This window comes from Pedobacter psychrotolerans (assembly GCF_004340665.1).
Taxonomy (GTDB): Bacteria; Bacteroidota; Bacteroidia; order Sphingobacteriales; family Sphingobacteriaceae; genus Pedobacter; species Pedobacter psychrotolerans.
The window spans coordinates 658,478-716,148 of sequence record NZ_SLWO01000001.1 but is presented as its reverse complement, the minus strand read 5'-3'; the positions used below and the strand labels follow the sequence as shown (position 1 = coordinate 716,148).

The 57,671-nt window shown below is 39.9% G+C and carries 44 protein-coding genes (2 of these 44 running past the window's edge); 19 read left to right on the top strand and 25 right to left on the bottom strand.

Going from position 1 to position 57,671, the window contains the following annotated elements; all coding sequences use genetic code 11:
• A protein-coding gene (locus EV200_RS03115) for a hypothetical protein (protein ID WP_132529337.1) crosses the window boundary here: on the bottom strand, positions 1-152 show its 5' portion. Its footprint begins 121 nt before the window's first position; only the first 152 of its 273 coding nucleotides appear in the window; it begins with the start codon at positions 150-152; its stop codon lies beyond the left edge, outside the window.
• Between the two features lie 1,084 nt (positions 153-1,236).
• Complete coding sequence (locus tag EV200_RS03105) at positions 1,237-1,836, bottom strand: master DNA invertase Mpi family serine-type recombinase (RefSeq protein WP_132529336.1); 600 nt, start codon at positions 1,834-1,836, stop codon at positions 1,237-1,239.
• Between the two features lie 253 nt (positions 1,837-2,089).
• On the opposite strand from EV200_RS03105, the gene EV200_RS03100 reads away from it, so the two are divergent.
• Complete coding sequence (locus EV200_RS03100) at positions 2,090-2,866, top strand: TaqI-like C-terminal specificity domain-containing protein (protein WP_208864494.1); 777 nt, start codon at positions 2,090-2,092, stop codon at positions 2,864-2,866.
• Positions 2,867-2,951: 85 nt separating this feature from the next.
• On the opposite strand, the gene EV200_RS03095 is transcribed toward EV200_RS03100, so the two are convergent.
• Positions 2,952-6,749, bottom strand: coding sequence for a DUF7149 domain-containing protein (locus tag EV200_RS03095; RefSeq protein WP_132529334.1), 3,798 nt, complete (start codon positions 6,747-6,749; stop codon positions 2,952-2,954).
• A gap of 368 nt (positions 6,750-7,117) precedes the next feature.
• On the opposite strand from EV200_RS03095, the gene EV200_RS03090 reads away from it, so the two are divergent.
• Complete coding sequence (locus tag EV200_RS03090) at positions 7,118-7,855, top strand: hypothetical protein (RefSeq protein WP_132529333.1); 738 nt, start codon at positions 7,118-7,120, stop codon at positions 7,853-7,855.
• 100 nt (positions 7,856-7,955) lie between these two features.
• On the opposite strand, the gene EV200_RS03085 is transcribed toward EV200_RS03090, so the two are convergent.
• Entirely contained in the window at positions 7,956-8,333 is a 378-nt protein-coding gene (locus EV200_RS03085; RefSeq protein ID WP_132529332.1) for a hypothetical protein, read from the bottom strand.
• A 539-nt stretch (positions 8,334-8,872) separates the two neighbouring features.
• On the opposite strand from EV200_RS03085, the gene EV200_RS03080 reads away from it, so the two are divergent.
• From EV200_RS03080 to EV200_RS03065, 4 genes are all read left to right on the top strand, one after another.
• A complete protein-coding gene (locus EV200_RS03080; RefSeq protein WP_229676693.1) occupies positions 8,873-10,003 on the top strand; it encodes a zinc-dependent alcohol dehydrogenase in 1,131 nt (376 codons plus the stop codon).
• 11 nt (positions 10,004-10,014) lie between these two features.
• On the top strand, positions 10,015-10,506 hold the full coding sequence (locus EV200_RS03075) for a hypothetical protein (RefSeq protein ID WP_132529330.1): 492 nt from the start codon (positions 10,015-10,017) through the stop codon (positions 10,504-10,506).
• A gap of 302 nt (positions 10,507-10,808) precedes the next feature.
• Positions 10,809-11,168, top strand: a complete 360-nt coding sequence (locus EV200_RS03070) for a response regulator transcription factor (protein WP_132529329.1) — start codon at positions 10,809-10,811, stop codon at positions 11,166-11,168.
• Between the two features lie 163 nt (positions 11,169-11,331).
• Positions 11,332-12,411, top strand: coding sequence for a sensor histidine kinase (locus EV200_RS03065; protein WP_132529328.1), 1,080 nt, complete (start codon positions 11,332-11,334; stop codon positions 12,409-12,411).
• 75 nt (positions 12,412-12,486) lie between these two features.
• On the opposite strand, the gene EV200_RS03060 is transcribed toward EV200_RS03065, so the two are convergent.
• Positions 12,487-13,671: a GAF domain-containing sensor histidine kinase gene (locus tag EV200_RS03060; protein WP_132529327.1), complete on the bottom strand. Its 1,185-nt coding sequence runs from the start codon at positions 13,669-13,671 to the stop codon at positions 12,487-12,489.
• A 194-nt stretch (positions 13,672-13,865) separates the two neighbouring features.
• Between EV200_RS03060 and EV200_RS03055 the strand changes: the two genes are divergently transcribed.
• Together EV200_RS03055 and EV200_RS03050 are read left to right on the top strand one after the other, a co-directional pair.
• Positions 13,866-14,432 carry a Crp/Fnr family transcriptional regulator gene (locus tag EV200_RS03055; protein ID WP_132529326.1) on the top strand — a complete coding sequence of 189 codons (567 nt, stop codon included), beginning with the start codon at positions 13,866-13,868 and terminating at the stop codon, positions 14,430-14,432.
• A gap of 53 nt (positions 14,433-14,485) precedes the next feature.
• A complete protein-coding gene (locus EV200_RS03050; RefSeq protein WP_132529325.1) occupies positions 14,486-14,944 on the top strand; it encodes a DoxX family protein in 459 nt (152 codons plus the stop codon).
• A gap of 171 nt (positions 14,945-15,115) precedes the next feature.
• Here EV200_RS03050 and EV200_RS03045 read toward each other — a convergent pair whose 3' ends face one another.
• Entirely contained in the window at positions 15,116-15,496 is a 381-nt protein-coding gene (locus EV200_RS03045; RefSeq protein ID WP_132529324.1) for a winged helix-turn-helix transcriptional regulator, read from the bottom strand.
• A gap of 82 nt (positions 15,497-15,578) precedes the next feature.
• On the opposite strand from EV200_RS03045, the gene EV200_RS03040 reads away from it, so the two are divergent.
• Entirely contained in the window at positions 15,579-16,460 is an 882-nt protein-coding gene (locus EV200_RS03040; RefSeq protein WP_132529323.1) for an NmrA family NAD(P)-binding protein, read from the top strand.
• 113 nt (positions 16,461-16,573) lie between these two features.
• On the opposite strand, the gene EV200_RS03035 is transcribed toward EV200_RS03040, so the two are convergent.
• The 5 genes from EV200_RS03035 to EV200_RS03015 all read right to left on the bottom strand — a co-directional run bounded on the left by EV200_RS03035 (position 16,574) and on the right by EV200_RS03015 (position 22,266).
• Positions 16,574-17,923, bottom strand: a complete 1,350-nt coding sequence (locus tag EV200_RS03035; RefSeq protein ID WP_132529322.1) for a sensor histidine kinase — start codon at positions 17,921-17,923, stop codon at positions 16,574-16,576.
• Positions 17,920-18,603, bottom strand: a complete 684-nt coding sequence (locus EV200_RS03030) for a response regulator transcription factor (RefSeq protein WP_132529321.1) — start codon at positions 18,601-18,603, stop codon at positions 17,920-17,922. Before EV200_RS03030 ends, EV200_RS03035 begins: the two co-directional genes overlap by 4 nt.
• A gap of 62 nt (positions 18,604-18,665) precedes the next feature.
• Complete coding sequence (locus tag EV200_RS03025) at positions 18,666-19,415, bottom strand: hypothetical protein (RefSeq protein ID WP_132529320.1); 750 nt, start codon at positions 19,413-19,415, stop codon at positions 18,666-18,668.
• A 271-nt stretch (positions 19,416-19,686) separates the two neighbouring features.
• Positions 19,687-20,931, bottom strand: a complete 1,245-nt coding sequence (locus EV200_RS03020) for an arsenic transporter (protein WP_132529319.1) — start codon at positions 20,929-20,931, stop codon at positions 19,687-19,689.
• A gap of 117 nt (positions 20,932-21,048) precedes the next feature.
• On the bottom strand, positions 21,049-22,266 hold the full coding sequence (locus EV200_RS03015) for an MFS transporter (protein ID WP_132529318.1): 1,218 nt from the start codon (positions 22,264-22,266) through the stop codon (positions 21,049-21,051).
• Between the two features lie 346 nt (positions 22,267-22,612).
• Between EV200_RS03015 and EV200_RS03010 the strand changes: the two genes are divergently transcribed.
• From EV200_RS03010 to EV200_RS02985, 6 genes are all read left to right on the top strand, one after another.
• Positions 22,613-23,674, top strand: coding sequence for an efflux RND transporter periplasmic adaptor subunit (locus tag EV200_RS03010; protein ID WP_132529317.1), 1,062 nt, complete (start codon positions 22,613-22,615; stop codon positions 23,672-23,674).
• A gap of 4 nt (positions 23,675-23,678) precedes the next feature.
• Positions 23,679-26,795, top strand: a complete 3,117-nt coding sequence (locus EV200_RS03005; RefSeq protein ID WP_132529316.1) for an efflux RND transporter permease subunit — start codon at positions 23,679-23,681, stop codon at positions 26,793-26,795.
• Positions 26,788-28,137, top strand: coding sequence for a TolC family protein (locus EV200_RS03000; protein ID WP_132529315.1), 1,350 nt, complete (start codon positions 26,788-26,790; stop codon positions 28,135-28,137). Before EV200_RS03005 ends, EV200_RS03000 begins: the two co-directional genes overlap by 8 nt.
• 40 nt (positions 28,138-28,177) lie before the next feature.
• Positions 28,178-29,224 carry a sensor histidine kinase gene (locus EV200_RS02995; protein ID WP_132529314.1) on the top strand — a complete coding sequence of 349 codons (1,047 nt, stop codon included), beginning with the start codon at positions 28,178-28,180 and terminating at the stop codon, positions 29,222-29,224.
• A 10-nt stretch (positions 29,225-29,234) separates the two neighbouring features.
• Positions 29,235-30,008 (top strand): LytR/AlgR family response regulator transcription factor, encoded by a 774-nt coding sequence (locus EV200_RS02990; RefSeq protein ID WP_132529313.1) that lies wholly within the window; start codon positions 29,235-29,237, stop codon positions 30,006-30,008.
• Positions 30,009-30,532: 524 nt separating this feature from the next.
• Positions 30,533-31,171 carry an outer membrane beta-barrel protein gene (locus tag EV200_RS02985; protein ID WP_132529312.1) on the top strand — a complete coding sequence of 213 codons (639 nt, stop codon included), beginning with the start codon at positions 30,533-30,535 and terminating at the stop codon, positions 31,169-31,171.
• A gap of 144 nt (positions 31,172-31,315) precedes the next feature.
• On the opposite strand, the gene EV200_RS02980 is transcribed toward EV200_RS02985, so the two are convergent.
• From EV200_RS02980 to EV200_RS02920, 13 genes are all read right to left on the bottom strand, one after another.
• Positions 31,316-33,688: a glycoside hydrolase family 3 N-terminal domain-containing protein gene (locus EV200_RS02980; RefSeq protein ID WP_132529311.1), complete on the bottom strand. Its 2,373-nt coding sequence runs from the start codon at positions 33,686-33,688 to the stop codon at positions 31,316-31,318.
• Between the two features lie 12 nt (positions 33,689-33,700).
• The gene (locus tag EV200_RS02975) at positions 33,701-34,771 is read right to left on the bottom strand and encodes a dipeptidase (protein ID WP_132529310.1); all 1,071 of its coding nucleotides are present in this window, start codon (positions 34,769-34,771) and stop codon (positions 33,701-33,703) included.
• A gap of 9 nt (positions 34,772-34,780) precedes the next feature.
• The gene (locus EV200_RS02970) at positions 34,781-35,893 is read right to left on the bottom strand and encodes a D-TA family PLP-dependent enzyme (protein WP_208864493.1); all 1,113 of its coding nucleotides are present in this window, start codon (positions 35,891-35,893) and stop codon (positions 34,781-34,783) included.
• A gap of 5 nt (positions 35,894-35,898) precedes the next feature.
• Positions 35,899-36,369 (bottom strand): RidA family protein, encoded by a 471-nt coding sequence (locus EV200_RS02965; protein WP_132529309.1) that lies wholly within the window; start codon positions 36,367-36,369, stop codon positions 35,899-35,901.
• Between the two features lie 17 nt (positions 36,370-36,386).
• The gene (locus tag EV200_RS02960) at positions 36,387-37,703 is read right to left on the bottom strand and encodes a gluconate:H+ symporter (protein WP_132529308.1); all 1,317 of its coding nucleotides are present in this window, start codon (positions 37,701-37,703) and stop codon (positions 36,387-36,389) included.
• Positions 37,704-40,004 (bottom strand): glycoside hydrolase family 20 protein, encoded by a 2,301-nt coding sequence (locus EV200_RS02955; RefSeq protein ID WP_229676694.1) that lies wholly within the window; start codon positions 40,002-40,004, stop codon positions 37,704-37,706.
• Between the two features lie 18 nt (positions 40,005-40,022).
• On the bottom strand, positions 40,023-41,654 hold the full coding sequence (locus tag EV200_RS02950; RefSeq protein ID WP_132529307.1) for an alpha-L-fucosidase: 1,632 nt from the start codon (positions 41,652-41,654) through the stop codon (positions 40,023-40,025).
• An 816-nt stretch (positions 41,655-42,470) separates the two neighbouring features.
• Positions 42,471-43,997 carry a SusD/RagB family nutrient-binding outer membrane lipoprotein gene (locus EV200_RS02945; RefSeq protein WP_229676695.1) on the bottom strand — a complete coding sequence of 509 codons (1,527 nt, stop codon included), beginning with the start codon at positions 43,995-43,997 and terminating at the stop codon, positions 42,471-42,473.
• A 17-nt stretch (positions 43,998-44,014) separates the two neighbouring features.
• On the bottom strand, positions 44,015-47,425 hold the full coding sequence (locus EV200_RS02940; protein WP_132529305.1) for a SusC/RagA family TonB-linked outer membrane protein: 3,411 nt from the start codon (positions 47,423-47,425) through the stop codon (positions 44,015-44,017).
• A gap of 72 nt (positions 47,426-47,497) precedes the next feature.
• The gene (locus EV200_RS02935; protein ID WP_132529304.1) at positions 47,498-48,520 is read right to left on the bottom strand and encodes a FecR family protein; all 1,023 of its coding nucleotides are present in this window, start codon (positions 48,518-48,520) and stop codon (positions 47,498-47,500) included.
• 69 nt (positions 48,521-48,589) lie between these two features.
• Positions 48,590-49,216, bottom strand: coding sequence for an RNA polymerase sigma factor (locus EV200_RS02930; protein WP_132529303.1), 627 nt, complete (start codon positions 49,214-49,216; stop codon positions 48,590-48,592).
• Between the two features lie 421 nt (positions 49,217-49,637).
• Entirely contained in the window at positions 49,638-50,945 is a 1,308-nt protein-coding gene (locus EV200_RS02925) for a glycoside hydrolase family 43 protein (RefSeq protein WP_229676696.1), read from the bottom strand.
• Positions 50,946-51,692: 747 nt separating this feature from the next.
• Positions 51,693-52,991, bottom strand: a complete 1,299-nt coding sequence (locus tag EV200_RS02920) for an esterase-like activity of phytase family protein (protein WP_188754081.1) — start codon at positions 52,989-52,991, stop codon at positions 51,693-51,695.
• 122 nt (positions 52,992-53,113) lie between these two features.
• On the opposite strand from EV200_RS02920, the gene EV200_RS02915 reads away from it, so the two are divergent.
• From EV200_RS02915 to EV200_RS02900, 4 genes are all read left to right on the top strand, one after another.
• Positions 53,114-53,743, top strand: a complete 630-nt coding sequence (locus EV200_RS02915; RefSeq protein WP_229676697.1) for a GDSL-type esterase/lipase family protein — start codon at positions 53,114-53,116, stop codon at positions 53,741-53,743.
• Positions 53,744-53,804: 61 nt separating this feature from the next.
• Positions 53,805-54,533, top strand: a complete 729-nt coding sequence (locus EV200_RS02910) for an esterase family protein (protein WP_132529301.1) — start codon at positions 53,805-53,807, stop codon at positions 54,531-54,533.
• Between the two features lie 132 nt (positions 54,534-54,665).
• On the top strand, positions 54,666-56,084 hold the full coding sequence (locus tag EV200_RS02905; protein ID WP_132529300.1) for an inorganic phosphate transporter: 1,419 nt from the start codon (positions 54,666-54,668) through the stop codon (positions 56,082-56,084).
• A 24-nt stretch (positions 56,085-56,108) separates the two neighbouring features.
• Complete coding sequence (locus EV200_RS02900; protein ID WP_132529299.1) at positions 56,109-56,930, top strand: universal stress protein; 822 nt, start codon at positions 56,109-56,111, stop codon at positions 56,928-56,930.
• A 56-nt stretch (positions 56,931-56,986) separates the two neighbouring features.
• Here EV200_RS02900 and EV200_RS02895 read toward each other — a convergent pair whose 3' ends face one another.
• A protein-coding gene (locus EV200_RS02895) for an SDR family oxidoreductase (protein WP_132529298.1) crosses the window boundary here: on the bottom strand, positions 56,987-57,671 show its 3' portion. It continues 53 nt past the right edge of the window; the window shows 685 of its 738 coding nt (coding positions 54-738); its start codon lies beyond the right edge, outside the window; its stop codon occupies positions 56,987-56,989.

Below are 57,671 nucleotides of genomic sequence, written 5' to 3'. Positions count from 1 at the left end.
AAAAATTCAGCATCACTTTGTACTTCATTAATTTTGCTGTTTTCATTACTGCGGTGGCGGGGAACCTGGTTATCAGGCATATTTGACCGATCTGGTGATTGTGTAGATTTTGGGTCTCTTAAATTTTCATTCTTTCTTTCTTGCTCTTCCATATCTCATAAGTATATAAATTAATAACAATCAATCTGCAATCAGGTTTTATCAAAGTTCCACGCTAATGCTTTATAATGCTTTCTCATCACTTATTTGCAAGCTTTAACACTGAGAATTCAATAATCATGCAGTAGAGCCCCTATCCGCCTAACGGCACCTTTAACCTGAAAGAGAAAGGGCGATGGAAAATAACATTTCTCGAAACCCACATCGTAAAATAAACTCCCCTCCTTTTTTTCATGGAGGGGCTAGGGGTGGTTAGGACAAGACAAATCCCATTCAAAGAAATCGTCATTCCGACCGCAGTTGAGGAATCTTTGAACGTTGTATACAAAGTGATAAACCCCCATCCGCCTAGCGGCACCTTTCCCCTGAAAAGGAAAAGGCGATGAAAATAACATTTCTCGAAACCCATATCGTAAAATCCGACTCCCCTCCTTTTTTTCAAGGAGGGGCTGGGGGTGGTTAGGACAAGACAAAACAAATCCCATTCAGAGAAATCGTCATTCCGACCGCAGTGGAGGAATCTTTGAACCTTGCATACAAACCCCTATCCGCCTAGCGACACCTTTCCCCTGAAAGAGAAAGGGCGATGGAAAATAACATTTCTCGAAACCCACATCGTAAAATAAACTCCCCTCCTTTTTTTCAAGGAGGGGCTGGGGGTGGTTAGGACAAGACAAATCCCATTCAGAGAATCGTCATTCCGACCGCAGTGGAGGAATCTTTGAACTTTGCATACAAACCCCTATCCGCCTAAAGGCACCTTTCCCCTGAAAGAGAAGTGACGATAAAAAACGATCCCACTCAGAGAAATCGTCATTCCGACCGCAATGGAGGAATCTTTGAACTTTACATACAAACCCCTATCCGCCTAACGGCAAATTAATAGAAGCGTTAGATGCAAATAAGGAATTGTACGAAAGATTGTTAGCGAGTGAGAGGGAGAAAAGTAGAGATATTGAAGGGTAGATAGACAAATTTGCTATAAAAGTAAAAGCCCGATCAGTGATGATTGGGCTTTTTGCTTTTAGCTCTTTATATAAAAAGGAAATTATTATTAAGATTATAAAAAAAAGGAGATTATAATTTTATCTCGTCTTTAGCAAATGAAGAGACAGTTAATCTATGAACACCTAAAATTCTTCCAATAGCACTGTAAGAAATTTTTCTAGCCATAAGGTTTTTGATCTCTTCTTCTTTACCAGTAAGCTTACGAATTTGAGAACGACTACCTTTTGGCCTACCCAATATTTGTCCTTCAGCTTTTCTTCTAGCTAGTGCTTCTTTTGTCCTTTGTGAGATAAGATTACGTTCAATTTCTGCTGAAAGCCCAAAAGCGAATGCCAATACTTTCGAATTTATATTATTTCCCAGCTCATAGTTTTCTTTTACAGTGTAAACCATCACATCTTTTTCCATGCAATCGTGCAGTATTTTCATAATTTGCATGAGATTTCTTCCTAAACGAGACAATTCCGAGACCACCAATATATCCCCTTTTTTCATTCTATTTAATAATTCTCCAAATTTCCTTACATCTAGTTTTTTGGTAGAACTTATCGTTTCTTCTATCCATTCTTCAATATCAAAAGTTTTAAGTTTAGTAAAGTTTAGGATCTCAAACCGTTGATTTTCGGTAGTTTGCTTATCTGTACTAATGCGGATGTAGCCGTAATTCATATTGCTGTTATTTTAAGTATCTAATATTAATGACAACAAATGTATCTTTTAATTTAGCCACACAATTTATTAGCACTTAAAGTAATTAAATTATAGGAGCGTTTTTATTAGTCAAAATAAAAATCAGATTGGGGCTTTTTCTTCTACCGATGGTTGGGTAATATTATCACCGATTGAAGCAAGTATAAAAGCGAAAATAGAAGCAGTTGGCACACCGTTACGAGACTGGGATATTAACATTTATAGAGGTATTTTGACAGGGTATAATGAAGCTTTCATTATTGATAAAAAAACAAGGGATGCACTCATACAAGCATCGCCTAAAAATGGCGAAATTATACGTCCGATTTTAAGAGGCAGAGAGATTCATAAATATTGGATTGAAAAAAATGATCAGTACTTACTTTTCATACCATGGCATTTTCCGTTACAAAATGACCCAACTATAAATGGTTCGTCTCAAGTGGCCGAAGAAAAATTTAAAATTGACTTCCCATCAATTTATGATCATTTAAAAGGATTTAAGGATAGTCTGAGTCAAAGAAATCAATCAGAAACAGGTATCAGATATGAATGGTATGCCTTACAAAGATTTGGATCGAATTATTCGAATAACTTTCAAATGCCTAAGATTATCTACCCAAATATGACTAAATTTCTTCCGTTCTATTATGATAATGAAGGAAATTACTTAAATGACAAATGCTTTATGATTACAGGCAAACATTTAGGCTATCTTACTGCATTTCTAAATTCATCTATTTTTAAATTCTGTTTCAGAGATATATTTCCAGAACTCCAGGGTGGGACGAGAGAGCTTAGAAAAATCTTCTTTGAGACTATTAGAGTATTAGAAGTTAGCGATCTAGAAAACGACCTTTTCAAAACAAAAATTGAAGAAATTCAGGACAATAAAAAAAATGGGCTCCCAACTTCAGAACTTGAGTTAGGAATTGATAATTTATTATTTGATAAATATGATTTGACAACTGAAGAGCGTGCAGCAATCGGCTTCATTAATATTTTATAAAGTAAGTATTTCATCTATAAATTTATAGCAGTTATAGACTCCAAGGAACAAACTGACTATAGAACTATAATCGCTGTCGATTAAATTACAGATTTGCTTTTTCAACCACGTCAATCTGATCCGAATCTAAATCAAACAATTTATAAAATGCCAGGTCGATTTCTTTTAATGTTTCCTTGCTATTATTTTTAAGTGCTTTATCTGCTAGCATGTTCATTTCTTCTTCAAGTATCGGATTTGGTTTAATTGCGCAGATTTGATCAATGTATATTTTTATCCATCTACGAGTTCCAACACCTGATGTGGCCGCAATTTTGTCGAAGTACCATTCGCATAATCTCGAATTTAAATATGTAAGTAAGTATTTTAAATGCAAACCAGTCATAAAAAAAATAGTGTTGTTTAGGTAAATGCCGGTTTTGTCTAGAGTGAAATTTGGATGATCTGTAAGCTCAATCCAAATTATTTTTTCTTTCTCCAGATCTTCAAGATAAGCACAATTTCGGAGATTGGACCAATGTTGCCCTTTATCTTGCCTTTTCGCTAATGCAGTCTCATATTGTTGTAAGTGCTCGAAGATTGCTGGATAATCATTTTTTGCATTAATTGCCTTTGCCCCATTTTTCGATCCATTGTGTGTATTTATGATATATTGATCAGCAAAGCTCGCAGTATATTTTTTTATGTCCCTGCCTCTTAAAATCGGACGTATAATTTCATCAGCTTCTGGACAATTTTTAAGAAGTTCTTCACGCTTACTTGCATCTATAATAAAGGCTTCGTTAAACCCTGTTTTAATCCCATAATTTATCTGAATATCCCAATGCTTAAGGGGAATTCCTTTCTCTTCGATTTTACGCTTAATTTCAGCTTCAATATCATTTAAAATTACCCATCCATTTTCTTTAGAAAAGTTAGAGACAATGTTTTTATTTTGACTAATAAAAACGCTCATTTTTTCTATACTACCTAAACTTTTATCAATAAGGCAGGTTTCCGTTTCACCTATATAATCTCCTTTCTGAGCCAAAAGAATGTTTGTGTCAACAGTAGCGGAATCAAAAACTTGATAACCTCCAAAATCAACTAACAATAGTGGGTTTGTTTTTTCAAGAAAAAATTTTCTTGTTGCCTGCCCATAATTAGCACGCATCCATTTGTTTGAAGTAATATAACCAAAGAAATAACCAGGTTTTAAAAGATTAATTGCTTGTTCATAAAATAAACAATATATATCACCAGTTCTGGTAAACGTCGCGTAATTCTGTTTTTGCAGTGCATCAGCATCAGCACCCATTTTTTGCAACTGTATATATGGTGGGTTACCAATAATAACTTCAAAGCCTTCAAAATCTCCATTATTGTCTAGCACTTCAGGAAATTCAAACCGCCATTCAAAAGCATTTTTATAGATTACATTACTTTCAATTTCTGAAATCTCTAGTTCAATTTTATCAATACTAATTTGCAGTTTTTTAACCTCTCCCTCCATGTCTTTTACTGCTCTCTTCTGCCCAAACAAATCGAAATTATTTCTTGCTAAACTTTGTTGTCCTCGTAGTTCTGACAGTTTTTTCCGCCTGGGATCGCGTATCCGTACAGTTTCATGAAAATTTTCTTTTATCTCTTTAATAAACCTCCTCAACTCTTCCTTCGCCTCTTTACTTGGGGCATCTTTATAAGCTTGTACCGCAAGCTTATAAGTTGCTATTCCAAATTGGTTTTTCTTAAAAACATCAGATAGGTCTTCTGTTAAACTATATTTACTTAAAAGCGAATTCCCTTGCTTAATATTGATATCAATATTAGGCAAAGTTTCCAATTCTAATTGTTCAGATGCTTCATCGGCTGACTTATAATAAGCATGTTTTAAGAGCTCAATCCACAATCGCAGCTGACAGATTTTTACAGAATTAGGATTGATATCTACCCCGAATAAACATCTTTCTATGATATTTCTTTTTTCATTAAAAAGTGTTTGTTGAATTTTCTGGATATCTGGCGAAACAGAATACTTTCCATAAGTATTTTGATTAACACTATATTCAAAAAAGTCTTGCGTTTTATGATCTGTAATTACTAATTCATCATTGGCAATACTAATGTCTACATTGCCGATTCTTGTACCAAATTCATCAGCAAATATGCCTAACTCTGCTTTTATAACTATTAATTCATTTAAACTGGAAACAAGAAAATGGCCCGATCCAACAGCTGGGTCTGCAACTTTAACACTTTCCAAAACTCTATTGAATTCTAATACATCCTTTTGATTTCTTCGATCAGCTAAATGATTTCTCAAATCTCCTATGCTTTCACATTTCCAACTATAGGTATCATTAAATTTCTTTATTACTGCTTTACGAATAGTTTCATTACATAAAAACATAGTAACAGCGCCTGGGGTGTAGATAGACCCATCTCTGTATCCATTTATTTTTTCAAAAACGAGACCAAGTACAGAAGCATTTATGATTGTTTTATTGTCTTCTTGTATTTCCTCTTTTCCTACCGATGCGAAATCATAGGCATCAAGAAACTCAAAGAAATAATGTAATGTATTCATAACCGAAGTATCTTTTTTAGACACACCTTTTTTGATTACGGAATTTACATACAAAGGGATATCCAAATAATCATCTAATGCATTAACCTTAATGGTAAGATCTTCTAGTTCTGAAATCTCAAATAACGAACTATTTAAATACGGTATATGCCCATACTTTTGCTGTATTACAGGTGTTCTATCAAAATTTCTTTTTGCTAATACCTGAAAAAACAGTTTGTATAGTTCGTCATAATCCCTAATAACATTCGTATTTAAATACCTGTATTTCTTATCAAGATTGTGATATTTTAAGAGTTGAGCTTCTAATAACTTTAAGAACAGAATTCTATTTACCCATGTAATAGATAAATCTAATGCAAGGTTAAATAATCTATCTTCTTTACTAGAACCGAATTGAAGTTTAGCTGGGACTTTTCTAATACTATCTTCAACTTCTAGAATATTAATAGTATTCTCCAAGATAGAACCAGGATTTCTTTTACCCTCTTTAAGTCTTCTAATAATCTTTTTACCCCCCTCTTTTTCTTCCTCTAGCCCTATTAAATGAAGAAGTTCAGTAAAGAATCCTTTATCAAGCGAATTACTATCGTTAACAAAAGGGAGTTTTAATAAATGTACGGGACTAAAAAATTTATATAGCGATATTAACTTATTATCATCTTTATCACTTTTACTACGAAGATTTTTTTCATAATGTCTAATATCAAAATGAGCAAAACTAATCTCTTTATCTAGTTCATGTAGAAAAGGTTTAACAATTTCGTTATAAAAAAGCCCAGTGGTGGTACTTATTTTCTGTCCTGAATTCCATTCTTTATAAGCTTTCTGTAAATCTTTACTTTGCGTAAAAATTTTTTCGAACAAAGTGGCATCAAAAACAAACCATTCATAAATATTGGTAATAATAAGGTGAGTTAATGAACTATTTTTTTTATCCATTCGCTCTCTTAAAAAATACAAAATCAGTTCATGCATGGCTCGTGCATTCAGATTATCCTTCGTAATCATTTCTACCCGGTTGGTTGGCTTTTTAACCTCAAACATAACACCAACAGGGCTTTGAGCCGAAACTGAAGTATGAATAACAAAATCCGTTCTTCCGTTCGTAGCAATTAAATGATCTGGATGAAAAAATGTATTTTTCAAAAAATCCATTAGGTGTATTTTCACATTTTCCTCAGACTCCTTTTCATCAATATGGGATAGTAAATTTGTTAATTTTAGTTTAAAATTATCTAAGTCTTTTCTACGCGGCTTTATCAAGCGATAAGCTTTATTTAAACTATTTTTTATGTCAGTATAAGAGATCGTCATGAAAATATTTAATGAGAAGATGATTACAAGAGGTATTGTCAATAATACTAAAAAACATTCAGCTTAAAAGATAAAGAGCTATTAAAATGGGCTATATATAATAAATCTAAAATGATGTAAGCATTTGAACCCTCATTTGTTCTTTTTTAAATTGAAGTAGTTGTAGCAAGTATAGTTATCTAATCGCTCACTTGGTCTTATCATTAAGGTTATATTAATTTTTTCAAACTTCCTTATCTCTATGCGCTAATACTTACGGTTTCCCGTACCCCCTTCAAAAAAAACCAACACACCCCTATAAGTTGTAAACCTAAATCCCTATCTTGATTTCAATTAATCAAATATTTACTTCTTAAAACAAAAAAAGAATGTCTAAAACGTATGAAACCGGCCATGCCAAAAATGTGGCCAACTTTGAAACCCTGATCACCTATTTAACCAGCTATGGAGCAACCTACAACCCCAGTAATGACAACATTAATTTATCCAGTTTAAATGATAAAGCCATAGCAGCCAGAGCGATCACCAAACAGGTAAACGAATTAATTGCGATAAACAGCAATTGGGTTGCTGGCCGCGCAGAAGCCTTTGAACCCTTAAATAAGTTAAGCACCCGTATTTTTAATGCTTTAAAAGCCAGCAATTTATCAACCGCTGTGATAGATAATGCAGCCACCAATCACCGTAAAATACAAGGCAGGCGTGCATCTGCTAAATTAACCGAAGAGCAAAAACAACAATTGGCAGCAAGTGGTACAGTGGTAAATCAGGTTTCCGCATCGCAACAAAGTTTTGATAGCAGGTTAGATACCTTCGAAAAACAAATTCAGCTATTGGGAACCATACCGCAATATGCACCAAACGAGGTAGAATTGAAAGTAGAAACACTTATGAATATGTATAATAATTTGCTGACAAAAAATCGCGATGTGATTTCAAAAAATGCAGAGTTAAGTAATGTCCGCCTCCATCGCGATCAAATCTTATACGATCCTAAAACGGGTATGGTTGCACTCGCCTTAAATGCGAAAGACTATTGTAAATCTGTTTTTGGTGTAAATACCCCTCAATACAAACAAATTTCAGGTATAATCTTTAAAAATTAGCAGCATAACAAAATGAAAACAATCATCCCTATCCCATCTACAAAATAAAGCAGCAACAGAAAAAAATCAGTTGCTGCTTTTATTTAATCCCCACCCGTCATCATACATCCCCCCCTGCCGAAATCCTTACTGATCGACCTCCAACACCTTTACACTTTTCCATACTGCCCTTAATTTTTAGTTCAACGCTGAGGTTGCCGTCCGCATTGCTGATATTGCCGTCCGCATCGCTGAGGTTGTCGTCCGCATTGCTGAGGTTGCCGTCCGCATTGCTGAGGTTACCGTCCGCATCGCTGAGGTTGCCATCCGCATCGCTGAGATTGCCGTCCGCATCGCTGAGGTTACCGTCCGCATCGCTGATATTGCCGTCCGCATCGCTGAGATTGCCGTCCGCATTGCTGAGGTTGCCGTCCGCATCGCTGAGGTTGCCGTCCGCATTGCTGAGATTACCATCCGCATTGCTGAGATTACCATCCAAAGTAAAAAATGAAAGCAGAAATAGCCCCTATCCGCCTAACGGCACCTTTCCCCAAGAATGGGAAAGGGCGAGAGAAAAAACATTCTTCGCACCCAGCGATGGGCACCCTGCTATTTACACCCTACTATCCGGCCTAGGAGATGATGGAAGGAGAAAACGTTAAAGCTTCTGCAAAAACTTTCAAGCCACCACTGCCCAAGGCAGCGCATATTCTGCGATTTTTCATCGCTGCTTGTGCTGCCGAAATAAAGCTTTAACGAATTTATCCAACATCAGATCCAAGCCTCGGCTTTTTGTTACTTTTGGGCCAAGCCAAAAGTAAAAGCCCTTCGGCGGCAGCGCAGCTGTACCGATTTCACATCGGTACAGCCAACTTAGTGTTAAAACTTAAATCAGTGTAAAATACGCGAATTGATTTTAAGCTAAACTTCAATCTCCCCAGCCTTGTTCTTAAACCATCACCACAGGTTGTGCAAAACCCTATTCATTTGTACAACCAAACATTTACCAGGAAAACTAAACCATAAATTATGTTAGCAATGAATTACAGAGGGCCGTTCAGGGTCCGGGCAGAACAACGTCCAATGCCAGAGATCCTACATCCGGAAGATGCAATTGTGCGTGTAACCCGAACTTGTATCTGCGGATCCGATCTTCACCTCTACCACGGAATGGTACCCGATACCCGTGTGGGCTCCGTATTTGGACATGAATTTACAGGCGTTATTGTAGAAACAGGCCCTTTGGTAACCAATGTAAAAATTGGCGATCAAGTATTGGTACCCTTTAATATTGCCTGTGGCAAATGTAATTTTTGCAAGCAAGGGCTTTACGGAAATTGCCATGAATCAAACGCCATGGCTACCGCAGTAGGGAGCATATTTGGCTACTCACATACAGCAGGAGGCTTTGATGGCGGACAAGCAGAATACGTGAGGGTGCCATATGCCAATGTTGGACCAACCGTAATTCCGGCAGATATGGATCCGGATGATGCTGTTCTACTAACCGATGTAGTACCTACAGGCTATCAGGCTGCCGAAATGGGCGGAATTAAAGAAGGTGATACCGTAGTGGTATTTGGAGCAGGCCCAATTGGTATTATGGCTGCCAGATGCGCCTGGTTTTTCGGCCCGGCAAGGGTAATTATTATCGATCATATTGATTACAGATTAGAATTTGCAAAAAACTACGCCAAGTGCGAAGCCTATAACTTTAAATCAATGGATGATCCGGTGGTTTTTATTAAAAGAATTACAGATTGGTACGGCGCAGATGTATGCATTGATTGTGTAGGTTGCGAAGCAGAAGGAAATGCCCTGCAAACCTTTACAGGTAAAATGACACTGATGCAGGCCGGATCAGCTACCGCATTTCAATGGGCAATTAATTCAGTAAAAAAAGGCGGAATTGTATCTGTTGTAGGTGTTTATGGCCCCCCATTTAATTTTGCACCCATTGGAAACATCCTCAATAAAGGCATCACCCTACGGGCAAATCAGGCCTCTGTTAAACGCCTTTTACCCAAGTTAATTGATCATGTTCAATCAGGAAGGTTAAATCCGAAAGGACTAATCACCCACCGCATTCCATTGCAGGAAGTATCTGATGCCTATCACATCTTCTCTTCAAAACTTGATGAATGCATCAAAACCGTACTTATACCTTAATAAAAAAAACTATGAAAACGGAAAATACCAATATAGATTACCAGCAAATCCCAGGGTGGGGAATGGATATGGATCCTGATAATGAACCCACCTACCCCATGAAAAATTACACGGGTGATGATCATAACCGATTGAATTACGAACGCTCAGCACAACAGCCTGTAGAAATTGAATTGCTCAAATCAATTGAGCGACCTGTTTATCCTGTGGTATTTGGCACTACGGTTCCGCCATCAGGCCTGAGCGGCATCATCAGGCGTTATGCCTTTAAACATAGTGAAGATCGCTACCGCCACTGGATTCCCTTAATTCTTGCCGATAGAATTAATGCCTGGGAAGGAATTATTGAAGATCTCGGTAAGGGTGTTTTTCCTAATATCCTGGCAGAACGAGGCATTAAAGCGGAGTTGAAATACAATGCTGCTGGTTTAGCTAAAAAAGTACTGGTAGCTGCCGTAGTCGGTACACTATTGTTCACCTATCTTTCTAAAAAGAAAAAGTAGTGATATAGAAACATGCTATTGATCTGATTTCAATACATTGGGCTTGTTGAACACCATTTAATGGTTTTCAACAAGCCCAATCATTTTACAGCATCAATAACCAGGCTAACAAAATATCAAATCATTTACAATAGTAGAAACACTTGATAATTTGGTTTCGCTTAAGGGCATTTTGCTGTTAACCTAAATTGAATAGTTGTTTTGGTGATGCTATAATACCACCAAACCGTTACCAGGCAAAAAATTTAAACGTTATCTCAAACTAAACAATCAAACAGTTGTTGTAATAATTTAACAATCATATGGCTAAAATTTTTGTACTAGAAGACGATAGAGATATACGAGAAGTGGTAGAGTGGATTCTGGTATCTGAAGATTATGAAGTAGTTTCTTTTGAAAATGTAAATGATTTTATGAGTAGAGATACCAGAGAATTGCCAGACCTTTTTATCTTAGATGTAATGTTACCAGATGGATCTGGATTGGAAGTTTGTAACCAGTTAAGGTCTGAAAGTCTGCAAAACCATATCCCCATTATTATAATGAGTGCTCATGCCAGTTTAGAACAGGTAAGTACAGGTTGTAAAGCTGATGCCTTTATACAAAAACCCTTCGAGCTGGATTTTTTTCTAAATAAAATCCGTACTAATATTCATAGTTAACCTTTTTGCCTCTTCCATCATAATTAATCAATTAAATTGTTGATGATGTATGGTTACGTGCAAGATTTATCCCATGTAATAAACAAGATATAAATATACAAACCCTTTTACCTCAACCATTTTTTATTATATTGTAGTCAATCAACCTACATGAATAGTATCTATGCAAAGTCAAAATCAGCAAATTAATGCCCTCATTGAATTGAATGATGAACTGGAAAATTATTTCCGCAATACCATTATTCCTCAATTATTTGTAGATGCCAATCTGATCCTGCGAAAATTCACTCCTCCAGCCATGAAGCAGTTTAAGCTTCATCCTCATGATATTGGAAAGTCGATTATGGATATTAAAGACAACTTTCGCTTCCCTACTATCATAGAAAACATTGAACATGTAATTAAAACCGGAGAGTTGCTGGAAAAAGAAATTCAGACTACTGATATGCGCTGGTACCAGATGAACATACTGCCATATCTAGTGCAGAAAGGGAATCAGAATAATGGCGTGATCATTACTTTTGTAGATATTACCCTTAGGATTCATGACCTGAAAGAACAGGAAAAGTTAATTATGGAGCATGAGCTTTTATTGGATACCATTTCACATGACATTAAAACGCCATTAACCAGTTTAACCTTAACCATCGAAATGCTCAAGAAAACGCCGGAAAAGGGAATGGTAAAATTCCCGGCTTTGCTTGAAAAAATAGAAAATGGCCTGCATAAAATTAAAGGGATTGTTACTGAACTAACAGATTCACGTAAAACAGATCAAAATTATAAATCTGTTGAAGAACTGCTGGATATTGAACAAATCCTTGAAGATGTTCGGCTCACGCTTGCCCCGCAGATTTTGGAATCAAATGCTTCTATCTGCTGGGATATAACCCACTCAGAAGTTTTATTTGTACGCCGGAAACTTCGAAGTGTGCTCTATAATTTAATCAGCAACTCCATCAAGTACAGAGATCAGCAACGCCGCCCGGAAATCCTCATTAGAACTTTCACAGAAGATGATTTTTTTGTCATCTCAGTTGCTGATAATGGCAGAGGTATTAATAAGGAAGATACAGACAAAATATTCACGAAATATGAAAGAATTTCCCGTGATGTAGAAGGCACCGGCGTTGGGCTTCACCTCGTGAGGGAAATTGTTAACCTTTCTGGAGGAAAAATTGTAGTGGATAGTACACCCGGAAATGGAACGACATTTAAAATTTACATCAAAAACCATCAATAGGAAATACCTGATCTACAAATGAAATCTATGCTTTAAACAGGAGTTGAATCAATCCGCCATCATTTTAACCAACGGTTAATGAGGAAGCCGGATGATAAAGGATGTAGCTTCAATATCAGACTCCACACTGATTCCGCCACCGTGAGCCAAGGCAATTTCTTTAGCAATATAAAGCCCTAAACCTAAACCCTCCTGCCCAGGCCTCACTTTCCCTCTCGAAAAAGGCTTAAACAAGTGTGGCAAAATATGTGGTGGTATCGGTGTGCCGGAATTGGAAACAATCAATTTTTTATCTTCAGCACACTCATTCATAGTCACCCTAATTGGCTTGCCCTTTTCTCCATGAGTAATGGCGTTACCCAATATGTTAGAAAGCAATTGAGCAATCCGCTTATAATCTGCCCTTAATGCAGAAGATAAGGAGATGTTTTTTATAATTTCAACATCAGGCCAAGCCATGTTCAGCTCCACAATAACCTGATCAATGGTTTCATCCAGGCTTAATTGATTCTCATAATTGAGCTTAATTCCACCACCCAATCTGCCACTCGCAAAATCAAGAATATTATCAATCAATCCTTTTGTACGTGTTGTCGCATCGCGGATAATGGTCGCCAAACGCTTATTGCGTTCATCAAGATCACTCCGCAGCTGAAGTTGCACCGCATTCGAAACAGCATTCACCGGGTTTCGAAGATCATGCCCCAGCATCGCAATAAACTGCTCTCTGGTTTCAGCACTCCGTTTTTCAACCTTCAGTATCCGTTTGCTTTCAGCAAGCTCATCTTGCGAATCTAAATGAAATCCGATCAGTTCAGCGAAGAGCGAGAAAGTCTTAATTACTTTTGAATTGTTAACCTGATTCGGAACCCGGTCAATGGCGCAAAGTGTACCAAAAAAATCACCGCTTTTTAATATGACAGGAACCGATATATAACTTTGTAAGCCATATAATTTAGGCGTGTGGTGATTCTTATAGACCGGATCCTCATCAAAATGATCAATGGCAACCACCTGATGGTGGTACATGATTTCATTACATATCGTGGTTTCAAGTTGAAGCGCTCCCCCAACTTCCAAACCAAAGTTAATTTTATCCAGCGTAGCGCAGGCAATCCATGAATTTTCACTTACACGAGCAATCGCTGCGAACCCCATTCCTGTAATTTCACATGCTACTTCCAGTATATTTGCGACAGATGGGATAAGTGAGACCCGCTCAATATCTAATTCGATGTTTGATTTTTCTGTTTTACTCATTCATTCGTTCCCAAGGGAAATGATTAATTTTCCAAAAAGGCATAGTAAAGTTAGTAAAATCTTGTATAATTTATTTGTTTAATTTGATGTTAGATTCTACAAACAATTGCTGTTTTTTGTAACTTGTGATCCAATTAAAGCAAATATAACTTTACTTACCAAAGCCAGAATAAGCAGCAGAGCATCAATACTTAATGGAACAAATCAGAAAATATTTTGAAAAGAATTTAAAAATGAGCGATCAGGATTGGAAAGCCTTTTCATCAAAAATAGAACGCTGTGAATATCCAAAAAAGCATCTGCTTTTAAAAACCGGACAAATCGAAAAGCACTTGTCTTTTGTAGAAAAAGGCATTATCCGGTTTTACCTGCCAAAGGAAGAAAACGACCTGACCTTTACCTTTGTTTTTGATGATGGTTTTGTGAGTGCTTATGATTCTTTTCTTACTCAGCAAGCATCCGCTTACCAGGTTGAAACGTTAGAAAAAACCATTCTCTGGCGAATCTCTTATGATGACCTGCAAACCATTTATCAAGAAACTGAAATTGGGAACACCATTGGCCGGCATGCCAGTGAAGATTTATTTCTAAAAAAATCAAAACGAGAACTGTCCCTTTTGAATGATACCGCAGAGCAACGTTACCTGAAATTATTTTCAGAACAGCCGCAACTCATTAAACAGATACCGTTGAAGTATATCGCCTCCTATATTGGCATTACCCCGCAAGCACTCAGCAGAATCCGTAAGCGAATTTCTTAACCTGGGTTCATTGTTACATTAGATAAATAGCCAGACCTTTACCAAAAAAAACAATGAAACCTTTACTCGTTTTAATCAGTGTATTTATTCTTTCTCTAGCCTTCAATAAAATTTTCCGGGGGAATTATGAACCTGCGCTTTCCGGCAAAATTGCAATGTCTGTGATGTTGCTATTTACCGCCTCTGCACACTTTGCCTTTAATAATGGAATGGCCATGATGCTGCCAGATTTTGTACCTTATAAAGCACAGGTAGTATACCTAACAGGAATTATTGAAATTGCCGCCGCCATTGGTCTGTTTATTCCAGCATTCAGCGTAATGACAGCCTGGTTGTTAATTGCATTTTTTCTCCTCATCCTTCCATCAAATATATATGCAGCAATTAAGCATATTGATTATCAAAAAGCCACCTATAACGGAAGTGGGATAAATTATCTATGGTTCAGAATCCCTTTACAAATACTGTTTATTGCCTGGACCTACTTATCGGCAATCAAAAACTGGCAATGATCGGTTTTTACAGGGATGTAAAAACACACTGATAATCCTTTTATACTGAGTTGGATTAATAATATGCCTTACAGGCGACCGTAATTCCCCTCTTTCAGAGGGGATGGTCGCAGACCGGGGTGTTAAAATCAATTCATAATGATCAAATTCAGGTTTTTATTTTAACAGCTGTTAATCTGCTGCTAAATGATCACTTGTAGATTGTTCCATATCATCAGTTGCCCATTGCGCCATCGCTTGAATTACTGGTAAAATTTTTAAGCCGGCAACACTTAGCCGATAGGTAACAAAAGGTGGAACAACCGCCTTTGCCTCTCTGATGATTAACCCGTCTGATTCCATTTGTTTAAGGTGTTGGATCAATACTTTCTCAGTGATGGCAGGTATTGCCCTCTTTAGTTCCCCATACCGTTTCACTCCCTCAACCAAATGATAGATGATAAAGGGCTTCCAGTATCCGCCAATCTTTTCCAGGGTATACGTTACCGGGCATAGGTTAAGCGCTATTTTTTTATTCTGCTGTATGGTAGATGATTGTTTAATCAATGACATATGGATACACACTTTGGGGTAAGTACTTGTACAAGAGTATTTGCGAATATACCTTTATGCTACTTAATTTAAAATAAACAAGATGAAAATTACAATTACCGGCTCGTTGGGCAATATAGGTAAGCACCTTTCTCAGATACTAATCAAAGAAGGCCACGATCTTACAGTTATTAGCAGTAATAAAGAGCGAAAAGCAGAAATTGAAAAGATTGGTGCAAAGGCAGCAATTGGATCTGTTAAAGATCTTGCTTTTTTAAAATCAGTATTTGCAGGTGCAGATGCAGTATTTGTGATGACTCCGCCAAACTATGGCGAACAAAACATCATTCAAAAAACCATTGAGGTAGGCGAAACATTTAAGCAGGCCATTGAATCAGCAGGTATCAAAAGAGTGGTGATGTTAAGTAGCCTTGGTGCCGATTTAGCAGCAGGAACAGGGCCTATTGTAGCTTTACATCAGATAGAACAAAACTACAAAACATTAAACAATACCTTTGTTACTTTTCTCCGCCCTGGTTATTTCTATTCCAATTATTATAGAGATATCCCTATGATTAAAAATGCAGGTTTTATGGGATCGAATTATCCTGCCGAAACCAGAATTCCACAGGTACACCCGGAGCACATTGCTGCGGTAGCTGCTGAAGAACTGATAAAGACTGGCAGCGAATACTCTATTCGTTATATTGCCAGTGATTATATCTCCGTAGGCGAAGCTACTCAAGCCATTGGACAGGCCATTGGAAAACCAGATTTAAAATGGGTAGAATTTAGTGATGAAGAGTCTTTAAGTGGCATGAAACAGGCAGGTTTTTCAAATGAACTTGCAGCGTTATATGTTGAAATGGGTAGTTCTATGCGCAATAACCTGTTACAGGCTGACTTTGATAAGAGTGGCGCACCAATTACAGGGACTGTAAAGATCAATGATTTTGCAAAGGAGTTTGCTACTCATTTTAATTAATCAGATCTGTTTAACGATCAGGATACCGAACCTCCTGATCGTTATTTGGCTTTACCTTCAATTGTAATTACACTTTGCAATCAGAAAAGGATTTACACTAAAGATTTATCGAATTAAGGCTTCTCTTCTTTTCCAGTTGGTGATTTCAGATATACAGTAGCACTGAAACGATAAGCCTGGCTTTCCAATTTAAGCATTCCACCATGTGCCTCTAAAATTTCTTTGCAAAGCCAAATGCCCAAACCTGAACCAGAGGTGATGGATCTCCCTTTGGTAAAAGGAGTTCCCAGCACTGCAACATTTACCTGCTTCTGAAGAATGGGATTTTGAAAACTGATCACCAGATTATCATTAACCTGCTCAATCGAACAAAGCAGTGTAGCACCCTGAGGCATATATTTCAATGCATTTTGTAGAAGGTTTTGCCAAACCATCTCCATCTTTTCAGCGTCTACCTCCATTTCAAAAGATGCGATGCTCTCGCTAAATTGCATGTCGTAAACAATGTTTCGCATTTGAGCCTGATGGTTATTTCTGGCAAAAACCTTAAATAACTGATCGGAAATATCAATCTTGCTTTTTATTAACAACAATCCATTTTGGCTGAATTCGCTGATGAGCAAAAACTGTTCTACAATAGACTGCAAACGACTAATCTCAGCGAGCTGGCTACCTAGCAAATCCTGATCAGCTCTTGAATTTCTATTGCCTAATTCAAGTTCAGTTTGTGCACGAAGATTAGCCAAAGGTGTACGGAGTTCATGCGATGCAGCAGCAAAGAAATGATTGCGGGTTTGCTGCTCATCCTCTATCCTACCAATCATCTCATTAATGGTTTTTGCCAGTTGTTCAAGCTCATCATGGGTTTCCGTAATTTGGATTCGCTGCCCCAGCCGTTCAGTATTAATTTCGGAGGCTTGCATCGCGATCGACCGTATGGGCCTGATTAACCACCCGGAAGCAAAATAGGCAGAAACAGCACTGGCCAGTAAACTTACCCCGGTAAGTGCAACCATCAATAAGGTAAACTGATTGATTTTATGCTTTAAAGAATAATCCGAAACGGTGAGCAAAAGTTCAACAGGTCGCCCATCATAATTCTCCTTTTTAAGGTAAACACCATATTGGCCCAGGCTATCAATCAAAACAGAATGATCTGGTACCTGCAAATGGGAAATGATGCCCGGAGATTGAAATACTAAAACAGGTTGCCTTTGGTTATTATGGTAAAACACACGAATAGATTCTCCTGAATCTGGCAGTGCAATGATATCAGGATTGATTTCAGTTTTGTCTAGTATGGTTTGAGCCCTGGTGTAAAGGTATTTGTTATAATTTTCAACATAGCCATTTTTAAAATAATGAAAGATCAGCCTACCAAAAACCAGATTAATCACAATAAAGACTATGCTGAATAGCAAGGTCATTCTGAATCTGAGCCCACGGTAAAAATAGCGTTTCATTCTGCTGATTTTGAAGTTTTCAGGATATATCCCCTGTTAATTACTGTTTGAATGTGCTGGTGTTCAAATCCATCGTTAATTTTTTTCCTTACCTGATACAAATGCACTTCAATGACGTTACTGCCGGGATCAAAACTCATATTCCATACCTTATCCAGTATCTGGGCCTTGGTTATAATCTTATCCGGATTGATCATGAGCATTTCCAAAAGCAGAAATTCACGGTTACTTAAGGCAATTGTTTTTTCACCTCGCTTTACCACTCTGCTCAACAGGTCAATCTCCAGATCTTCTACTTTCAATTTTGATAAACTCTTCGGCGTATGTTGACGCTGCAATACTCGAACCCTGGCCAGTAACTCCTCCATTTCAAAAGGTTTTTTTAAATAATCATTAGCACCCGCATCCAAGCCCTTAATCACTTGTTCTGTGGTACCCAGGGCACTAATGATGATCACCGGAACGTAATTATCAAAACTGCGCAAGTTGGAAAGAATATCAAAACCATTCTGCGAAGGAAGCATCAAATCCAACAGGATCAAATCATATTGATTCACCATGGCCGTTTGAAGCCCAATGGTGCCATCTGATTCATGATCGACCACATAACCAGCCTGTTCAAGCGCCATTCTGATATAGCCTGCAAGCTTTATTTCATCTTCTATAAGCAGTATCTTCATCGTAAATCTTCCTTAAAAGCCAGATGCCACAAATTAAATATAAAAATGTGGCATCCTGCAAATTATCTTACCAGGTAGGTTTGTCCGTTAATGTTCAATGTTCTGGCCCTAATCAGGGTTGTTTTCTGGCTGTACATTACACCTGGTCTCTTTGGTTCTACAAAACCGGTTACCACTACCTTCTCGCCTGGTTTTAATTGGCTGGTAAGCTGCTGTGCAATGTGCGGCGCAATGCTTACACTTTCTCCAGATGAAAGGGTAAAGCCACGAACCTCTTTCTCCAAACCATAGTTTAACTGTTTAATGTTGGCGCTGAAACTTTTTTGTTCCTGACTCTCGTTAATAAGTGGTGCTACCGGAGGCGTATCACTAATCAGTTTCCCGTTAACCTCAATACTGTTCAAACGAAAGATTTTCTTTCCTTCAGGATTGGTATTTTCGTCGCCGGTAATGGTTACACGCGCACCATTTTTTGCTGATGAAATGATTGTTTCACCTAAATGTGGTGGAAACATTACGCTCACATCACCCTTACTCGTCCGCACTAAAAGGCCATTATATTCAAACTCTTCATTGGCAATTGGATTCACAACGGTGCCTTTTATGGTCGTTAATTGAATAAGTTGCATATCTTCAAGAGGTCTTGGTGGTTCACCTGGAGCGCCTATTGGTGGGCGGGGCGCTCCTTTAGCGATAGGGTCGGTTAAGCCTGTTGGCGTTGCTGGTGGTTTTGGAAGTTCCTGTGCCTGAAGGGCAAATGTTCCGGCTAACAACACAGCTGTCAACCAGATTTTGTTATTGTTTTTTTTCATGTCTTTAATAATTTATACTCCAAAAGTATAATTGACAAATATGCATGGAATGAACATGAAATTAAATTTTCTTCATCTCTGAGCATGCTGATAACAGCTAACGTTCATTAGGTTTTTGCTAAAATAACGATGAAGTAGCTATATTCAAACTGTAGCATTATACATCATGCTAACTTGCTTTAAAGTTTGATGCCCAGCGGCATAGCGCTTTAAAATCGATAAAATAAAAATCGTTGTCAGGATATGACTTTGTACCAATATCTTACCTCAATCAAATCCATAACGAAGCCAGCGCTGCAATCAGTGCCAACGTCATCACCAGGGCACCAAGTTTTAAAAATTTCCATGCACTTACATCCAGCCCTTCCCTACGTAAGGCCACTAACCATAAAATAGTAGCCAATGATCCGGTAATGGATAGATTAGGGCCTAAATCAATGCCAATTAACACGGCACTTTTAACCATTTCCGGAGAATGCCCCTGATTAAGTACGTTGCCCGCGATTAATCCGGCAGGCAGGTTATTCATCAGGTTACAAGCAAATGCCGTAAATATTCCACTCAGCCATACAGCCCCAGTGGCTGATTCTGCAATGCCTTTATTCAAAAGTGCCGTCAGATTTTGGATCATCCCCGTTTTGTTTAAAGCCTCCACAATCACAAATAAACCCGCTACCAAAGGAAGCACGGCCCATGAAACACCTTTGATAACGGTTACAGGACTTTTTTTAACATTGATCATTACGATTATTGTGGTTAATATCCCCGTAATGGCCGTAGGCAAACCAAGGTCCATATTTAATCCTGAAGCAACCAGTAACACGATGGCCGTCATACCAATGCCTAAAAGCGCTGTTCGCCCGCCACTAGATAATTTTGGAAGCTGAATATCAGTTCTGATCTGATGGCTGAAAGCACTCCGCTGTGTAAAATACAATACCAGATAAGTTACCGTAATGGCACAAATAGAAGGAATCAAGTAGGTAGAAAGCCATTGATACAAGGAAGGCATATGACTACCATAAATAACCAGGTTGGCGGGATTAGAAATAGGCAATACAAAAGAAGCCGCATTCGCAATAAAAGCACAGATTAATAAGTATGGAAGTGGCTTTTCTACCTTGGCTGCGCTTACAGCAGCGGCTACCGCAGGCGTTAATACAACAGCCGCCGCATCATTTGATAACAAAGTGGTAACCGCAATCCCAACCAGGTAGATGAGCAAAAACAACCGGGAGGGCGAACCTTTAGCCATTAAAGTAGCATGTGCGGCGAGCCAGTCAAACAGTTTTTCTGCTCTGGCCGTTTCTGCCAGTAGCATCATCCCCGTCAGAAACAAGTAAACGTCTATTCCCTTAGCCATACCAGCTACTGCCTCATGGTAATTAATCTGCTGAAGAAGCAATAATAAAATTGCGCCCGTTACCGCATAAACAGCTTCAGTAACTTTAAAAGGGCGGATAATTACGCCTGCAATGGCCAGAAATGAAATGATCCAGGTTGGAAGATAAATCATGTGATGCTGCTATGGTTAAGATGGTTTGGCATGTGGCTTAAACACCAGTGTGTTCAAAAATAATATTTTTGCATGAGGTAAAGATGAATTGTAATGGCACCCGATGGAATTAACTACCTAGCTAACTGCTTTAAGGGTTCTAGCAAAAATTAACCACAAAAGGATTGAGCCTGCAGCGAAGCTCCCAAGAATCAGAAATGCGGAATTATAACCCATTCCTTCAGCTATCCAGCCTCCAATAGCCGGACTTAAAGAAGCACCTAATCCCTGAACAGTCATCACTGCACCCTGTCCAATATTCACCCGGCCGGTACCATTTAAAATATGTGCTACCAAACCCGGAACTGCTACACTCTGCAAACCAGCACCAATACCATCTAATACCTGCACTGGATAAATTCCGATGTGGCTATGAAGGTAGGCGGCAATAAAACCACGAATAGGCAAAGAAATAAAGGAGATTAATAATACCAGCCAAAAGCCACTTTTCTCAGCCATCCGCATGGCGATTAATGAAGTTCCAATCATCACCAGTTGTGCAATGATAATGGTCATCGCCACAAACATGGAGGCATTCTCCTGATCATTTGCCGCAGCAGCAAGACCATATAACGGGAGCATTGCACCATTACCGAGGTGAAATAAAGCCAGAGCTGCAGCAAGAATTAATAAAGGCTTGCATTTAAAGAGCACCTTAAATCCACTGGCCTGCTCGTCCGCCCCTCCTTCTTTCATTCCCCTCGCGGCTTGGTCATCAATCGCCTTTGCGGGAATCATCAGCACTGCTATGATTGATAATATACCAAAAAGCGCCGCCAATAAAAAAATGGCTGGCATACCAAATTTATAACCGAGGTAGCCTGAAAGCGCAGACCCCACTACATTGCCCGCGTGGTTAAAAGCCTGATTATGTCCATTCTGCCTGTTAAATCCCTTCTGCTTCACAATTCCTAGCGTAATGGCAATCATTGCCGGGGCAATAACGGAACCTGCAATAGCAGTGGCTACCTGGGAGATGCTCACCAACCAGAATTCTTGTGTAAATAACACAATGCATGAAGCGAGGGTGGTAAAAATGGCAGAGATCACCACATAAAACCGTTTTCTTTTAGTGGCATCAATCAGTGCACCTGCAGGAATCGTCATGATCATTCCAGCCACACCGCCAATAGTCATTACAGACCCAATCAATCCACTTTTCCAACCGTGCGCCAATAAAAATATACCCAGGAAAGGGCCCACACCAGCCTGTAGGTCTGCCATAAAAAAATTGAGGGATTGTAGCGGCCAGATAATCTTCTTATCAACCGGGGCAGTGGTTTGTGGTTTGCTCATACGGCATCATGAACAGATCAGCAGGTTAAATTGTTCATCAATGATTTTTAATTAAATTTTTAATTCGCTGAAAATCAATAAAATAAATGTATTGACATCACATTAATTTTTCTTCATATCTGCAAAACTCATTTGCATGATCTGAGAACACTAAATGATTGCTAAGAACAGCATAAAAAATCATTAACGATTCGCGGTCATTGCAAGCATTCAAGTCTTACAAAATGAATCCAAGAAACTAAAGTGTAGCCTTAAAGTAACTTCAGTCCTTATTTTTGTCAGTTCAGTCAGTATTGAATCTAAATCGAACAGCCCCTCTATCATCTTTGCCATAAATACAGGCAAAATGAAACTTATAAGCAGCATAAAAAATGCAGGAGGAAATGCGCTCATCATTTCAATGATCTCCCTTCTTCTGGTGGCATGTGGTAATCAAGAAGAGAAATCTGAGAACATAACTGAACAAATAATTAGGGTTAAAACAGAAAAACTGGTATCCACCAAAACAGAACAAGATCTTGTACTTAGTGGGAACATTGAAGGAAACGCCACGGTTAAACTCGGGTTTATGGTCTCTGGTAAAATCAGTCAGATCACTTTTGTACCCGGACAAACCGTTCCAAAAGGAAGTTTGGTAGCCAGCCTCGAATCAACCAATTATAGGTTGAACAAGCAACTCGCTGATGTAGAATTAAGTGAAGCTCAAGATCAGTTCGAACGTTTAAAAATCATGCACGCCAAATCCAGCATCAGTGAACTTGACTTTACAAAAGGAAACTTTGCATTGCAGAAAGCTGGCACACAGCAAAAACTAGCCGTTAAAAACCTTCAGGATACCCGGCTTTATGCGCCAATTTCCGGGGTTTTACTCAGCAAAGATGCAGAAGCAGGAGAAATTATTTCTGCCGGCACACCATTATTTGTATTGGCAGATATTAAAAAAGTAAAAGTATCTGCACTGGTGCCGGAAGGAGAATTGAAAGGACTGAGAAAAGGACAGTCAGCAGATGTAGAGATTGAAGCATTAGGCAGGCATTTTACAGGAACGATAGTGGAAGTTGGTGCGGTGGCTGATGCGACCACAAGGGCTTTTACCTTAAAAATCGAAATCAATAATCAGGACCTCGCCATTCGGCCAGGGATGATTGCTCAGACCAGAATTTCCTCTGGCAATTTCCGTAAGGGCATTAACGTCATCCCGGAATGTATTATAAATGAACCAGGCAATCAAAGCTATGTGTATGTGGTAGATTTAAAAAGCCACCGGGCATTTAAGCGAAAAATAAGCCTCGGAAAAATGTCTGCAAATAGCGTAGAAATCCTTTCAGGTTTATCGGCAAGTGAAACCATTGTCATTTCCGGACAAACTGCTTTAAATGATGGCGCTCATATTAAAATAGATCAGTAATCATATGAACTTTATAGAAGCAGCGCTTAAATATAAGCACCTTACGCTGGCCGTTTTGCTGTCACTATTTGCTGTCGGCATCAATTCCCTGGTTAATATGCCCCGCAGAGAAGATCCAAAAATTACCATCAGGCAGGGACTTGTTTTGGCGGGATTCCCCGGAGCTTCATCTGCACAGGTGGAAGAGCAGCTCACTAAAAAACTGGAACAGCAACTTTTCCAATATGATGAGGTAGATAAAACAAAAACATACTCTACCTCCAAGGATGGCATGGTGGTAATTAACGTTGAACTTACGGAATCAGTTAAACAGCCAGACATTTTCTGGAGCAAGCTCCGCCATCAGTTGCTGGTTACCAAAGCATCAGAACTGCCACAAGGCGTTCAGGGCCCAATAGTCGATTCCGATTTTGGCGATACGGAAGCCGTGGTGATTGCCTTAGAAAGCAACCAGGCAAGTTTTAAAGAACTAAGCGGATATGCCCAAAAGGTAGAAGACCTGATTCGTACCATTAAGCAAACCGCTAAAGTAAAACGGATTGGCGACCAGAAGGAAGAAATAGTGGTTTCTTCCACCTCTGGTAAACTTGCTCAATATGGCCTAAACTTCAGGCAGGTAGAACAGGTATTACAAGCACAGAATAGTATTGAGGCGACCGGAGAAATAAAGACTGTGGACAGCAAGACTCCACTTTATACCAATGGCTATTTCCATACCGAAACAGACCTCGCTAACCAGGTTTTAGGGCTTTCACCCACTGGTATTCCTGTGAAACTTGGTGACATAGCCAGCTTGAAAAGAACAGATGCCGAGCCTGAAAGCATCATCAGCGTAAATGGCAATAAGGCCATATTGCTATCCATTCAAATGCATGAGGGCAATAATATCGTCGCCTTTGGAAAATCAGTAGAGAGTATGATTGCGCTGGCGAAGCAACGTATACCAAGCAATATAAAAGTGACCACATTAATTTCGCAGCCCACTTTGGTGGATGATCATATCTCACACTTTATAAAAGAATTCTTTCTTGCCATACTGTCGGTCATTGTGGTGGTTATTTTACTATTGCCTTTTCGGATTGCCTCTGTGGCAGCTTTGGCTATCCCAATGACAGTATCACTAACTTTCGCCATTCTGAATGCACTGGGCATTGAACTGCACCAGGTATCCCTTGCCGGACTTATACTGGTTTTGGGCATGGTGGTAGACGATGCCATTGTTATCGCAGACAATTATGTAGAACTTTTAGATGAAGGTATTGACCGCTGGACAGCGGCCTGGCGCAGTGCACACGATTTGCTGATTCCAGTTCTGGCAGCCACCATTACCATTATCGCTTCCTTTCTACCCATGATACTCATTAAAGGTTCTACCGGAGAATTTATATTTACCCTTCCCATTACAGTGGCTGTGGCATTAATTGCCTCCTATTTTGTAGCACTGTTTCTCACCCCTTTGCTGTGTTATACCTTTATCAAAAAAGGGTTAAACCATCCTTCTTTACCCGATGAACAGCAAGCGGATCAAAAAACAAAAGTATCTGTACTCACGAGGATGCAAAATGCATACAACAAAGCATTGGATTGGTGCATCAAACATCCTAAACTGACCATATTAACCAGTGTCATTTTTGTGCTGCTCACCGGAATTGTAATGAAGCTGGGTGTACGTGAGTTGTTTTTCCCTCCTGCCGAACGCAACCAGTTTATTGTAGAACTCTGGATGCCTACGGGGACCAAACTAGAGAAAACACATGCTGCCATAAATCAAGCAGAAAACCTGATCAAAAAAGACAGTCGGGTGATTTCCTATGCGGCCTTTTCCGGAACATCTGCACCCAGGTTTTATTACAACTTTGCCCCTGAAGTTCCGACCAGCAATTATGGTTTAATATTGATTACCACAACCAATAATGAAACCACAGAACAAATGGCTGAGGAACTTACTGCAAAAGTGAGAACCCTAATACCTGACGGAACTTTTTACGTAAAGCAGATGCAACAGGGAAACGACCTGAAAGCACCAGTAGAAGTAAGGATTATTGGAGACGACATCAATACGCTTAAGGCATATGGTACACAGGTGGCTGATATTATCAAAAGAGCAAAAGGCAGCAGACTGGTTCGTAATGATTTTGCATCAGACTATTACGGCATACAGATTACGCCTAACGAACAGGCCGGACAACTTGGATTTACCACCGGAGATATTGCAAATGCTGTTTTTACAGGTTTTAGTGGTGCCCCCATCTCTACCATTTATGAAGGAAACAACCCGGTAGATATCCGGTTGCGGTTAGATCAACAGTTACGAAGAAATACAGATGATCTGGAGAATATTTACCTCTCCTCGCCTTTAAGTAATGCACCAGTACCCCTCAGACAAATAGCCACTTTAACGCCGCAATGGCAAAGTGGAAACATCATGCACCGCAATGGGATCAGAACGCTTACGGTTCAAAGTGAAACAGAAGCACATATTTTGCCCGCTGAACTGCTTGAACAGATTAAACCTGCCATAAGTGCGCTAAGGCTTCCGGTAGGATACCATATTGAATACGGCGGTGAAGAGGGTGGAAAAGAAGAAGTGGAAACAGATATGTATACCGCATTGGGAACCAGTTTAGTCCTGATTTTTTTCATCCTGATGTTTCAGTTCAAAAATTTTAAAGAGGTATTGATCATTATGGCAACCATCCCATTAAGTCTCTTCGGAGCCATACTGGGGCTGGCCATTACTGGTAATAATTTTAGCTTCACTGCATTTATTGGGTTAATCGCCCTTTCTGGAATTGTAGTTCGCAATGCGATAATTCTTGTAGATTATACCAATATCCTGATTCAACACGGCATGGATATTCGAACTGCTGCAATTGAATCTGCCAAACGGAGACTACGTCCCATTTTCCTTACGGCTATGGCGGCAGCAGTTGGCGTACTACCCATGATTATATCAGGTTCACCCATGTGGGCACCGCTGGCAAGTGTACTTTCTTTCGGCGTAATCTGGAGCATGATTATGGCCTTGCTTACCGTACCAGTGATGTACATCGGCTGGATAAATTCTGGCGACAAACAAGAAATCCGTAATCAACATCAAAATAAAATTCAAAATGATTAATCAGATCAAAAACAGTTGGCACGTGATACTATTGTGCCTCATCTGTCATTATTATAGCAAAGCACAAACAGTTTATTCGGTTGATCAGCTGATTGATGCGGCAAAAAAAAACAGTCATCAGCTTAACATCAAGCAGTATCAGATTCTGGAGAAAACCAGCAAGTTGCATGAAGATGGGATTAAGAGATACCCTTCCGTTGCATTAGACGGGAACTATCAATATAATTTCAAATTGCCAGACATTACTATTCCGGCAGGAACTATTGGTATGATTAACACTGGAAACGGCACAGAACAACTTCTGCCTGCTCAGGATAGTAAGTTTACCCTTGGCGAAAAAGGCAATTATAATGTAGGGGTTAACCTTTATCAACCCATTACGCAACAGGCCAAACTGGCAACCGCGATGGCTATTGATCAGACTGATATTCAAATTGGCAAGCAGGAAAGTGCACAAACTGCGCTGCAACTGAAATTACAGGTAGAACAACTTTTTTATGGTGCCTTAATTTTGCGCAAAACATCCGAATCTGGGAAACTTCGTATTGAACTGGCAAAAGCAAAACTTGCAGATGGAGAAGCATCCCGCATGGCTGGTACATCTACAGCTGCCGGACTTGCTGGACTTCGGGCTGATATTGCCAATGAGGAACAGGCTTTGATGAAAATTGACCTGCAGCTTCAGGATTATCTTTCCGAAATAAGTAGTCTGACAGCCATTGATCTCCAAAAACTGAACCTACAGGAACCCGTCCTGAATGAAAAAGTTACACCAATAAATGATTCCCGCAGCAGTGCCATGCTTAATCCTGATTTTGAAATAGCCAGACTGAATAAGGAAAAGGCCTTACTGGGGATAAAAGCCATTAAACGGAGCAACTTGCCCGATTTCGGCATTGTGGCTGGATATTACAGGCAGCAAGGAAATCCAATTTTACCGATAAGCAGTCCTTACGTTGGCGTCAGCCTGAAATGGAACCTTCAGGATCTTTTCACCAACCGGGAAGTACAAAATCAGAGACAAGCACAGTTAAAACAAGCTGAAGAAAACATGGCCTACACCCAGCAGCAAATCGGGTTGTCCGTAAATCGATTATCAAGAAAAGTGGCGCAATGCAATGCCTTAATTACGGCAGCCAGCAAAGCGGTAGCCTTTCGTAAAGATGAATTAATGGAACAGCAAAATAGATTGACCGCAGGATTTGAAATTAAGACCGTAATTTTAGAAACAAAAGTGAAGCTGGCCCAAGCAGAAACAGACCTTTACTCGGCAAAATTGCAACAGGCCATTGCCATTGCCGAACTGGAAAACATTGTCGGAAAGAACAAATTGGAGAATTAACTCATTTTGTGGCAAAAGACATTTAACTTTACTGGTAGAGATGGATAAACAGAATCATAACTTATTCCGGCGCTATGGTTACCCAGGATTCGGGATATTGTTGTATCTCGTTATTTTTCTAATTAATCCTTATGAACCAGATCATTCCGGTCTGCAATATTTCCTCAGCATAGATTTTGTACTTGAGCTTATATTGGCCATTGCCTATGCTGCTGCATTATTCGAAACTGGGATTCAGCTCACCAGCTTTATAAACCGGTTTTACAGTTGGGAAGGGCATATTGCCATGAGATTCCTGATCCAGTTCCTCTTGCATATTGGACTGATCTACCTTATTTTAAATCTGTTTTTTATCATCAGGTTACCTGTTCGCTTTCTGTATGATGAACTGATGTTCAGACAAGCACTAATCGTAGGCACCATTTTCTCTCTCCTTACGACTGTTGTATTTGCTGCAGCCTATTTTTTTCATCGATGGAATGACGCCAGCTTAAAATCACTTGAGCTTCAGCAACATACTACACAGGCACAGCTAGAAGCATTAAAGCTCCAGCTTGATCCCCATTTTCTTTTTAACAACCTGAGCATTGTTACCGCACTCATTGAGGACGAACCGCAAACGGCAACAACGTATCTGGCAAATCTTTCTTCTATCTATCGGTACATGCTTGCAAACAGGCTGAAAGACCTCATTTCATTAAGAGAAGAACTGGAATTTATAGCGGCCTACCTGTATCTATATCAGATTCGTTATGGAGATGGGATCATTGTAGAAATAGCCGGGCAAGAAGATATTGATACGCTCGGCATTCCTCCCCTTACCCTTCAGCTGCTGATTGAAAATGCCATTAAGCACAACGTCTTTAGTACAAAACACCCTTTAAAAATAAAAATCTATTTTACATCAGATAGCCATATCGTCGTCGAAAACAATAAAATGCTCAAAAATAAGAATGCCTACAGCAGCGAGATTGGTTTAAAAAATATTAATGAGCGATATCGCCTGATGGGACAAAAACTACCCTTAGTTACCGAAACCCTTGAAACCTTCACTGTTTCTATACCATTGATTACCTTAAAACCATAATCGCTATTCTATGCCTACTGTTTTGATCATTGAAGATGAGTTGCCTAATGTTTTGAGAATGGAGAAAATGCTCCATCAGCTGGATAGCAGCATCATGATAGTAGATCGCTTACAAACTGTTCAAGACAGTATCATTTGGCTTCAAACCCACGCACAGCCAGACATCATATTTATGGATATCAGGCTTACTGATGGATTAAGTTTCGAGATATTTAGCCATGTTGAAGTTACCGCACCGGTGATTTTCATCACTGCTTACGATGAATATGCATTAAAGGCCTTTGAGGTAAATGGAATCGATTATCTGCTTAAACCTCTTGATGTAGATAAGCTTGCTAAAAGTTTAAAAAAGGCAGTACCGAAAGACCGCCAAACCAATGAAATACTGTTGCAGACCTTAAAGGAGCTGCAGACAAGAGAAGTTTCTTACCGAAATAGGTTTCTGGTTTTTTATCGGGATACTTATGTGTTGGTGATGACCAGTGAAATCGCTTACTTCTCTTCCGAAAACAAAACCACATTTCTGCATACCTTCGACAATAAGCGCTATGTAATAGAACAAACGTTAGAGAACCTCGAAAAGGAACTCGATCCTGATGTATTTTTTAGGGCAAGCCGACAATATATTGTTTCACTGAAATCGATCCATAAAATACACCTTTTCTTTAACAGTCAACTTAAGATCGAGTTGTCTCCATCTGATGGCGAAGCAATCACGCTCAGCAGGGAAAAATCTTCTCAGCTAAAAAAATGGCTGAACCAGTTTCCCTCAAATAAGCTTTAGCCCACTCGTCATGCTGAATTTAGTTCAGCACCTACCTTGATAAGATCCTGAATCAAGTTCAGGAGGACGATTCTTCGTGAGTTCAGGAAGACAATCCTCAAGCAGGATCGTCCTTGCGAGACACGAAGCAATCTATTTCGTAGATTCTTCGATGGAGATTGCTTCAGCAGATGAATAATCTGCTGAAGCAATGACGGATTTCTTGAAGAGATTCACTAACCCACTCGTCATGCTGAATTTAGTTCAGCATCTACCTTTATAAGATCCTGAATCAATTTCAGGAAGACGATTCTTTGTGGGTTCCGGAAGACGATCCCTTAAGCAGTATCATCATTGCTGTGAGGCGGAACGACAGCTTGCCCCGACCTTTCGGTGAAGCAATCTATCACGTAGAATCTTCAACAGCACTTTCAGAATATCCTTTCTGTAAGGTGAGCACCAGATTTTGTCACTTCAGTCATTATCATCAGAACAGCTCACCTATTGTGTTACATCTTTGCCATACAGCAGTAATATAAAACACAATGAATTTAAGTATCCTTAAAAAAATAACACTTATAGCCTTGGTATTTTTAAGTATTTCCTATACGGTAAAGGCTCAGGCTTCAGACCCTGTAAAAGAGCGCAATTGGAGAATAGATTTTGGCGGAGCAATTGGCTTATTTGCCCCATTTGATCAGGTTGCCGGAGAACCTATGCTTTTAGGCACCACTTCCCAAACCACAGTCCAGTTCAATTACAAGAAACAATTTTTCGGGCGGGTACAATTGGGAGAAACCAGCGTGGGCTACAAGAGCAACACTACATTTAATGGAATAAATTCTGTTATAGATGCCAATTCCAATAGCATCAATCTAGGTTTGGGTTTTGGCTATCACAGGGGCCTGGGTAATTGGGAACCTTTTATTGTAGCAGGTTTAGGTCCGTCTTTGGTTCGTCACCCACAAGCCGATATTGACGCAGCAAGCAACACCGTCAATTATTCCAATGATTCTAAGATATACTTGTATGGTAATATTGGACTAGGCGTAAACTACAATTTATCAAAATCCATTATGCTTTTACTTGAATGCCAGGCCACTAAAATTTCTAATTTACCGAAAACACCCAGCACTCACCTTAGCGGAATCAGTGCGTTGATTAATGTGAAGTTTGCTTTATAAATTTGCGCTTTTTTCTAATGGTTGGTGTCACACTTTCTACTGGTTGGTGTCTCACCAACCAGCATAAATGATTAAAAGACGAGTTAATATAGTTGGATTACCACCCACCTTGCAGGCACCGCTCCAAAGGAGGGGAATGAAAAACTACTTTTCTATCTTAAACTTTCCTTCCAGCCTCACCTGATCGGAAGAAGAGGAAACCATTACTGAATATTCGCCTGCTTCCACTGCCCACTTCATTTGGGCATTATAAATTTCCAGATCATTTTGATTCAGTACAAAAGTTAAATTCTTCCGTTCACCAGCTTTTAAAGCGATTCTTTTGAACTGCTTTAACTGCTTAGTCGGCAACACTACTGATGAAGTTTTCATTTTTAAATACAATTGAACTACCTCTTCCCCATCCAAACTGCCAGTATTTTTTAAATCAAAATTCACCGTAGCCAATCCATTCTCATACTTGATTTTGAGGTTTTGATAATCAAAAGTGGTATAACTTAAACCATAACCGAAGCTATACAAAGGTTTAGCATCCATTTCAATATAATCGTGTTTCTCCGGGTAGCGGGCATTGTAATACACGGGTAATTGTCCGACAGATTTAGGAACAGAAATAGGCAAACGGCCGGCAGGATTATAATCTCCAAAAATAACATCAGCAATGGCGTTTCCACCTTCCTGACCGGGATACCAGGCATCCAGAATGGCAGGAACGTGTTCAGCAGCCCAATTTAAATTTAGCGGCCGACCCTTAATCAGCACCAGAACCACTGGCTTTCCGGTTTTAACTACAGCTTTTAAAAGCTTGATCTGGTCACCGAGCAAATCTAAAGTTGCCCTGTCATAGCCTTCACCACTTTCCATATCGCTGAGCTGATTGCCTCCGGTCTGAATTTTTGCCGCCCCGGTTTCAATGTATTCGGTTTTAAAATCCCTCGCACTGGAACCACCTAAAACAATCACCACGGCATCTGCTTTTTTCGCAGCGCTCACCGCTTCCTCAATGTTGCTGGAAGTGGTATCGCGAATGGCGCATCCTTTCACATAAGTGATTTTGGTATTGTCTCCCAGTTTATTTTTGATTCCCTGCAAAACAGTCACCACATTACCCACACTTTGTGGTGCGGAATAATCGCCAATCTGATTGTAAAACTGATCCGCATTCGGGCCGATTACAGCAAGGTTTTTTAGCGACTTACTTAGCGGAAGCAGCTTGTCTTGATTTTTTAACAGAATGATAGATTCTCTTGCAACCTGCCTTGCCAAAGCTACCTTTTCTGCACTTCTCACTTTTTGCTTTGCCAGCTCAGGATTTACATAAGGGTTTTCAAAAAGCCCCATATTAAACTTAATGCGCAATACCCTGCTCACAGCGGTATCTAAAACCTGAGAACTTACTTTTCCTGATTGAATGGCAGTCAGCAATGCTTTACCATAACCAAAGCCACTTAAATCGGCATCCAGACCAGCATTAATGGACATTTCAGCTGCCTCTGCCCCACTTTCAGCGATGTGGTGATTGGCTTTCAAGCCTGAAATGCTGTTTAAATCTGAAACGACGAAACCTTTAAAACCCCAATCCTTCCTTAAAATATCATTCAACAACATTTCATTGGAAGAACAAGGAATGCCATCAATGGAATTGTAGGCGGTCATAACAGATAGTGCCCCAGCCTTAACAGCAGCTTTAAAAGGTGGCAAATAAAACTGATGCAAACTGCGTAAACCTACATTTATGCTGCTTCCGTTATGGCCACCTTCAGGCGCACCATAAGCTGCAAAATGTTTTAAAGTTGCTACTACATTTACACCACTATTAATATTTTTACCTTGAAATCCTTTCACCATGGCCTCGCCCATCCTGCTGTTTAGCACCTGGTCTTCACCATAAGTTTCTTCCACTCTTGACCATCGTGGTTCGCGGGCTAAATCCAACACCGGACCATACCCCACATGTCCGCCTTGCAAACGGGTTTCTTCGGCAATTGCAGCGGCCATTTTTTGTATGAGTTCTGGATCAAAGGTACTGCCCTGACCGATTGAAGTCGGAAAAACCGTGGTACCAATCGCCATATGCCCATGTGGTGCTTCCTCAGACAGCAAAACCGGGATCCCCAAGCGGGTATTTTCTATTGCATATTTTTGAATGGCATTGGTAGCCCTGGCGGCCAGCTCCGGATTTAAACCATTGGCTAAAGTCTTTTTCGTCCAAGGATCAGCACGAAGCGTTGCCCAAAGCATCCCAGTGTATTCTTCTTTTAATGATTTTTTAAAGGCTTCGCTTACTTCTACTTCATTTCCATTTTTGGTGTACATCGGCCAGCCCAAGGGCATGGAAATCTGTCCGACTTTTTCTTCCACCGTCATTCGCGAAAGCAAATCTTTAATCCTGCTTTCAACAGGCGCTTTCGCATTTTTATATAAGGGGAGTTTTGCCTTGTTTTGGGCAAAAGCAATGGTATTTATCATGATAAAAGCCAAGCTGAGGCACCAAGCCAATCGATTATTTTTCTTCATATTACGTAAAGTTTATGCCCAGGCCTTTTTAAGGAAACGCAACCAGTTGCCATGCATTAGGTTCTCCACATCGGTATCGGTATAGCCTCTTTTCTTAAATAAATCAGGCACTTTTTGTAAATCGGCAATGGTTTCTAAATCGTACGGACATTGCTCTTTTCCAAAAGCACCATCCAGATCAGAACCGATGCCCACATGTTCGGCATTTCCGGCCAATTGGCAAATGTGATCGATATGATCAATCATCGTGTCTAAATTGCAGTTCATCGCCTTTGGCTGAGATACACCACGTTGCCAGTTGGGCACCATCATCCAGGCATCAAGCGCAGCACCCATTACCGAACCGCGACCAATTAATTCTTTAATTTGATCATCACTATACTGGCGGTTGTGATTCACCAAGCTTCGGCAATTGTTGTGTGATGCCCAAATATGGCCATTAAAACGGCTCATGGCATCCCAAAAACTATCATCACATAAATGAGTGGCATCTAAAATGATATTTAAGCGTTCCATTTCTTTTAACAAATCATGCCCGATAGAAGTCATTTGACCTGTAGCGTCTGTTCCTTGTGCATAACGACCGGGGCCATAATGCGCCGGACCAACTGCCCGCAAACCACTTTGCCAGGCTCTTTCCAAATGACCTACAGTAACTATAGAATCTGCCCCTTCAAGGCTGAGGATGTAACCGATTGGCTTTTGATCATTAGGCTGATTATTATTCCATAGAGATAAATGATGCTCCAGTGTTTCCAGATTATGAACCTGAACCATCTCGCCAGCATCTTCCATGGCTTTGTACCAGGCCAGCTGTCCCTGCGTTTGCGCCCAGGCTTGTTCTGGCGAATGCCATCCGGGTAAATGATTGTCAGGTGCGACATAACGGGCAATTTGTGTGGCCACAACCAATCCAATCTGGCCTTTACGCAGTTCTGGGAGTGATACGGTTGCCAAAGCACGGTCAGGTTTATCAGTTAATCCTTTTTCACGCAAGTTAAGATCAGCCAAGGGCTGTGTTAAATCGCGATTCCACTCCAAAGCATTCATGCTTAAATCTAAATGGGCATCTATGGTAAACATGGTTAGATTTTATAAGGTAATTTTTCTTTTTCGGGCAATGATATCCCAAAGTTTAAGTGAACCATCAGTGGTTAAACAAATGGCTTTTTCATGCAAAGCTACTGTTGGGCAAATGTGATAAGGCAAGCCATAAAGTATATCACCCAATTGATATTTTTCGGATTCTGTGGTGCTTAAAACCAAGTGTTCTTCGCTTTGGCTTTGCACTTCCAGCGTTGGTGCATTAATAAAAAACACCCTATTTGTGAGTTCCTTTTCAGCAGCAACCGCCTTATGACCTAGATCTGCACACACTAAACGTTCCTTTGGGAAAGACACGATCCGGCTCAGCACCAAAGCCGCTGTGTTAAATTTTTGTTCAGCATAAGCATCCTGATAACCTTTATCCCAAAGGATAAATGTACCCGGACTGCATTCAAAATCGGTATCAGTGCTATAGATCGGAAAAGTTGGGGTTCCACCTGCAATGATTATGATTTGCTTTGCACCTATACCTTCGATTTCATTTTTTAAATCAATTAGCTGAGCAATAATAGGCATCGTTTTTTCCTCACGGATTTCCATTGAGGCATCATGGATATGTCCATCGTAAGCATGCAAACCCTTTACCTGCAAAGATGAAAACGCAATTATTGACTTAAATAAATCAGTAGCAAGTTCTGGTAAAATCCCGGTTCTGTTCATGCCTAAATTCAAATCAATATAAACATCAACCTTAGTATTTTCCTCTTTAGCTTTCATCGCCAGTTGAGTGGCGATATCCACATGATCAATTAGACAGCTGAAATGTGTCTCCGGGTATTTACTTTTCAATTTAAAAAAACGATCAATGTTTTCGCCCACAGGCTGATAAGCGAGTAAAACATCCTCGGCTTTGGCCATTGCGAGCATTTCAGCTTCAGCAATAGTGGCACATTTGAACTTCCTGATCCCTGCTGACAACATCAACTGGCTAATCTCCATACACTTATGTGTTTTCACATGAGGGCGCAAGCGATTTGGATCATCAATCATGCCTTTCAGCAATTCAATGTTTTCGCGTAATCGTTCCTCATAAAAAATAAGCGATGGCGTTTCAATGTGTGCCTCATTCGGCAAAAGATACCAATCTTGCACTTGCATAAATGTTAAAAAAGTTCAAATAAAGCTTCAATTTCCACCGGGATATTATCAGGCAGTGAGCCAAAACCAACGGCACTTCTCACTCCAATCCCATTTTCTTCGCCCCATACCTGGGCAAAAAGCTCACTGCAACCATTAATAATAAAAGGGTGTTTTTCAAATTCAGGCGTACAATTCACCATGCCCAAAACTTTGATCACCCGTTTGATCTTATTTAAACTACCCAAATTGGTTTTAATGGTAGAAAGCATGGTTAGTCCCACCTGCAAAGCAGCAAGTTTTCCTTGCTCTTGGCTTAAATCAGAACCGATTCGACCGATAATTAAAGATTTATCATCCTGAACCGGACCGTGACCGCTTAAATAAAGATATTTCCCATCTACCAGACAAGGTTTATACACACCGAGCGGTGCTGGTGCTGGTGGTAAGTTAAGTTTAAGTTGTTCAAAACGTTCGTCGGGTGTTAAATTTTCCATTGTATTTATTTTTATAATTATGCGATGATGAGATGTAGTAAAAGTATGCCAAGCAGGCCAACAATGCCTACTATTGATTCCATTAATGCCCATGACTTGAAAGTATCTTTCAGGCTGAGGCCGAAATATTCTTTGAACATCCAGAATCCGGCATCATTTACATGCGAAAACATTAAACTTCCGGCTCCAACGGCCAAAACCATCAGGTTCGGGTTGGTATGGGTTTGCTCCATCAGCGGAACAATAATGCCTGCCGTAGTGAGCCCCGCAACAGTTGCTGAACCTACACAAAAGCGAATCATGGCCGCAATTAACCAGGCTAAAAATAAAGGTTCTACTTGTACATGTTGTAAATAATCTGCAATTTGATTGCTCACACCACTTTCTGTTAGTACTTGCTTCAGCGCGCCGGAGCCGGCGATGATCAATAAAATCAGGGCGATATCTTTAATGGCATCGCCGTAAATAGTCATAATATCTTTGATCTTTTTTCCTTCGGATACGCCCAAAAGCCAGGTGGCAACAAATAACACAATCAGCATTACTACTGAAGGATGACCCGCAAATAAAATGTAAGGAAGAATCTTAGAATCTGCATTTAAAATTAAAGGAAAAAAAGATGCTGCCGCCAGTAAGATCACAGGAAGCAATGCCGTAAAAAAGCTTTTGAATCCACTGGGTAAATCTTCATCTGCCAGGTCTTTTGCACTAAATGACGCTAACGGACTAACCGGAATAGACTTCAAAGTTCTGGAAAAGATCGGTCCGCCGATAACGATTGCCGGAATGGAAACGGCCAAACCATAAAGTAAAGTCAGACCCATATCTGCCTTAAACTGGATCACCAAAGCTGCCGGTGAAGGATGTGGGGGCAGAAAACCATGCGTTACCGAAAGAGCTGCAAGCATGGGCAAACCAATATATAAAGCAGGTAATTTATAACGATATACCACTGAAAAAATGAGTGGCACCATTAAAACGAAACCGATGCCATAATAAAGCGGAATCCCGATGAGAAAACCCGTGAGCACCATGGCCCATTGGATGTATTTCGGTCCAAAAGCGTCCATACTTACCTTGGCAATTTTTTGTGCGGCACCACTTTCGGCAACCAGTTTCCCGAGCATAGCACCCGCAATAATGACGATGGCTAAAGAGCCTAAAACGTCGCCCATCCCCTTTTCAATCATTGATGGGATTTTTGCGGGTGGCAGGCCTAAAGTTAGTGCGGCTAAAAATGACACCACCAAAAAGGCCAGAAAGGCGTTCACCTTAAATACCGAAATGAGTACGATGAGCAGTGCGATGCACAAAAAAACGATGAGTATAGTCATTTAGTTTATGATAATTTCGTCAACCAGCAACCAGGCTTTTGTCCCGGCACCATAAAAACCATTAGGTATAATTCCTACATTGGTAGCTTTAATTTTTATATACCTGGCCTTTATTGGATTCAATTTATGTAATACCTGATCAATTCCTTCTTTTCCGAAGACCGTTTGCCTGGATACTTCCTGAAAGTGAATGTGATCAGAAGAGATTTCAAAAGTAAGTACTTGAGGTGGATGCATTTTTTGCCATTGATAATGGAGGATGTTGAGGCCTATTTCATTGATCGCTTGCACGGTTCCTAAATCTACAACGGCTTCAAAATCAGTTCCGCTAAAGCCAAGCCATTCACCATTGTTGTATAAGGGTGAGCCTGGAATGCCATTGGTTAAAATTTGTGGCTCCATATTATAGTTGCCTTGGCCGGGCTGTGCTAGAATCACCTTTTTACCGGTGGCCAGGCTTTTTACCAGCGTTTGTTCGTATAGCTTGCCTGCCGCCTTTCTGTTTTTAAAAAGTCTTGCTTTGATGATTCCGGATTTTTTAATATTAACCGGCGAAATGTACTTTAAACTACTCGCCGTGGGATCAGTTCCATTGGTTGTGTAATGAATTTCTGCATTTGCCAGATCTGTAGATAGTTTGAACGCCGAAGCATGCTGAACACTTTCGCCTGTAATTTCATTAAACGAAGTGCTGTAATGGATTCCTTTTAAGAACCGAAGGTTTTCATTTAAGCGGGACAGGAAATCAGGGTAGTTTTTATATTCTGGCCTGGACCAAGCTGTTTCTGCCAATGCGATGATGCGGGGAAAAATCATGTATTCCGCTTTTGCAGCTTCGTTCAGGTATTCTGACCAGACATTCGCCTGCACTCCTTGGATGTAGCTTTGCTCTGATTTTGAAAGTTCATCAGGCATGGGTTCGTATTCATATATTTTGCGTAATGGTAAATAACCTCCGGCGGCAATTGGTTCTGTTGTATTGAGCGATTGATAGTAATCGAGGTACACGAATTTCTCAGGCGTCATAATGACATTGTGTTTAAGTTTGGCCGCAGCAATACCGCCTTCCAAACCACGCCAGCTCATTACCGTTGCATCTGGTGCTAAACCACCTTCTAAAATTTCATCCCAACCAATAATCCTTTTACCTTTCGCATGGAGGTATTTTTCCATCCTCTCAATAAAATACGATTGCAGTTCGTGCTCATCTTTTAACTTTTCATCCTTGATTCTTTTCTGGCACTTCGGGCAATTGTGCCATCGGGTTTTTGGACATTCATCACCGCCAATATGCACATATTTTGAAGGAAACAAAGGAATCACTTCATCCAGTACATCTTCTAAAAAACTAAATGTTTCCTCATTCCCGGCACAAAAAACATCTTCAAAAACACCCCAATAAGTAGCCGTTTGGTACGGGCCACCCGTGCAACCCAGATTGGGATAAGCCGCCAACACTGCTTGTGCATGTCCCGGCATTTCAATTTCAGGAATGGTGGTGATCTGCCTGGCTGCTGCATAAGCCACAATATCTTTCACTTCTTCTTGGGTATAATAACCGCCATATCTTTTGCCATCAAAAAGATGAGGATCTGTTCTTTTATGGCCGATCAAAGTTTCCTTCCTGAAAGCGGATATACTTTGAAGCAAAGGATACTTTTTGATTTCAATACGCCAACCCTGATCATCTGTTAAGTGCCAGTGAAAGGTATTGATTTTATAAAACGCCAGCAGATCCAGCCATTTTTTAATCGCAGTAACACTGAACATATGCCGGGCAACATCCAGGTGCATGCCGCGGTAGGCAAATCGTGGCGCATCCTCAATGTGATACGCCTGAACCGAAGTGGTGTTGCCATTTTTTTTGATTAACTGTATGAGCGATTGCAAACCATAAAACAAGCCGCGTTCATCGATGGCCTTGATGACAATGCCTTTTGAGGAAACATCCAAAACATAACCTTCAGGTTGAATATTGGAAGCCGTATCGATTAAAAAACTCATCGCATTCGACTCTGCTTTGCTGCTCGTTTTAAGTGAAAATCCTGATAAATCTTTAAGGTATTGATTAAAGAAGCTGGCTTTTACTTTTCCGCCATTAGCGAAAAACAACTTCGTATCCGGTTTCATGATAAATGATCCTTCCTTCCTTATCTCTTCAACTGGTCTTGGAATAATCCCCGAGCGGTGATCTCCTTGTGCCTGTAAAAGCTTGGAACAAAACAACAAACTCACCGTCAGGATGAAAGCGAATATCATCGGCCTGATGGAAATAAAGTTATTCTGAGAAAATTTTATCATAGCACCAATCTTCATCAACTAAGGTAGGTTTAAAACTTTATTTTCTCCTTCTATCACTACATTTTGCTGTTCGGCTACGGCCTTGTATTCGTAAGAACCTTTAGGCAATTTTATTGTCCCGAAAAATGTTCCATCAGCTTTAATGGTCACCCATGGACTCATTTTCCATTCTTCTGCATAAAGTGTTTCCACTTGTCCGCGATATGGGCGATAGTAAAATCTTGCCCGGCCTGGTTTAACTTCTGCATAGTTTAATATTTTGCCATTTAGGGTAGCCACATCAGCCGCTGTTTTAGCTGTGCCCGTTTGCACCATGGCTGCCTCTGCAAAAACAGGTGCTACATTTTCTATTTTAATCACTACCGGATTTGGCCAGCGGTGATCATCATAAATGCGCTGGGCTTTCACCACAGATAATTCCAAACCATTACTTGTTTGTTTAAACCGAGACGAAACATCCAGATCGGGCTTGTATTCCATGATTTTACTGTTTTGTCCCAACACACTGATTTTTGTATTTGCAGTTGCCTTTGCCGATTTTAAAACGAAGTTCCTGCGTTCGCCTTCTTTCCAGTCTTTTGAATCCATAACGATGGCAAATAAAGTTCCAGGTGCTTTTTGCGTGAAATAAATATTGTTTTCTTTGCTCACTACCCAGCTGCGCACATCATCAACGGCTTCATGGTTGATGAAATACCAGCCAGCCATTTCGCGTAAACGGTCTTCCTGCTCGTTAGCTAAAGCGCCATTTGGCTTCGGACCCACATTTAACAGCAATGATCCTCCTTTTGATCTCGCTTCAATCAACAAATCAATTAACTGCGAACCAGACTTATACCTTTCATTAGTGGGTTGATACTGCCAGGCAGTTCCGATAGTTACCGGAGATAACCAGGGCTGGGTAATTTTTGCCCCCGGAAGCGTTTGTTCAGGTGTTAAAATGGCACCCCGCGTAATCAGAATATTCGGCTGCATTTTCCATGCGGTTTCTTTTACGGTTTCCTTCGGATCGCCATCAATAAAAAGTACATCGATTTTGCCATAATTTTGCATCAGTTCTTCCGTTTGCCTGCGGTTATATTCTGCATATTCTTTGGTAGTTGCCGCATCAAGGTTTAAGTTATTCCGGCTAATCGGGATTTTGTGTTTGTAAAGGAAATTGAAATCTTCCGGTGAAAAATAAAAACCGACATCCAGACCGGCATCACGGGTAGCCTTTACAAATTCTTTGAGTAAATCTTTTTTATAGGGCGTATTGGTGATGTTAAAGTCTGTTGTTTTAGTATCCCAGAAACAGAAACCTGCATGATGCTTGGTGGTGAACACAATGTATTTCATCCCGGCTAACTTTGCGAGTTCTGCAATTTCTTTGGGATTGAAGGAAGAAGGATTAAAAGTTTTTGGCAGTTCATTAAAATAGCGTTCAGTGTAATCATCAGAAGCCCCCACCAATGAGTGGCTGATCACAATACCAAGTTGTGCATCAACATTGAAATGAATAAATAAACCAGCACCTGTATTCCTCAGCCATTCTTCCCGTTCGGGCTTATTTAAATTGTATGTACTGGAAGTTTCGTCTTCCACCACGTCGTTTTTTTGTGCATAAACGGTCCCTGTAAAAAGTAGGCAAAGGATGAGTAATCGGTACATAGTGGTTATTTAGTGTTGTAAATTAATTTTGTAAAGGTTATTGTTAATATTTGGGGTCATCATTGCGAGCTGAAGCCCGGACTTTGTGTTATGGGGTGAAGCAATCTTTCATAGCAAGGCTCCTTAATATTCTTATAATCATCGGATGAATATTTGCTGCTAACCTGGTATTTATCCGATGACTAATCCAATAAACACCCCGCCCTGCGGGCACCCCTCTGTGAGAGGGGAATTGCGACCGCTTTAATATTTGGGGTCGTCGTTGCGAGCTGAAGCCCAAGCTTTGTGTTATGGAGTGAAGCAATCTTTCAAAGCAAGGCTCCCTAATATTCATGTAGTCATAGGATGAATATTTGCACTTAGCTTGGTATTCATACGATAACTAATTCAATAAACACCCCGCCCTGTGGGCACCCCTCTGTGAGAGGGGAATTGCGACCGCTTTAATATTTGAGGTCGTCATTGCGAACCGAGGCCCAGGCTTTGTGTTATGGGGTGAAGCAATCTTTATAGCAAGGCTCCTTAATATTTTTTTAGTCATTGGATGAATATTTGCACTTAGCTTGGTATCATCCAATGAATAATTCAATAACCACCCCGCCCTGCGGGCACCCCTCCTTAAAAAAAGGAGGGGAATTGCGACCGCTTTAATATTTGGGGTCGTCATTGCGAACTGAAGCCCAGGCTTTGTGTTATGGGGTGAAGCAATCTTTATAGCAAAGCTTCTTAATATTCATGTAGTCATCGGATGAATATTTGGGCATAGCCTGGTATTCATCTGATGACTAATCCAACAACCACCCCGCCCTGCTGGCACTACAATTTATCCCACCAGATCCGGGTCATGAAATCATCAGGGCCTTGTCTTGCGATGGCCGCATCCAGAGAAGTCCGGTTTAAGTTTTGCTCAGAAAGTGGATACAACATCCTCCTGAAGATTCTACCTCCAGTAGCATTACCTACATAAACTACCGGAACTAAAGCCGGATAGCCCGTTCTGCGGTAACTCGAAAAGGCTTCCTGTGCATCAGGGAATATGGCCAGCCAGTATTCTGTATAAATTTGTTGCATTTTCTCATCAAATGTTCCTCCAGTATTAAAAGGGTGGTATTTGATGTAGGTATTGATTTGCAAATCACTAATGGTCCCATCAGCGGGTACGATGATGGCCCACTGTTTCATGGCTGCCTTGATGCCGGCTTCATAAAGTGTAGCTGCATTACCAGCCGCATACCAGCCCCGCAGATTGGCTTCAGCCAATAAGAAATCAGTTTCTGCTGTGGTGTAAATCAGTTTTGCTCCACCTAATGCCAGCACTGTTTTTTGATTTGGTTCAGAATAGGTTACAAAATCAGCAGGCTTGGAACTAAAGGTAGCTGGCATTCCTTTTTGAATCGCCATGGAAGTATCGGCCACGCCATTCACATAAACCACAGATAAAATCCCTAAACGTGGGTCTTTATTTGTTTTCATGTAAGTGATGAAACTATTCTGGTACTTACCACCTTCCTGGTTGCTCGTTCCATCTGCTTTGATGTAATCTCCGTTATAAAGTGTAAGGGCGATTGGATTTTTATTAATATCCTGACCAGCGCTCAAATAATTAATTTTTGCAATGTCAGCATCTTCGGTAATTACCCCACCGGCAATAGCCTTCTTTACCCAGGTTTCAGCCAGGGCAATATCCACTTTGGTCATGCGCATTCCTAAACGCAACATTAACGAATAGGCAAATTTCTTCCATTTGGTAGTGTTCCCCGCATATATCAAATCTGCCTGACCGAAAGTAGCTTTTGCCTCATTCAGGCTTAAGGCCGATTCTTCCAGTTCTTTTAATAAGTCAAGATAAATCGTTCTTTGTGGATCATAAGCAGGTTTATAATTGGCGCTATTATAACCTTGTGCAGCCTCGGCGTAAGGAATATCACCGTATAAATCGGTTGTCCGGGCGAAGCAATATGCTCTCCAGATCCGGGCGGCAGCCAACAAATTTACCTGCTCAGGATTTGTTTTTACCGCATCAATCACCATTGTGATTTCATTAATTTCCTGGTAGTAAGCATTGCCAAACTGTGCTGAAGATTGCTGACTCTGACTGGAAACATACTTCGATCCAAAACCTGCCACATCATTAAAACTAGTGGTGTATTGCATGGTACCCAGTAACAAGGTCAGGTTATTTTTAGCGCCATCATACAATGCTTTGGTAAAAACAAAGGCGGGTTGTATAGTGGCTGATGCTTCAGGATCAGTATTGATTTCCTGAAAATCTTTTGTACAGGAATGCAGCATGGCACTGAACAATAATGCGCAGATGGCTGCTTTATATTTTTTAGCGTACATTTTCATTTTTTTAAGCCTTAAAATTTAACCATTAAATTCATCCCGAAAGTGCGTGTTCTAGGCAAGCCGATCGATTCAAAACCCTGTGCATTGCCATTAGAGTAACTTGATTCAGGATCGAAGTTGTCTGTTTGTTTATAAAACGTTAAGATATTGCGGGCTACAAACGAAATACTAGCGGATTGCACCTTCAGGAAATCCAGTTTTTTAACCGGAATGTTATACGATATAATCGCCTGGCGAAGTTTTACAAATCCCCCATCATGAACGAAAAGTTCAGAATAGTTCCGCATATCGTTGTAATAAGCACGTAAATCACTCACCGGAATCAAAGCTGAATATGGATTTCCGGCCTGATCAACGCCTGTGATGGTTAAACCATTTTCACGACCGGGTAATGTACTTTTCATCAAACCTAAACGGGTGGCGTATACCTCTTTTACTGAGAAAACTTTGTTCCCAAATTTTCCATCAATCAGGAAACTGAAAGTAAAGTTTCCGAATTTGAAATCTTGGGTTAAACCCATTGTTAAAGGTGGCACACCATCACCCAACTCTTGCAAACCTGTGGCAACCGGGCGTTTTGTTGCTGAATTATAGACGATTTCTCCGGCATCATTTCTCAACATACGGGTACCTACAATCGTTCCGTAAGAACTACCAACCGTTTGGTTAATGTATCCCCAGTTTCCTACCGAAGTAGCCATCTGAAAGGTATTGGTACCATCTACCAGTTTAATTACCTTACTTTTATTGTAAGCGATGTTGTAGCTGATGTTCCAGCTGAATTTATCGCCCTGAATTGGTGAACCGGTAAGCAGAAACTCAATTCCTTTATTGCTCAGCTCTCCTACATTTAATACGGCGTTGTTGTAACCGGAGGTTGATGAAATGGCTGCATTTAAAATATCATTGGTTGTTTTACGACTGTATGCTGTAAAATCCATCCCCAATCTCCCTTTAAACATTTTTAATTCGAAACCACCTTCATAAGTGGTGGAGGTATATGGCTTTAAATTTTGATTGGTGATGTCATTGCTGCTTACATTTTGTAAAGGCTGACCTGAGCTTGGCACGTTGGTGTAGGTTAAATTAATTCTATAAGGATCGGCTGCACCACCGCCCACTTCTGCCCATGATCCGCGAAGCCTGAAAATATCGATAGAAGAAGGGAGCTTCAAAGCATCAGATAATACTAAACTCCCACCAACACTCTGGTAAAGAATACTGTTATTATCTGGACTTAATGTTGAAAACCAATCGTTTCTGGCGGTATAGGTCAGATATAAAATACTTTTGTAATCCGCATCAACTGATCCGAATACGGAGTTTGTTCTGATTCGCTGATGCGTTGGAACAGTACTTGCCGTGGCCAGATTTTTATAGCTATAGAAATAGGGAATGGTAAAAGTATTACCAGTCATATCAAGTTGTTTATTTTCAAAACGGCGACTGTTAGCCCCACCCAGAATTGAAATCCCGATTTTATCCTTAATCCGGTTTCTGTAGTTACCTGTAATCAGGGAATTGGTTTCAGAAACATCAGATTTGATAGCTGAATATTGTCCGTTTGGAATGTAAGTATCGCCAGTTGGCAAAATATTTTCATAATTGTAATTGTAAAAATCGCGACTGATTACGCCTTTTAACTGAAAGTTTTTAACGATATCGTAACTAATGGAACCCTGGCCAATAAACCTGTTTTTAGTATCATTCTGCTGGTATTTATTCATCACGAAATAACCATTTGTGGCAATACCGGCATCGTTCCATGGTGTTTGGTTGCCTGCAGCATCATAACCAGGGGCTAGCCACCTCACATCAACCGTATTCGCAACTTCGTAAGGTGTCCAGTTTGGATTACCCAGGGCATCACCTGCTGAAGTTCTGTTATAACCTCTTTCTAAATTGTATTGAGCCAAACCTTCCACTTTAATCTTGTCTGTGATTTTGGCATTGATATTTAAATTGGCCGTTTGGCGTTTAAACCTGGTGGTAGAAATAATACCTTTACTATCCAGATCGGCAACAGATAAACGATAAACAATGCCATCTGTACCGCCAGAAAATGCAAGAGTATTGGTAAAATTGGTTCCAGTAGAATAGAAATTACTGATATTATCCTTCACCGCACTATACGGATGCGTTAAACCATCGGCAGCAACATAATCAGAACCATCTATTTTAGCCCCGAATGAAAGTCGGCCCGTGGCTATGGCATCGTTTTTATTCATGGGCTTTACACCATTTAAACCCTGTCCATATTCATATTGGTAATCATTATCGTTGATGGCGTCTTCAAGCGTATAAGTAGAATTATATTCAATACCAATACCTTTTTGCTTTGCACCTTTTTTAGTGGTGATCAGGATTACACCATTACTGGCCCTTGATCCGTATAATGCTGCTGCTGTACCCCCTTTCAAAACCGTAATACTCTCAATATCATCAGGATTGATGCTACTAATCCCATCGCCCCTGTCTACATTGGTGGCTATCCCATTTGTAGTTGCCGCACCTCCGGGTACAGAATTGTCTATCGGCATTCCGTTTATCACGTAAAGTGGCTGGTTATTGCCATTGAAGGAACCATTACCGCGAATAATCACCCGGCTCGACCCACCTGGCCCCGTAGACAAACCCGTAGCATTTACGCCTGCAATTTTACCCGTTAGGGCGTTGGCCACATTATTTTCTCTGGCTTGTGTAAATTCAGAACCTTTCACTTCAGTTACGGCATAACCCAAAGCCTTACTATCACGCTTTATCCCCAAAGCTGTTACCACCACATCGTTTAAACTACTGCTGCTTTCTTTTAATTTTACGTTGATTGGGGTTTTAAAATCCGTTACTGGTAATTCTAAAGTTTGAAAACCAACTGAAGCAATACTTAGCACAATCGGCTTACCAGCCAATTCGGCCGGAATGGTCAGGCTAAATTGTCCCTGAGCATCAGTTGAAGCACCTGTTTTGGTCCCCTTAATATAAACTGTTGCGCCTATTAGCGGAAGATTATCTGTAGCAGAAAAAATGGTACCTTTTATAATATCAGCTCTTTTTGCATTACCAGCATCTACAATAATGTATTGCGACTCATTGATTTTATTAAAGTCTAGTGTAGTGCCATTTAATACAAACGTTAGTGCTGTTTTAGGGTCACCAAAAGCCATAATCTGGGTTTCATCCACATTACTGCTTTTATTTTCAAGAATCCCTTCTTTGTATGCAATTTTAATCTCGAACCTGGATTTAACTAAGTCTAGTGCTGTTTTAAGCAATATCTTATTGTCACTATGGGTTTGCGCTTCACCTTTTACCCGAGTCAGGTTCCGGGCCATCAATTGGGCAGAACAAAACACGGTGCATGCGCAGAACATCATAGTAAGGCAGCCGAATTTCGCTACCCTGCTAAGGTATAGTATTCTCATAATCTGTTTAGTTTAGTTGTTGGTTGTTGTTGTGTTATAGTCGATAGGATTTAAGCGCTTAAACCCTATAAACTATTTGGTTATGGTTATCTTTTTATTTTCGGTTTTAATGGTTAAGTATAAAGTATTGGATAAAATCTGAAGTAATTCTTTTACGCTGCTTACGTTAATTTCACCTTCCAATTTTAAGTGGTTCAATTCATCTTCAGGAAGAATTACTTCATAACCCAGGTCATCTTGCAGCACCGCAATCATTTCTTCGAGCGATGCATCTTGGAAAACCAGGTGGCGGGTGGTCCATGCCGTTAAATGTTGTGGATTGATAATTTTTTGATGTATCAGCTTACTTTGTCTGGCATATTTTACGAAATCGCCGGGAGCCATGATAAAGGCTTTCTGTTTTTTAGAGACATCGTCATAATCAATCTTGATTTTTCCACTTAACAAACCGACACTTGTTTGATTATGCCGACTTTTTACATTGAAGGTGGTTCCTAAAACTTCAATATCCATATCGCTACAATGCACAATAAATTTCTCTGACGGTTTGATGTTGTTGGTATCTATATTAATATGTTTCACTTTAAACAATGCCTCACCATTTAACCAAATCTCCCGGGCACCTTCTTTAAAGTTTTTAGCATAACTAATCTTAGAATTGCCATTCAAGGTAACTTCCGAGCCATCGGGTAAGGTTAAAGTTTGGATGTGGCCGAAATCTGTTTCGATTGATTTTTTATTCCAATAGTTAAAATAAAGTACAGCTGATAAAGCGACAACAGCTAAAACTGCCGCTACCCTAAAAAATGGCTGAAAATTAAAAGATTTTAATTTTGTTTGAGTAGATGTAAGAGTTGCTGTGATTTTATCAAAAACAATCGCTTGTGAAGCTTCGTTGGTAAAAACTTTTTGCTGGCGATAGGCAGAGATGGTTTCAAATGCTGCAAGGGCAACTTTACTGCGATACGGTTGTTCTTGGAGGAAGGTTTCCCAGGCATCCATATCCGAAGTTTTTTGTTCAACAATAAAAAGCAGAAATGCATCATCATTAAAGAAATCTTCGTAAGTGTAATGTATATATTGAGAAAAATCCATATCACCATGTTATTATACCTCTTATATACATGAGGTGCCTGAAATTATCCCTCATCTTTTAAAAAAATTTTAATTTATTTTTAAAAGTGCTTTATCAGAGGCGAAAAGACATAAAATTATCATCAAATCTACTAGCTTGACTTGTTTTTGGAGTTTTCCAATGGCTTTATACAGCAGTTTGTAAGTGGAATTGATATTTAGATTCATGATATCAGCAGCTTCTTCATAACTCAAGCCTTCGTAAAACCGCAAATAAATAATTTCCTGTTGCCTGGCTGAGAGGGTTTGGATAGCCTCCTTCATTTTCATTTGAAGATCTTTTTTGGCCTCATTTTCCATTAACAAGGTATCAAAGGAGACCTCAAAATGGAATTGATAATCATCTTCGGCATTTAATTTAACGAACTTTTGCTGCGTTTCCATTTTACGAAAGAGCATGTTTCGCAAGGATTTATACAGATAATTACGCACAGACACCGGATTGCCGATTTGAGCTCTTTTTTGCCAAAGGTTTACAAAAAGATCATGTACAGCATCTTCTATCTGATCAGTATCTCTGGTAAATTTATAACCGTAATTGTTTAATGATTTGAAATGGGCATCGTAAATGCGACCAAAAGATTCCCAGCTCCCCGCTTTAAAGGAGTTCCATTCTATATAATTGGTTTCATTATGCAGAATTTTCTTAACAGGCATAGGGATAGTTCGTTTTACTAACATAATAAAAATTAGCTAGTAAAACGTATTACCTCCCCTTTTTAACAATTAATGCTTAAACACAATCAAACTGGCAATACTAACACAACTTAATGGAGTGAAAAATCATTAAGGTTCATGCTATTGAAATGTATTTGCCTGATTGACTTAGATGCTTTGCAAGTACGCAATAATGAAGATTAACAATACAGCGATCCTTAAGAAAAATTTATTAAGAACCTGATTCGATAATTATTAATTGATTTTAACACCCCGGTCTGCGACCACCCCTCTGAAAGAGGGGAATTACGATCGTCATCTCCTCCGATACATCTTAATGTGTCCAAAAGACTGATTACTTTAATTTAAATAGCCAATTCAAATAGCATTGTCAGGCATATTATTAATCGAACTCAGTTTATTATTTAGTTTTTACTTTCCACCAATCTAAATTGAAGCTACCGCCTTTGAAAACTAGATAAAGGTCATGCTTACCTTTTACGGCTTTAATGCTGCTTGAAATGGTTTCCCAGTTTTGAGATTTAACATTTAGCGTACCCAATAAATCGCCCGCCTGATCATCAATTCTAATTTCCAGGCTTCCTGCGGTAATAGCTGCTATGCGGGCTTCAATTTTTTTAGCGCCTTTTCCAAAATCAACACCGCGTACTTTAATATATGCGCCAGAATTTTTATTACTCGTAAAAAGCTGTCCTGTTTTAATATCTTTCGCCGTATTAATGCCTTCAGCCCAGTTGATGGTTTCGGCTTCTGTACGTTTAAACGGATCGAGGCTCCCTACCTGTTGAACTCCACTTTCAGACCACCAGGGCAGTTCTGGAATCGTTCCATCAGCATTATATTTCAGTTCTTCCACACAAACAGAACGTCGCTCATGGTGTTGCTCAGTAAGCATAAAATTTAACCTGAAATTAAAACCAAATACGTAAGACTTTCCTTTATAATCAATAATTCCGGGGTGGTTACCTGATGATTTTGCATTTGGTTTCATGATATAGCCCTTATATTCCCATGGTCCGGTAGCACTGTTGCTCATGGAATAGCCAATCCCTTCCGGACAACAGGTAGAAGCATAAGCCAGGTAGTAATGTCCATTACGTTTGTAAGTCCATGGCCCTTCCTGGTAATGATAGGCATCTTCGGTAGCCTGCCCTTTTTCTTTACCTATATTGGGTATTTTAGTGATTTCACCAGAATGGGAAATCATATCTTTATTTAGCTTGACGTACCACAGACTTGGATTGCCCCAATACAAATAAGCTTGTCCATCATCATCAATAAATACCGAGGGGTCTATATCGTTCCAAATGTGATCGGTATCCACCAGCCTTTTACCTATTGGATCTTTAAATGGGCCATAAGGACTGTCGGCAACCAACACACCAATGCCACTTCCTTGTACAGCGCAATAAAGGTAAAACTTTCCATTACGCTCAATACACTGGTGTGCCCAGGCACCGTTATCCTGCCTTCCCCAGGTAAAATCTTTTAAAGATGCCACCACACCACGATCTGTCCAGTTTACCATATCGGTAGAGGTATAAAGGAGCCAGTCCTTCATCAAGAATTTCCCCATACCCGGACCTGCATTATTCTCATCATGAGTAGTGTATAAATAAACGGTATCCTTATAAACCATAGGAGCCGGATCAGCCGTAAACTTGGTTTGAATAATTGGATTCTGTGCAATGGACCTAGAAGATATCATGCCCAAAAAGAAGATTATAAGTACGCTAAATTTCTTTGTCATTTTTATCAGTGTATGTTAAGCTTATGATATTTTATCCGGATTTACCATAACTTACATTTTACCTGTAGTTTGATAAAAGCATAATTAGCTGTTGTAAATTATTTATTGGTTAGAAATCAAAATAAACATGCATTAAAACTGTGTCGCAATGTATTAAAAAACAAGTTTTTATCATGCTGATTAAACATATGTACCATCATTACATCAAAATTTATAAATCTGGATGGTGCGGAAGTTGTTTATCCTATCATTTGGTTGGTATTATCACCATAGTTGTTCGGAAGATTATAATTTATTAATTAAAAACCGCTACTGAATGGTTAACCACCCCCAACCCCTCCTAAATTAGGAGGGGAGTTCACCTCATAGCTGTATAACTGCAAACGCCTGATTTTATCCTATTGTGGGTATTTATCACCAACTAACCTTGTAAGGTTAGCGTATATTCTATCTTAACTTAATCGAAAAGGACTTTTTAGCTAGTTGGTGATAACACCAGTCAGAGGAAAATTTGTCCATTAAAAACCGCTAACTGAGCGGATAACCACCCCCAACCCCTCCTAAATTAGGAGGGGAGTTCCCCTCAAAGGTGTATAATTGCAAACGCCTGATTTTATCCTATTGTGAGTGTTATCACCAACCAGAAGAAAAACCAACCAGAAGAAAAATAGCTTATAACCTGAAAACAAAATGCTATAACACAGATTATAGTTTAACCTTTACAAAATATAAACGGTTTCGGTCTACAGCTTTAGTTAGCGGCAAAATCTTTTGAGCAAAGCCACTGGCACCATTATCTACTACACCAAAATCGTCATCATTAGAAATAACAAGGATGTTTCCAGGCAATAGTGCGAGTCCTTCTGCCTTATCATGTGGGTAAACTGACGGCAAATCCTTTAACAAATCCAAAACAAGCGTTTTTGAAACAGGAGCAATTCCCGCAGCTGTAAGTCCTGCCTGATTATTCAATTCTTCTACCGTTTTTCCGCCATAAAGTTTTCCTGTTGCACCATCGGCAGCATCAGAAATATCTGTGGCATTGCTGATATCAATCTTAAATACTTTTTTAAAGGCCGCAGGATTGGTCGTATCGCCACCAAAAAGACCATCCCTTTCGATGGTTAAAAAAGTAGTTGCATTTACAGCCACAATATCGCTCACGCCAGTAAGGGTGGTATTATCCATTAAGTAAGCATATTGTTTGGTGGCTCCAGTCGCAATATCAAAAGTTAATATCCTAAGCACTGTTGAATTGGATACCGCATTTTTAGAAGGGTTGTACATTGGCGACTGCATCATACCCACCAGCGTTTTTCCATCTGGCGTAATAGCTAATCCTTCCATTCCACGGTTTGCCCTTCTTTTGGCAAACACTGCAGGAATCTTCCTACCTCCAGTACCTGTACCAAATGGATTAATGCGTTCAATGGTTTTTCCACTGGCATCAAAATGAGCAATGTGTGGACCATATTCATCGCTGATCCAAAAAGATCCGTCGGCTGCCCTTACCAATCCCTCTGAATCTATACCATCAGCACTTGGAGCAATCACCTGTCCGTTTAGGTCATATGCTGTCTCTCCTGAGGCGCCCATACCCACTGGATTTGGAATTCCGTTCAACTTTCCGCCTGCTGCATTTTTCAGTTCGATAGTTTGTTCCAATATCAGTTTACCATCCTTTAACCTGAACTTTCCAATCTGTGGATCGAAGTCAGGTTTTCCGATGATGATGGAGTTCGCCAGCTGCCCGGCTACGTTTGAACCTCGATCTGTTAACATATAAAATACTGCCGCATCATTAGGATCTGTTGCAACGGCCGAACCGAAGCCACCATTATAAACCTTCACTCCACTTGCCGTGGTAAATAAGATGGAAGGGTCAGTGGCTTCTGCCATGTCAGGATAAGTAATAGCATTTGGTTCGGAGTCGCCCGGATTCTTCTTACAAGATACCATACCGAAAAATACCATTAGCCCCAATAAGATTAATTCTTTCTTCATTTCTTAATTTAAATAGTTAAGCGGCAAATCAACTACCTGCATATGAATTTCACGTTAATCCAGCAACAAGTAATTTCCATGCTTTATATTGATGACGTGTGGATTGATTAAAATTTAACATTTTGATCATACAAATCGATGATATAACTTTTATATTCACAGGTATGTATTGGTATGAAGATGAAGTGAAGGGCCTAGAACAAGTTTCTCCAGATAAAAGAATTAATTACTCTTCCATATTTTATGGAAGTTCATCTATTCGCCTCTGGCAAAGCCTTCAAAATGATTTTCCTGAAAAAAGAGTTGTTAACCTTGGATTTGGAGGTTCAACATTAGCGGCATGCGCCTGGTTCTTTGATCGGATTATGAAGGGCTATCAGCCTGATGAACTGATCTTTTATGCGGGCGACAATGATTTGGGGGATGGACGAAACCCTGAAGAGATATTTTTGTTTTTTCTTCAGCTGATGGCAAAAGCTGATGAACACTTTGGTCCCATCCCCTGTTATTTCATCTCGCTAAAACCTAGCCTTTCCAGGTGGCACATGGCCGAACAGTTTAAGTATACCAATAACCTGATCGAGAATGAAATTATTAAACGGAATGGGAACTGGCATTTCGTAGATGTATTTAAGAAAATGCTGGATAAAACTGGAAATCCAGATCCAATTTATTATGATCATGACGGACTTCATTTGAGCAAGGCAGGGTATGATTTGTGGCAAATGATTATTCGGGAAAAATTAGGATAATCATGATCATTTGTTAATGTTGAAATAACACCGCTAATGTAATTTTCACAAACAATCAGACATGCATAGGGAATATCACAAATGGTACAGTAAACACCTGGAGCGCGACATGGAACTCCTGGTTTTCGGGCATGCGGGCAGGGCGGTATTAATGTTCCCGACCAGAATGGCCAGATTTTACGACTATGAAAACTGGGGAATTGTGAATTCATTATCTGACAAGATTGAAAGAGGCGAACTGCAGCTTTTTTGTGTGGATAGCGTAGATGCAGAGAGTTTCTATAATCAGTCAGTCTTTCCATCAGTACGTATAGCGAGGCACCTGCAATATGAAAGATACCTGTTGGATGAGGTACTTCCGCTCATGTACCAAAAAGGCACCTCTAACTGGATCGAAACGGTTGGCTTTAGTATGGGCGCCTATCATGCCATCAACCTTTCCTTAAAATATCCGCAGCTTTTTAAAAAGACCGTAGGCATTAGTGGCCGGTATGATCTTACCCAATCTCCAAATCCGTTTACCGATTTGATGGGCGGCTTTCGTGATGAACTCGTTTATTTCAATATGCCGGAGCAATACCTGCCAAACCTTCAGGATGTTAATCTTATTGCCAGCTTAAAGTCCATGGAAATCATTCTGGCAGTTGGAGAAACCGATCCCTTTTTTGAAAGCAATAATAGGTTAAGCCAGCTGCTTTGGGAAAAAGGCATTACCAATCAGCTATATAAATGGGATAATGATGCGCACCGCCCGCATTACTGGCGAAGAATGGCACCACTCTACATCTAATAAACTACATGGCAAGCGCTTAACGCTAAAGATAGCGCAATACAACAATTATTTAACATTGAGGATATATACACATCACTTCTATTGTGGTACTTTGATGCTGTTGCCTACCCTTAATCTTTACTTTATTATATGTCTTCTTTAAGCGTTATACTTCCCTTCGTGGGCGATACCCATTTAAGCACTCCTTTGTTATTGATATTCCTGTTATGTTTGCTGGCTGTTGTAGCCTTTGAGTTTGTTAACGGATTTCATGATACCGCCAATGCAGTGGCTACCGTAATTTATACGAAGGCATTAAAACCAGTTATTGCCATTCCCTGGTCGGGATTCTGGAATTTCATGGGCGTTTTTACCGGAGGGATTGCAGTTGCCATGGGGATTCTTAAACTCGTTCCGCTCGATGCCCTCATGAACTTACCCATTGGCGTGGGTGCCTGCATGGTACTTGCTGTATTACTAGCCTCAATCGCATGGAATTTAGGTACCTGGTACCTGGGCATTCCTTGTTCCAGTTCACATACCATGATCGGAGCCATGATTGGTGCCGGATTGGCTTTTACCTGGTACTACGGCGGTGCGGGTGTAAACTGGGGAAAGGCAGAAGAGATTGGTTTATCACTCATCTTATCGCCCATTATCGGTTTTGGTTTGGCCATACTGCTGATGTATTTCCTCAAACATGTAATTAAATACCACGCCTTATTTCATATTCCTCAGGGTGAAAATGACAGACCTCCTATGTTAATCAGAGGTTTGCTGATTATGACCTGCACATTGGTTAGTTTCTTTCACGGCAGTAATGATGGCCAAAAAGGAGTTGGCCTTTTAATGCTTATCCTCATTGCCTTTTTACCTGCTAAATTTGCTGTGAACCATCATATTGCCAAAGAAAAAGTACTGACCGAACTCAACAGCAGTGAAGTGCTGCTAAAAAAGATTGCGGTATTAAATCACAATGAGGGGATCAATATGGCAGAATTTATCAAGCGAACCAATCAAACCAAAATCCATCTTGCTAAAAAAAATGAGACCGATAAAGAAAACACCTATCAATTCAGGAAGCAGATTGAGGGCGTAATTGAAATGATGGGTAAAGTAGAAGCAAATCAGCACATTAAGATGAACGTTTCAGACAAGAAACAACTTTCGGAAATCAAGGGTGAGCTTTCAAAACTGGTTGATTTTGCGCCGCTTTGGGTAATCTTAACCATTTCCATTTCATTAGGATTGGGTACCATGATTGGTTGGAAACGGATTGTAGTGACCATAGGCGAAAAAATTGGCAATGAACACCTCAATTATGCACAGGGGGCTACTTCTGAAATTGTAGCAGCCTCAACTATTGGCCTGAGTACAGCATTTGGCCTTCCCGTAAGTACAACGCATGTATTGTCCAGCGGTATTGCCGGTGCCATGGTTGCTTCAGGCGGTAGGAATAATTTAAATAATAATACCTTAAAAAGTATTGGTTTGGCCTGGGTACTCACCCTGCCCGTATCAATTGTTCTGGCTATATTGCTTTTCATGCTGTTCCACTTATTTATATAGTTTCAAACCTTAAATTACATCAAAATGAAACAGATACTGGTTGCCACAGATTTTTCAAAAAGTGCTGCAAATGCATTTGCTTATGCACTGGCAATGGCCAAAGTGTTGCAAATGGAAGTGGCTGCAATTCATGCCATCCACCCTACAGAAGGGATCAATAACAGCACCTATAATGCCATTTTCATTGAATCTTACTATCAGAATAAAAAAACGGCACTTGAGCAATGGGCAAATAACATTCGCGAAGAACAACAGCTGGAGCACATCAAGATTTCTACATCCTGCGATGTTGGCTTTTTAAAGACAGTAATTACTGAATACACCAAGACTAACCCGGTTGAATTACTGATTATGGGCATTACCGGAGCAACCGGAATAAGTGGCATTGTGGGCAGTAACGCGAGCATGGTAGTTACCAAGATGCGCATTCCAACTTTAATTGTTCCGCTGGAAAGTAATTTCCCTGCAAGTCCAATCATAACGCTGGCTACAGATTATGAAACTAAGCTTTCTCAAAAAGATGTATTGGCATTGGTGGAAATGCTGAAGGCTTCCGGCTCACAAAAAATGCAGGTATTATATGTTGCAGAAAACTCCGACCAACAGCATATTGAAACCGGTGAAAAAAGTATCCGGGAACTTTTACCCGGTACACAAATCGAATTTAATTACATCAAACACAATAGCGCACCCAACGGGATTATGGATTTTATTGAACAAAACCATACCGATATTCTCTGCCTGGTTAAACATCACCATAACATTATTTACCGCCTGTTTACCAGCAGCACGGTAAATCAGGTAATCAATAAAACCGTGAAGGCTATTTTGGTGCTCCATGAATAAATTTTAGTCACCGGATAATACATCCGATGACTAAAAAATTTGTTATTCACAGATAACTACCATGGACTAATGCCTGTTTCATCTTCTATATCATTACTATAGAACTGGCCCGAAAGCGCACCATCATCAGTCAAAGTATGTTTGATAATAAACGAGGCCGCACTTTCTACCGTACCTGGGCCACTATGATGGTTAAAGTCCGTGGCGGTATAACCCGGATCAATCACATTCACTTTGAAAGGAAGGTCTTTCAATTCATAGGCCAGCACAATGGTATAAGCATTTAGCGCAGCTTTTGACGTTCCATACGCAGCTGTTTTAACCTGGTAGTATTTCCACGATGGATCACTATGAAGCGTTAAAGATCCAAGTCCCGAAGTAATGTTGCTGATTCTCGGACTCTCAGATTTTTTTAGTAAATCCAGAAAGGCCTGTGTCACACTGATCACCCCGAAAAAATTGGTATCGAACACTTCCTGAATGTGATTTACTGGTGTATCAACAGCCATTTGAGGGCTATTACCAAGAATACCTGCGTTATTAATCAGGATATCGAGTTTCCCTTGTTCTTTTTCTATGCTATCTTTCGCTGCGGATATTGATTCAGGCTGAGTGACGTCAATTGCTATCGCTTTGATGTTTTTAAACCCCTGCTTCAGAAGATCAGCCACAATGGCTTCACCTTTTTCCAGATTACGGCTGCCTAAATACACAAATAATCCTTTTTCCGATAGTTGTTTT

What these genes read in the sequence shown, in the direction of transcription:
- EV200_RS02935 (WP_132529304.1), bottom strand. Translation starts at nt 48,520, where the DNA reads ATGGATTTTTCTCAATATATACATTACACTTACGAAGATTTCTTTAAT.
- EV200_RS03040 (WP_132529323.1), top strand. Translation starts at nt 15,579, where the DNA reads ATGAAAATTACAATTACCGGCTCGTTGGGCAATATAGGTAAGCACCTT.
- EV200_RS02985 (WP_132529312.1), top strand. Translation starts at nt 30,533, where the DNA reads ATGAATTTAAGTATCCTTAAAAAAATAACACTTATAGCCTTGGTATTT.
- EV200_RS03000 (WP_132529315.1), top strand. Translation starts at nt 26,788, where the DNA reads ATGATTAATCAGATCAAAAACAGTTGGCACGTGATACTATTGTGCCTC.
- EV200_RS03090 (WP_132529333.1), top strand. Translation starts at nt 7,118, where the DNA reads ATGTCTAAAACGTATGAAACCGGCCATGCCAAAAATGTGGCCAACTTT.
- EV200_RS02950 (WP_132529307.1), bottom strand. Translation starts at nt 41,654, where the DNA reads ATGTACCGATTACTCATCCTTTGCCTACTTTTTACAGGGACCGTTTAT.
- EV200_RS02940 (WP_132529305.1), bottom strand. Translation starts at nt 47,425, where the DNA reads ATGAGAATACTATACCTTAGCAGGGTAGCGAAATTCGGCTGCCTTACT.
- EV200_RS03015 (WP_132529318.1), bottom strand. Translation starts at nt 22,266, where the DNA reads ATGAGCAAACCACAAACCACTGCCCCGGTTGATAAGAAGATTATCTGG.
- EV200_RS03050 (WP_132529325.1), top strand. Translation starts at nt 14,486, where the DNA reads ATGAAACCTTTACTCGTTTTAATCAGTGTATTTATTCTTTCTCTAGCC.
- EV200_RS03005 (WP_132529316.1), top strand. Translation starts at nt 23,679, where the DNA reads ATGAACTTTATAGAAGCAGCGCTTAAATATAAGCACCTTACGCTGGCC.
- EV200_RS02945 (WP_229676695.1), bottom strand. Translation starts at nt 43,997, where the DNA reads ATGTACGCTAAAAAATATAAAGCAGCCATCTGCGCATTATTGTTCAGT.
- EV200_RS03065 (WP_132529328.1), top strand. Translation starts at nt 11,332, where the DNA reads ATGCAAAGTCAAAATCAGCAAATTAATGCCCTCATTGAATTGAATGAT.
- EV200_RS02980 (WP_132529311.1), bottom strand. Translation starts at nt 33,688, where the DNA reads ATGAAGAAAAATAATCGATTGGCTTGGTGCCTCAGCTTGGCTTTTATC.
- EV200_RS02990 (WP_132529313.1), top strand. Translation starts at nt 29,235, where the DNA reads ATGCCTACTGTTTTGATCATTGAAGATGAGTTGCCTAATGTTTTGAGA.
- EV200_RS03105 (WP_132529336.1), bottom strand. Translation starts at nt 1,836, where the DNA reads ATGAATTACGGCTACATCCGCATTAGTACAGATAAGCAAACTACCGAA.
- EV200_RS02900 (WP_132529299.1), top strand. Translation starts at nt 56,109, where the DNA reads ATGAAACAGATACTGGTTGCCACAGATTTTTCAAAAAGTGCTGCAAAT.
- EV200_RS03020 (WP_132529319.1), bottom strand. Translation starts at nt 20,931, where the DNA reads ATGATTTATCTTCCAACCTGGATCATTTCATTTCTGGCCATTGCAGGC.
- EV200_RS03030 (WP_132529321.1), bottom strand. Translation starts at nt 18,603, where the DNA reads ATGAAGATACTGCTTATAGAAGATGAAATAAAGCTTGCAGGCTATATC.
- EV200_RS02905 (WP_132529300.1), top strand. Translation starts at nt 54,666, where the DNA reads ATGTCTTCTTTAAGCGTTATACTTCCCTTCGTGGGCGATACCCATTTA.
- EV200_RS02920 (WP_188754081.1), bottom strand. Translation starts at nt 52,991, where the DNA reads ATGAAGAAAGAATTAATCTTATTGGGGCTAATGGTATTTTTCGGTATG.
- EV200_RS03025 (WP_132529320.1), bottom strand. Translation starts at nt 19,415, where the DNA reads ATGAAAAAAAACAATAACAAAATCTGGTTGACAGCTGTGTTGTTAGCC.
- EV200_RS02995 (WP_132529314.1), top strand. Translation starts at nt 28,178, where the DNA reads ATGGATAAACAGAATCATAACTTATTCCGGCGCTATGGTTACCCAGGA.
- EV200_RS02965 (WP_132529309.1), bottom strand. Translation starts at nt 36,369, where the DNA reads ATGGAAAATTTAACACCCGACGAACGTTTTGAACAACTTAAACTTAAC.
- EV200_RS03035 (WP_132529322.1), bottom strand. Translation starts at nt 17,923, where the DNA reads ATGAAACGCTATTTTTACCGTGGGCTCAGATTCAGAATGACCTTGCTA.
- EV200_RS02925 (WP_229676696.1), bottom strand. Translation starts at nt 50,945, where the DNA reads ATGATATCTTCTAGGTCCATTGCACAGAATCCAATTATTCAAACCAAG.
- EV200_RS03075 (WP_132529330.1), top strand. Translation starts at nt 10,015, where the DNA reads ATGAAAACGGAAAATACCAATATAGATTACCAGCAAATCCCAGGGTGG.
- EV200_RS02960 (WP_132529308.1), bottom strand. Translation starts at nt 37,703, where the DNA reads ATGACTATACTCATCGTTTTTTTGTGCATCGCACTGCTCATCGTACTC.
- EV200_RS03095 (WP_132529334.1), bottom strand. Translation starts at nt 6,749, where the DNA reads ATGACGATCTCTTATACTGACATAAAAAATAGTTTAAATAAAGCTTAT.
- EV200_RS02955 (WP_229676694.1), bottom strand. Translation starts at nt 40,004, where the DNA reads ATGATAAAATTTTCTCAGAATAACTTTATTTCCATCAGGCCGATGATA.
- EV200_RS03010 (WP_132529317.1), top strand. Translation starts at nt 22,613, where the DNA reads ATGAAACTTATAAGCAGCATAAAAAATGCAGGAGGAAATGCGCTCATC.
- EV200_RS03055 (WP_132529326.1), top strand. Translation starts at nt 13,866, where the DNA reads ATGGAACAAATCAGAAAATATTTTGAAAAGAATTTAAAAATGAGCGAT.
- EV200_RS03060 (WP_132529327.1), bottom strand. Translation starts at nt 13,671, where the DNA reads ATGAGTAAAACAGAAAAATCAAACATCGAATTAGATATTGAGCGGGTC.
- EV200_RS02910 (WP_132529301.1), top strand. Translation starts at nt 53,805, where the DNA reads ATGCATAGGGAATATCACAAATGGTACAGTAAACACCTGGAGCGCGAC.
- EV200_RS02930 (WP_132529303.1), bottom strand. Translation starts at nt 49,216, where the DNA reads ATGCCTGTTAAGAAAATTCTGCATAATGAAACCAATTATATAGAATGG.
- EV200_RS03080 (WP_229676693.1), top strand. Translation starts at nt 8,873, where the DNA reads ATGAATTACAGAGGGCCGTTCAGGGTCCGGGCAGAACAACGTCCAATG.
- EV200_RS03045 (WP_132529324.1), bottom strand. Translation starts at nt 15,496, where the DNA reads ATGTCATTGATTAAACAATCATCTACCATACAGCAGAATAAAAAAATA.
- EV200_RS02970 (WP_208864493.1), bottom strand. Translation starts at nt 35,893, where the DNA reads ATGCAAGTGCAAGATTGGTATCTTTTGCCGAATGAGGCACACATTGAA.
- EV200_RS03070 (WP_132529329.1), top strand. Translation starts at nt 10,809, where the DNA reads ATGGCTAAAATTTTTGTACTAGAAGACGATAGAGATATACGAGAAGTG.
- EV200_RS02975 (WP_132529310.1), bottom strand. Translation starts at nt 34,771, where the DNA reads ATGTTTACCATAGATGCCCATTTAGATTTAAGCATGAATGCTTTGGAG.